This is a genomic window from Microcoleus sp. Pol12A5, from assembly GCF_036701435.1.
Classification (GTDB): Bacteria; Cyanobacteriota; Cyanobacteriia; order Cyanobacteriales; family Microcoleaceae; genus Microcoleus.
Window position 1 is genome coordinate 1 of record NZ_JAUBQU010000003.1, and the last position, 57,671, is coordinate 57,671.

The following is a 57,671-nucleotide window of genomic DNA, read 5'->3' on the forward strand; positions in this document are numbered from 1 at the left end:
TGACCCCATCTTTTTTTACCATAAATCGGTCTAACCTGCTTCAGCTAGGGGTTTTGACGGGGTTGTCACCCCGTCAGCCAAAAGGCTCATAACGGGACGGAAAAACTAAAAAATCTGCTGCTTTCATCCAGTCGAGGACATCTTGATGGCATCACATCCGTTTATTTACCTGTGCCAAATATTTTTTTTGTGGTAGTAAGAATGTTTCGGGCTGAAAAATACATCAAAGCCACTAAAGGAATCACCAAAATCACTACGAAATACCAAGGAATACCTGCATAGATAAAAGAGTTAACCCAGAGATTTATCGTGCTGCTGGCATATTCATTAGCTTCAGAAGATGTATCTTGGATTCTGATAATTGGTCCATGGGTTAGCATCCGAAAAATATTACCAAATCCCGCCTTCAACATATCTATTGATTGGCTATTTCCCCAACTCCAAATAAATACTTTATCACCAATTAAACCGCGCTGTGTGGCATACTCCATCCGAAAGTGCCAATTAGAAATAATTGATGATAACCCTAGAATAAAACCAAAAGTTCCTAGAATTATGGAAGTAAGTTTTAAAAGTTTGTCTCTCAGTACATACTCAATATTGACCGCAAATGGTAAAAATATTAAAGGCAAAATAGTAATGTAGTGCCTTGGCCCCCATCCCCAAGCGCCATACCAACTTCTTAATCTACTGTGAAGTAGAAACCATAGTATTGTTAAAGCACCAATGTATATGGCTTCTTTCTGATGTTCTTGATAAAATTTCTTAAACAGGAATGCAGACAAAATTAGTAAAGGTGCATAAATCAATAGACTTTTCCCTGGGCTAATGAGTATACCTGCTATTCCTACAAAAATATTTCCGTCTAAAGCGTTATTGTGTGCATATACTGCTGTTTGTACAGGCGATTTATAAAATATTCCTGTTCTAAGATAGTTATACCAACATTGCCACGCGATAAAAGGTAACAATGTTAATCCTGCTAAGAACAATCCCTGAATGCGTGTTGCTAATGTTGAGCGATAAACGATTAACAAATAAGCACAAGTTACTAGGATGGCTAATATCATGGATATACGAGTGATAAAAGCGAATCCTAGGCAAATAAAACAACCAACTAAATACTGGGGTGTATTTTTATGCCGATATGTTAATAGGAGAAAAAAAGATACTGTCAACAGTGTGGCACAGAGTACACCGTCATATAAGTTGCGAGAATAAGTCCAAAAATATGTGGTCAGTGCCAGACATAATGTTGCTAAAAAGCTGGGTATTTTTGCTACCAAAAATCTAGTATACAATATCGCAAAGAAGGTTGTGGCTGTAATTGCTGAATAAACACCGGCTTGAAAAGATAAAATAAAATTTTGTAGTAATACTATTTTATCTAGACTGACAAATCTAGATAAAACATTTTCTAGCATCACATTTATCAATGCTGTTGGTAGTATGAAAAGAGTGTTGCCAATTTCATGAGACCCATAAGCTTTGCCATTAGGTGCCAATTGAAATACTCCTGACGGTAACTTATCAAAACCTAACTGTCCGTGTTTAACTATTTGAACTGCGACTTTGTAATGGGATACACCTTCAGAAGTATCAAATCCACTATTACTTAGAGCAAATAAAGCCCAGAAAAAAATAAAGACGTTGAAGTGTATTTGATGTTCGCAATAAATTTGACGACCAACTTGAATTAATTTTTTCATTTTCCTTTGCCTACGAGCGCGAATTTACGAAAATTCATGTAGTCTGTTCTGACAGGACTTTTTTCCTGAATTAGAATGACAATTAAACAGATTTAGTGAAAGTGATAGCTGAAATTACACTTAACATTAACCCCTCCCCCAACCAGTGGGCCATACTGCAATACAATAAAATAAAGATGTCAAATGGGTTCTGTAAATAATTATATATAAGAACATTTTATCTTCAAATATACCATAAATTTTCCCAAGTTGTTTAAGGTAGAGATAAGGTTTATGTACCCATTCCCCGGCAATTTTATCCCACCATCTAGGCGGATGTGGTAGTGTATAAACCTTGAGACACCACTATCCCGAAAGCCATACTCCTAAAACATCAGTATGTAAACTATCACCTATTACTACTACTTGTTTATGGTTAAGTTGTATATAAGCAATTGCCTGGTAAATGCAGAAGGAAAAGTTTTTTGGGGCTGGACTAATCGCCTGAATGTTTAGACTATGAAACCAATATTTAACTCGATAATGTCGTTTCCCATTTGAGAGAATAAACAAATGCAACCATGCAAATTTTGTCTGTGTAATCCAATCCTCTGGACCCGGAGATAAATATACTGGTCATCTTCAGAGATGATCGTGTCGTCTAGATCGAGAATGATTCCTTTAATTCCAGATTCTCTCAAGCAGTTAATCTCAATTTGAGCTAGTAGATCTGCTCCGTGTGCCAATGTAGGAAGTTGTCTTTTGATTCCTATCTGGCGTAACTTTAGCAACAAATTCTTTAAATTTCCCATTTCCCTATTCCCAAAATGTTGATTTTGAAATTTTTAGTCGATTAGTGATTGATGTTTTAGCCACAAAATCGTAAAGCAGGTGAGAACCCAACCGATAACCGTGAGTAGTATTGGCACGTCTTTTAAGAGAACTTCTTCAGGTCTTTCACTGCTACCTCCTTGCTCAATATTAGTATCACTGTTAAGAGAAATTTCCTGGGGTTCGCTTAGTAGTTGATAGCGAAAAATGCCATAGAGTAAAAATGGTATTGTCAGTAGCATCCAAGAAGTGGATGCTCCACGCATATAGGGGCCTGAACTCCAAAGTGCATAGGTTACAATTGTACTAGAAGTAACAACGTTTTCCATGCTATTCAACATTGGTAAGGAGTAGCGTTGGAGGACAGAACGAGGTGTGCTACCTTTGAGTTGTGTCAATCGCAGTTCTGCTTTGCGCTTCTCAATCCCTAAAAACAATGCTAGCATTGCTGTGCAGAGTAGAAACCAAGATGATAAAACTACACCTGTAGCTGCTGCACCACCAAAGGCTCTGAGAACAAATCCGGTGGCGATTGCGCCAATGTCCAAAATCACCATCCGTTTAAGTCGAAGATTATAAGCAACTTGCAATAAGGCATAAGCGGTAATGCTTGCACCTAACTGAGGAGTCCTTAACCAGCTAAGAGTCAAAGCGCTACCTAATAGCAAAACAGCCATCCCTATCGCGACGGGAATGCTAACTAAGCCGGATGCGATCGGTCGCTGACTTTTGACGGGATGTTGACGATCGGCTTCGATATCGACAAGATCATTAATTAAGTAGAAACTACTAGACGCTCCACAAAATAATGCAAAAGCCAACAGGCTACCTAGTAATGATTGTAAATTGATGCTAAAGGCAAACAAAGGTGCAGCAAAGACAATGAGATTTTTTGTCCATTGCCTTGGACGCAAAGCCTTCAAGTAGGCTAGTTTTCCTGGTAATAATAAAACATGATTTTTTGTAGACATACTCTTTGGGAATTTTATTGTTTAACATTATGATAAAAGTGTATTTTTTGAATTTCCGGCTTCATATTCTCGAACAAAAAATTCTTTTGTTTGATAGTTGAGAGCACTAAAATATATTTGCCTTTGTCTCTGATTTGTCATGGGTACTTCTATTCTTACCTTAGTCTTTCCCCAAACATATCCACAGACATCTCCCCACAGTAGATGACATTCATCAATCATACACAAGACAAGTTTTCCAGCTTCTATCTTGTCTCGTTTTTCTGCCGAAATTCTCTCTATTTCTATCTTTTTTGTTTCTACCAATTAAGGATTTTTTTGTTATTTTATTGAGTTTCATTCCAGCTAATCTTTGCTTCATCAAGTAATTAATGTATAATAAGTTTGATTTGAAGCGAGCATCATACTTGTCTTCTATATATTCTCGAAACTCCTGTAGGCTTAAATACACTTGAGGATCTAAGTAATTAATAATCTCCCGGCGTTGCGCTTGACTGAGATAGGCTTTTGACCCTTGATACTTCAGTTTTAATTCTTCAACTCCATTTTCGATAAATTTCATTTTGCATTGACTGATAAATGTTGCTGATACATTTAATATTTTTTGTATTTTAGAACAAGGCATCCCCTCAATCCACATCATTAACTCTCAAAGCTCACTTCATTTGTATCGGAGCGGGGTTGCTATCTATAAAATCATTTAACTCTTTTAAATGTTGTTGCTCACACATATTGTTTTTTTTATTAATATTCCCTATGCAAGTATTATACTCCACAACCATTATAAATTATAAAATTTTGTGAATCATTTAGGATTCCTATATAGTCCTGGACGCTGGGAGCCAAGAAACCGGGTTTTTTACCGAATCTGCGATGATCTAACGAAGTATTTTCGTAAAAAACCCGGTTTCGAGGAGTCGGATTGCATCGATCGCTGACATATCTAAACGATCGCCCCCACCCTCCAAATCCATCAAAAGCCCCCTATCGCAATATGTCATCAAATCCTGACATTCGCTTCACCACCGATCCCCCTACTCCCCAAAATGTCAAGATTCCCTGACAATCTGATCCCCAAAATCACGAAAATGCGTATAAGTACCCAGGATTGAGGGAAAAGACCCCTTGACCCGATCGCAAGTTGTCTGCAACATTAAGTCATGACAAAGCGATCCCAAAGAAATGCTTGAATTAAGCAGGCCTGGGAGTCGAATAGCGCGTGTGCTGCTAGCACAGCGTTGCTAGCAGCACCGGTCGCACTCACAAAGTCGATCTTGTCAATCAAGAATCGACAGATAAAGCTTTATTTAGATCGGACGGTGCGCGCAGAAGCCAATAAGTCCAAACCCTCGATCGCATGGGGGACAAGACAAGCTAAAAACAAGCAAGGCTTCAAAGGTTGGAGAGATTTGGAAGCTCGATAATATGTGGATTTAAAAGAGTTTCTAACTCAAAAAGTCAACACACTTGTGTTGAAAGAAAAAATCTAACCCGCCATCCCAAATTAGTGGAGAACGAACTCATGGCAAAAGAACGCCCACCATTAGAAGAGATGACTTTGCGACAACTCCGCAGAGTTGCTAGCGAATGTGGAGTCTCTCGCTACAGCCGGATGCGGAAATCGCAACTCCTGGCATCAATTCAAGAAATTCAGCGCACCAAATTTTCCTACAGCCCATCTCGCAAACTAGAGGCACAAGAAGCAGTGGAAGCAGCAAAGTTTGAACTCGGTCAAGAAGATAGAACAGGCGGTTCTTTGTCGTCTGTAGACGAAGGTTTAGCAGATTTGCCCAACGGCTACGGCGAAAGCCGGGTGGTTTTAATGCCCCGCGATCCTGAATGGGCCTACACTTACTGGGACATTCCCAACGATCGCAAAGAAGAAATGCGCCGCCAAGGAGGACAGCAACTCGCCCTGCGGATCTACGACGTTACAGATGTTAACCTCGACACTCAAAGCCCGCACAGTATTCAAGAATATCCCTGCGACGAACTGGCACGGGAATGGTATGTGCCAATCCCCGTGAGCGATCGGGACTACGCGATCGACATCGGCTACCGCTGTGCAGATGGTCGCTGGCTGGTATTAGCCCGATCTGCCCAAGTCCGCGTTCCTCCCGTCTATCCCAGCGACTGGATTGAAGATCAATTCATCACCCTCGACTGGGAAGAAGAGTTGCAAGGCAAAACTTTCGCCGAACTGGTTCCTCCGGCAAAGAAAATGGCACAAGCAGCCAATGGCTTTGGTTTCAGCACCGAAAATGCTATCTACGAACAAATCTTCGGCATGGCAGAATCTGCCGAATCCATGCGCGTAGCGGGTTCTATCTTCGGTTCCATGCCGCACGTCGCCGGTTCGGTCCAGCAAGTCGGCATCCACGAACAAGCCCTCAGTTCCTACGTGTTCCCCTCCGGCGTCGGAATGTGGGCGGCTCCCACCATGTCCGGCCTTACCGCGTCAGGTGTCGGTATGTCCGGCCTCACCATGTCAGGTGTCGGTATGTCCGGTCTCACAATGTCCGGTTTCGGTATGTCGGGTGTCGGTATGTCGGGAGTTGGCTTTGCCGCCCCGATGCGCCCTCGCCAGTTCTGGTTAGTTGCGGATGCCGAACTGATCGTCTACGGCGCCACCGAACCCGACGCTACCGTCTACGTAGGCGGACAGCCGATTAAACTCAATGCTGACGGCACTTTCCGCTTCCAGATGTCCTTCCAAGACGGCTTAATCGACTATCCGATTTTTGCAGTAGCAGCAGACGGCGAACAAAACCGCGCCATCCACTTGAAATTCAACCGCGAAACCCCAGAACGGCGCACCAATACCAAGCAGGATGCCGTTGTGGAATGGTTGGGCTAATCCCAAAGCTCGATCGAGCGGCGGGCGATCGTGCAGGTTTGTGCCAATTTTTGAACCATCACAAGGCATAGCCTCAGCCGATCGTGATTTGTTAAGGTTAATCCCAGACAACAACCCATAACACCCCCTATACACCGTTCTCCTGTTTTGAGGAGCGGTGTTTTTTGTGTTTAGAAGGAAGAAGGAAGAAGGAAGAATTATTTATTTAAATGTTCTCAATATACTTGAATTGCATAAATCTTTGATTGAAGGATCAACCGTAGATTACAGGCAGATAAATACAGATAAACGCAGATAATCTCAAGATAGTTGATGATTTTTGTAATAGGTTTAATATCTATCTGTAGATAGATGTTGATTTAACTCGCCATCTAATCAGTTCAATCAAAATTTGCACTTTTGACTCAAGCATTATTAAGTAAGCTAAAGTTTACTTAAACTTTTATTGCATAAACTCGGTAAATCCAGCGAAACAAAAGAAAGCGAGTTATGAGAGAAATAAGGCGATCGCAGCGCCATTTCTCAAAAGCAAATGCAAAACATAAATTCCCCGCAGCAACGAAGCCAGAAGCGTCCCCGTCTTTTAGCCTTATTCGCTGCCACATTAACCGCCGTCTTGCTTTTATTTATTCTGCCGGCACTGACTCAACAGCCAGTCGTGCTCACCATGTTAATGCAAGGCCAAGACATTGTTAACTGGAAACCCTTTGTCAAAGAATTTGAACAGAAAAACCCCGACATTCGCATCAACCTCATAGAAGGGCCTTTTGACACCAACCTCATAGAAAATCTTTATACATCTGCCTTTCTTTTAGGCGAATCGCCCTACGACATCATCAACATGGATATTGTCTGGGTTCCCAAATTTGCAGCCGCAGGTTGGGTAAGCGATTTGACAGACAGAATTCCCCCGGAACAACTTTCCAAATTCATCCAAGGTAACGTCGAAGGCGGGCGGTATCGAGGCAAACTTTACCGAATTCCCCACGCTTCCGATGCCGGAATGCTTTATTACCGCAAAGACATTTTAGAACAAGCGAAAATTCCAGCCCCGAAAACCTTTGAAGAGATGGTAAAAATCTCTCACAACTTGCAGAAACAGGGAAAAGCTACTTGGGGTTATCTGTGGCAAGGCAAACAATACGAGGGAGTATCTGCGATGTTTGTCGAAGTGCTCTCCGGTTTTGGTGGCTTCTGGGCCAACCCTCAAACTTTTGAAGTTGGGTTAGATAAACCGGAGGCAATTAAAGCAGTGGAATTTCTCAAAAATACGATCGCCTCCGGCATCTCTCCTCCGGGTGTCACCACCTACGGAGAAGAAGAAACCCGGCTGTTGTTTCAAAATGGCAAAGCGCTGTTTTTGCGAAACTGGCCGTATGTTTGGAAGCTGGCAAATGCCGAAGGATCGAATGTTAGAGGCAAAATTGCGATCGAGCCAATGCTCAGCAGTACCGGTAAAACAGGCGGTTCCTGCTTGGGCGGCTGGGGCTGGGGAATTGCCAAAACCTCAAAACATCCAGAACAAGCGTGGAAAGCAATTCAGTACCTTACTAGCGAGGAAACCCAGCGCAAATTTATTTTACAAACCGGTTTAATTCCCAGTTACAAATCACTATTTACCAACAAAGAAATAGTCGCAAAATATCCCCACTACCCGCAACTGCTAAAAGTAGTGGAACGGCCAGCTTTGCGCCCGCCCCTGGCACAATACGCTCAAGCTTCTGATATTTTGCAGCGTTATTTGAGTTCAGCTTTTACCGGGAGAATCAGTGCAGAACAAGCAATGAAAGCAGCAGCTAACGAAACGCGCAATTTATTAGGCAGTTTGAAACAACCCCAAACTTCATAAATTTGACCTCTTGCCTCTGTCAGAAACAGGCAAGATGCCTGTGAAGCGAAGAGTGATTTTTTTTATTGTGGGACGGGCATCTTGCCCGCCCGAACAGGCTTTCGGGCCTGTTCCACAAAAAGTTAATTCAATTGTGGGGCATTGCTTTTAGCCCGCCCAAAAATAAATTAAAGGTGAAAATTATGCAATTAGACAAGATGCGACAGCGCGAACAAACAACCGGATGGATATTAGTAGCACCAGCTTTGATAATTCTGCTGCTAGTATTTGCTTACCCAATATTGCGCGCTTTTTGGCTGAGTTTATTCACCCAAAACCTCGGTACTGAATTAAAACTGGTTTTTTCTGGTTTTGCTAACTACAGTCGAATGTTAGGCGACGGGCGTTTCTGGCAAACTTTAGGCAACACCACAGTATTTACAGTCGTCTCTGTTTTGGTGGAATTAATTCTCGGTATGGGCATTGCCTTAGTCTTAAATCAATCTTTCACAGGGCGCGGCATTGTTCGCACAATTTCTCTCCTACCTTGGGCATTGCCCACTGCATTGATGGGAGTAGCTTGGGCGTGGATTTTTAACGACCAATACGGCGTAATTAACGACATTTTGAGGCGATTAGGATTGATTCAAAATAGCATTAGCTGGCTGGGAGATCCGACTTTGGCAATGATGGCAGTGATTACAGCAGATGTGTGGAAAACTACGCCCTTTGTCAGCTTGCTTTTGCTAGCGGGATTGCAATCAATTCCCGGTGATTTGTACGAAGCCCACGCGATTGACGGCGCCAGTAGCTGGCAGAGTTTCCGTCAAGTTACTGTGCCCCTGCTGATGCCCCAAATTGTGATTGCTTTGCTGTTTCGATTTGCCCAGTCTTTCGGCATTTTTGACTTGATTCAGGTGATGACGGGAGGGGGACCGGCGGGGGCAACGGAGACGGTTTCTATCTACATTTACAGCACGGTAATGAGGTATTTAGACTTTGGGTACGGGGCGGCTTTGGTGGTTTGTACTTTTTTGCTGTTAGTGGCAGCAGTTGCGATCGCCGCTTACCTGTTATCGAGAGCCCGCATCAATGCAGCCGGAGGAAACTAAGACGATTTTACATTTTGGATTTTGGATTTTAGATAACCCACAGTTGCACATTTATTTGATTGGTATAAATTATGTCGATAGCCCGCGAACAACCCACGAAAAAAACCTTTAACATCCGGCAATTAATCTTGCCAATCTCAGCGCTCTTAATTGTCGCCTATTTCCTCGCACCTATTATCTGGCAGGTGCTAACTTCTTTCAAAGTAAATGCAGATATTTCGGCGATTCCCAACATCTACATTCCCAAACGAATTACTTTCGAGCATTACCTGTCGCTGTTCCAGCGCCGCCCGTTTGCCCTTTATATTTTAAATAGCGCTTTTGTTTCCATTACTTCAACATTGCTGTGTTTAGCAGTAGGCGCTCCCGCAGCTTACGCTTTAGCCCGGTTGCGGTTGTGGGGCGAGAGAATAATTCTGGCAACTGTGACGATTGTAACGCTATTTCCGGCAGTTCTGCTATTTTTGGGACTGCTGGAAATTGTCAAAGCTTTGGATTTAGGCAATAATTATTTAGCATTAATTATTCCTTACACAGCGATCAATCTGCCCTTGACAATTTTGGTAATGCGGAGTTTCTTTCAACAGTTGCCCAAAGATTTGGAAGATGCGGCTAAAGTAGACGGATACAACACTTTCCAAATGCTGTGGCAAATCGTGCTACCGATGACATTTCCCGCGTTAGTCACAACGGGAATTTTGACATTTATTTCAGCTTGGAACGAGTTTATTTTTGCACTAACATTTATGACTCGCGAATCTCTAAAAACAATCCCAGTCGCCACGGCTCAACTCAGCGGGGTGTCAGTATTTGAGATTCCTTACGGCCCGATCGCCGCAGCCACCGTTTTGGGAACTTTGCCCTTAGTTTTGCTGGTTTTAGTGTTCCAGCGGCGCATTGTTCAGGGTTTAACTGCGGGGGCTGTAAAAGGATAAATCGATTTTAGATTTTAGATTTTAGATTTTAGATTGAACTGGTTCCTGGGTTCTGGCTGGGAACGAGTCAAACAAGACAGTCAACAGTCAACAGTCAACACTTTAAAAATCATGGCAAAATTGCAACTAAAAAACCTCAATAAAACCTACAGCCCTAAAGTAGTTCCCGTAAAAGACATTAGTTTGGATGTCAGCGAAGGAGAATTTCTAACCTTGCTGGGGCCGTCGGGGTGTGGCAAATCTACGACACTGCGGTTAATTGCAGGGTTAGAACAGCCAACTAGGGGCGAGATTAGAATTGGCGATCGCGATGTCACTTATCTCAGACCGGGCGATCGCGATATTGCAATGGTTTTTCAAAGTTACGCGCTTTATCCGCACATGACAGTATACGAGAATATGGCATCGAGCCTCAAACTTCGCAAAATCTCCTCCAGCGACATCAATCGGTTAGTGACAGAAGTTGCAGCATCCCTAGGATTGACGGAATTAATCGATCGCAAACCCGGCAAATTATCAGGCGGACAGCGGCAGCGAGTCGCCCTCGGCCGAGCATTAGTGCGCCAACCGGAAGTATTTTTGCTCGACGAACCTTTGAGCAATCTCGACGCATTATTGCGGGAAAAAGTTAGGGCAGAACTCAAACAATTATTTTCCTCCCAAAAAGCTCCTGTAGTTTACGTCACTCACGACCAAACCGAAGCAATGACGCTTTCTACAAAAGTCGCAGTTCTTAACAGCGGCAACGTTCAGCAACTAGACCCGCCACACTTAATTTATACCCGTCCTGCCAATCAGTTTGTAGCCGGTTTTGTGGGTAGCCCGCAAATGAATTTGCTAGTGCTTAAATGCCAGGGAAATTTTGCTCAGTTGGGCGATTTTCGAGTTCGACTACCAAATATGCCGACTGTGCCCCCAGAAATTGTGTTAGGAATTCGCCCGGAACACGTCGGCTTTGCAGATGCAGAGGCCGGTAAGATGTCGGCCACAGAGGCAATTAAAGGTGAGGTTTTTTTAGTGGAAAACTTGGGAATGCAAAATTTAGTTAGCGTCCGAGTTAAAGGTTTGGAGTCAGTAACGGTGCGGGCTTTGCTGCCAAATGACCGCCACTGGAATTCCGAAATTGTAGAGCTGGTTTTTCCGCCTCAGTTGCTGCACTGGTTTGACGTAAAAACGGGCGATCGCTTGCAATAAGAATTTGCTTTGCAGAGCAGGATTGATTAAAAATTGTCTAACCCTGTGCTGAAAAATATTTTTTTTTCTTCTAACTAAGTTATGACTTTAGTTAGAGGTAGAACTATTTGGCTGCTGTTAAGGTGATATTCATGTGTGAAAAAGCTAATTGGCTGACACATAGGTGGCGTGTCTACCAGATTTTATCGCTAACCTATAACTCTATTTAGGTGGTTAATCGGAAGTTAAAGCTAAGTTGGCTTTACCTCGCATTAGCTGCTGATTTTGGAGCGAGTCAATTAGATGAAAAAATGTTGAAAATTATCACCAATCAACTTAGGGAGTATTACTGAGATGAATTTGATTTCCACAGCCATTGCTCGCATCAGTTCCCTGCTTAAGGGCTTTCAAATTAAGAGTTTTTTGAGTGTTGTCCTAGTCGGTTTTCTGGTGCTGACAACCACTGTTGATTCGGGACGCACTAACAAAGGTTTTGCCACGCAAGCAAGCTCAAAATCTGAGCTCAACAATCCTGAAAGACCCCAAACCACGCGCGAATGGAGGCAAGAAGCTCGCGAAACCTCAGACTCTCCCGGCGATCGAGCTCAGAAGATTGGCCAAGAGGCAGGAGCAGCCGTGAAAGAGATGGGGGAGATGTATCAAGACACTGCTAAGAGAAGTATCCGCGAATTAAAGGATTAGTAGCTCCACCTAAAAAATATAACACTGAGAAACCTGATTGCTTTCGGGGGGCAGCCAAGAGTGCTCGCCCTTCCGGGTTTCTGAACACATGGAAAGTTTGACGTTTAAATAAGTTGAGCTACTTAATACGACAGACGCAATCAAGTAGGCGAGCATACATAAACTAGAACAGATGCTCAAAAACCCAGTTTCACCTGAGAAACTGGGTTTTTGAGTTGGAAGTCTTTTCTGTTAAATTAAATCAAATTCGCGTTAAAAGCCCGTTGCTCAAACTCGGTGGTTAAAACTGAGATATTGCAGTATTCTCAATCATCCTTTCAAGGGCACGCTAGAAACAACGGCCCACAATATAGAAGTTCCACGTAATTCCTGATGAATAAACATTTTAACAGTCTTTGCTTGACCGGCCTGCTGTTCATCCTGCCTGTTTCTCCGGCAACAATTGCCCGCGCTCAACTTCCCGAAACTTCGGATATTAATGCCCAGCAAACAAATCTCCTCAAAGATGAACTCTATTTTGGCTTAACAAAACCGGGAGGCGAGACAATTTCTGAATCAGAATGGCAGGAGTTTGTCACAGCAGTTATTACCCCTCGCTTTCGGGAAGGGCTAACCGTATTAGACGGCTCCGGGCAGTTTCTCAACAGAGCGGGTATTCTGATTAGAGAAAACACTAAAATAGTTATTTTAATTTATGAAAGTAGTCCTGAAAAAAATCAAGCTATTAATGAAATTATCGAAACTTACAAGCGCACTTTCCTGCAAGAGTCTGTGCTGCGGGCAACCAGCGAAGTTAAGGTTTCTTTCTGATGTGGTCATCCAATCAGCGTATTTATGATATTATCCGTGGTAATCAAGGTCATATCCTCAAAGATAATTAGGGTGCGGTGCAAGAAAATTCATAAGTTGTGGGTATCGATCGCCAACTGCAAAAAATCGCTAGAAAAACCTGCCCGGGAGAAAACAAAAACATGATGAACGACGGCAACCAAAAAGCTGAAGCGCCTGAAACCCAGGAGTCACAAAATTTGTCCGGCATGGCGAAAGCTTTTCTTGTGAGCGTGGCTTGGTCTTACGCAGAGGCATTGGAGCGAATGAAACGATCGCGAAATCCACAGCAACCCGCGCCGGAATCTCCGACAGAACAAGTCGAACCCGATCCTGAAAAAAATTAATGAAAGACTATTAATGCGATCGATTTGACAAACTATCTGAGGGTGCGATCGAACGCAATAGTCAGTTAGCTGTTTTGAGTTAAAAACAATCAACTCAGAACAGCGAACTGTGCAGCTTTAGCCGGATTTGTAGGGGATTTTACAAGAAAAAAAACTGAAAGCCCCGTGACCCTTCAACAAGCTCAGGAAAAGCTTTAGTCCGGGGATGACAGCGGCGTTGCAGGTGCGAACCTCAACTTATATCTATGCCTAAAAGAAATTTAAACTAAACAAAGTACGGTTTTACCGCTACAGTGTACAAAACAAATAACCAATTTTTAGATCGGTCTCATGTCTAATTCAAAAATGATTGGTAAAGCGATCGCAGGTGGCCTTTGCTTCGGCATCCTCGCCAGCTTCACCGCTTCACACGGCCCCGCATCCGCAGCAGCACCAATAATTGCCCAAGAAACAGCAGCCCCGGCCGCTAGCAGCATCGACCAGCAACTCCTAGGTCAATGGCAAGGCACAGTCCCCTCCGGTCAGTCTTTCACCTTCGTCTTTGCCCCAGAAGGCAAATTGTTTCTCATGGCTAAAGGCCCCGACGGAGCCGCCCGCGCCAAAGAAATGAGGTACAAAGTTAATCTCGGTGAAAAACCGATGCACCTTGATGTCGGCCTCAGCAGCACAGAAACCGTTGAGACTGTTTTTGAGTTGACTCCCGAAGGTCAAATGCGCCTTCAGTTGCAAGGCACTAATCCCGGACAGGCGAGACCTAATTCCTTAAACGAACAGGCAACCGTGTTTAAAAAGGTCTCCGAGGCCACTGCACTGCCTGCTGACACTCAAATCATTGGTTTTTGAGGAAAATTACTCGCAGGCAGAAGGCACTCCAGTAGTTCTGAGTTTTGAGTTTTAAGTTATAAACCATTTAAAATTCAAAACTCATCCACGGCGAAGCGTTGCGAAGAATGTTAGCTTTCGCCATCTGTTATGCAAAGCCATCTTAAAATCTTCCTACTGCCTTCTGCCTTCAGCAGGCCCTGCTACAATCCACTTAATCTCCATTTAACTGCCATAGACCTCCATGAGTGAAACCGTCCTAGAAGTTCGCAACCTGCGGGTTCAATTTCAATCTGCGGACGCAGGCGATGCGTCTGCAACCGTCAAAGCGGTTGACGGCATTTCGTTTGAGGTCAAGCGAGGGCAAACTCTGGGCATCGTGGGAGAGTCGGGATCGGGAAAATCGGTAACATCCCTCGCTGTTATGGGTTTGCTGTCGAGTTCGTCAACGAAAATCGACGGCGAAATTTGGTTTTATTCGACAAAAGACGGCGCTAGCAATGGGCCTGTGAATCTGCTGGAAATGCCGGACAGGGAAAAACAAACATACCGGGGCAGCCAGATTGCGACGATTTTTCAAGAGCCGATGAGTTCGCTAAATCCCGTTTATACGATCGGATTTCAACTCACAGAAGCCATTTGTTTGCACCAACAGGTATCGCAGACAGAAGCGCGGCGTCAAGCCGCTTCTCTGCTGCAAGAAGTGAAACTGCTACCGGGCGACGATGAGATCAGGCAGCGGTGTTTGGCTTTGCGGCAAGAGCACTCCCGGACTGCTGCGGGGAATCAAGCAGTTATGGAGGACGATCGCGATTTGATGCAGCTCGTCAACGGCCAAAAACAAGCTATGCTCGATCGCTATCCCCACGAACTCTCAGGCGGCCAAATCCAGCGCGTGATGATTGCAATGGCCATTTCTTGCAATCCAACTTTATTAATTGCTGATGAACCGACAACGGCTTTGGACGTAACCGTGCAGGCAACAATCTTAGCTTTGCTGCGGGAGTTGCGAGACTCTAGAGGCATGGCAATGATTTTTATTACCCACGATTTGGGCGTCATTGCGGAAATTGGCGATACGGTGGCGGTGATGTACCGAGGCAAGATTGTTGAGTGCGGTGCGATCGAACAAATTTTCAGCAATCCCCAACATCCTTACACAAAAGGTTTATTAGCTTGCCGCCCAACTCTCGATCGGCAAAGGCGCCGCTTGCCGACAGTTTCCGATTTTATGGATGTCACCACAAATGCTAGCGGCGAATTAGTAATTGTCGAGAAAAATGCCGATGTAGACGGCGACAGCAGCGGGGGAAATCCCGCTTTTACAACCGGAAAACCGCCTCGGCTGCCGCATATTTCCGGGCCTTTACTGGCTGTTAATAACTTGCGAGTCGGTTTTCCGGTGCAGGGAATGTTTGGCGAAACCAAACGCTTATTTATGGCGGTCAACGATATTTCTTTTGAGGTTTATCCAGGCGAGACTTTGGGTTTGGTGGGCGAGTCAGGCTGCGGCAAATCTACTTTGGCGAGAGCTTTGCTGCAATTAATTCCGATAGCCAGCGGTAAAGTGTTTTTTGAAGGTCAAGAAATTACGCCTCCTGCCAAAAGTAGTTCGGCATCGCAGTGGATGGGTAATTATCGGATGAAAAAAGAGTACGATCGCAAATTGCGGTGGCTGCGGCGCGATCTGCAAATTATTTTTCAAGACCCTTTTAGTTCTCTCGATCCGCGCCTAAATGTTGGGGATGCGGTGATGGAGCCGATGGTGATTCACCGCTTTGGTAAGAACCAGAAAGAACAGCGCGAGCGCGCGGCTTATTTGTTGGATAGAGTGGGTTTAAATCCCGATTTTATGCGGCGCTACCCTCACGAGTTTTCGGGCGGACAGCGGCAGCGAATTTGTATTGCTAGAGCTTTGGCTTTGAATCCTAAGTTTATTATTTGCGATGAGTCGGTTTCAGCATTAGATGTGTCGGTGCAGGCGCAAGTTTTAAATTTGCTGAAGGAGTTGCAAACAGAGTTTGGACTGACTTATATTTTTATTTCTCACGATTTGAGCGTGGTTAAGTTTATGAGCGATCGCGCGATCGTCATGAACAAAGGTAAAATCGAGGAAATTGGCACTGCTGAGCGCATTTACCGCCAACCGCAGCAAGCTTACACGCGGCAACTCATAGCTTCTATTCCAGCAGGGAATTTGGAGCGAATTCGGCAACAGCAACTAGGTCGCCCAGCTTGGCCCCCATCGCCTGCAGATGAATCGAAACACGTTTGAGCTTTAGGCTTTTAAACTGGTATCAATTACCAATTACTAATTAGCCATTACGCGCAAACATATCGGGCTACGAAAAACTGCTACGAAGTTTTTTTCATTTTATCTTCAAAAATTAGCAGTTTACCTTGATTTTAATTTCATAATTTATGGTCAAATTCTACCTGCTTGAACTTAACTAACATTCCGGGTTTTTCAACCCACAGCCAAGGCGCTCCACGCAGTATTTTCCTACATCAAACCCTGTTATTTCTAGACGCACAAAGTGGAGTATAACACGCTACTCTAACACAGTAATCAGCTTCAGGCTCCGCCTACATAATTAGCTTATGCACCCAGGAGTGCGAGTTTCAGAGTCCAGAACTAGCTAAATTAGGCCAAATGTCCAATGACTAACAACAATATGTCGCGTAGTATTATAAGTAAACTCTCTCGAGGAGTCGGAAAAATTATAAAATGGGTACCCAAGCTAAAAAGAGATTGGTTGCTACTTCCGTAAATACACTTAATTATCGCCTCGTATTGCGTAAATTTACGTAATTATCGAATACTAGAACTCGCCACATAGGAAATATTTATAATATTTAAACATCTTTATTGTAATTTTTAAATCAGCACAACTCAAAGTAACTCTAGATTAAAAGAATGAAACATTCAGTTCAACTAGAAGAATTCAAAAGCACTAAATTGGTGAAATTGCTGCAAGTGTTGTGGACAAAAATTACGGCAGCAGTCACCACAATACAAAAATCAGAATCTAGAAAGCAGTATGAAAAAAAAATGTGCCTAGCGACGATCGCCCCTGGCAGTGTATTCTCAATTTTGATAATTGTACTGCTTCTCTTAAACGGGTGGCTCGTAGCTAACAGCGGTGATAATTTCTACGATAGCCAACTCGCCCTGGGATTTTTGGCAATTGCAAATATTGTCTTTTTAGCGGTATCGGCCCGCTCAAACGCCTCTGCTGTCGTAGCCCAAAACGATCGCCCCTCCAGCCCACCTAACGCGGGCGATCGCTTTTTTAGCCTCTCGCTAGATCTGCTGTGCGTCCTTAGTTTTGACGGTTATGTAACACTGATCAACCCAGCAGCAGAAAAAATACTCGGCTATTCCCCAGGAGAAATGATTGGCCAACTCTTCCTCGAATTCGTGCATCCAGACGATCGCGAAGCTACTTTAAAAGAAGCTGAAAGTCTTGCTGCGGGGAATAATACCGTTGGGTTTGAAAACCGCTGGCGCTGTCGGAACGGTTCTTACAAGTGGATAGCCTGGACTGGTAGCCGTTTCTGGGAGGAAGAATTGATGTATGGTGTCGGCCGCGACATTACCGCTCAAAAACAAGCAGAAGCAGCGCTGCAAGAGAGTCAGCATTTTGTTGAGCGAATTGCCAATACCAGTCCGAATCTTCTCTTTGTTTACGATGAAAGCGAGCAGCGAAATGTCTACAGCAACCGCGAAATCAGTGACATCCTCGGCTATACCGCCGAAGAAGTTGAAAACATGGGCAGCAATCTACTGCCCACCATCATCCACCCTGACGACTTAGCTAAATTTCCCGGATATTTTCAGCAATTAGAAAATGCTCCCGACGGCGAAGTTATTGAGTACGAATATCGGGTGCGCGACAAACATAATTGTTGGCACTGGTTAGTCAGCCGGAATATTGTATTTAGCAGAACAGAGGAGGGAAAAATTAAGCAGCGTCTCGGTGCTGCTACGGACATTACAGAGCGCAAAATAGCAGAACAAGCTTTAGCAGAACAATTGAAACTTTCTTTATTCACAGCAGATGTGGGAATTGTTCTAACTCAAAACCAGGGTTTGCGTACAACTTTGCAATATTGCGCCGATGCAGTTGTGCGCCATTTGGATGTTGCCTTTGCTCGGATTTGGACATTGAATGAAGACGGAAATGTATTGCAACTGCAAGCAAGCGCGGGGATATATACTCATATTGACGGCGCTCACAGCCGCATTGCTGTCGGCGAGTTCAAGATTGGTTTAATCGCCCTGGAGCGACAACCTCACATCACTAATTGTGTGAAAGAAGATCCCCGAATCCAGGACAAAAAATGGGCCTCACGAGAAGGAATGGTGGCTTTTGCTGGATATCCGCTAATTGTTGACAATCAGTTGCTGGGAGTAATCGCGATGTTTGCTCGCCAGGAGTTGAACGAATCAATGCTGATTGCTTTGGCGTCAAGTGCCGATACGATCGCCCTGGGAATTAAGCGCAAACAAACAGAAGAAGCTCTCGCCAGACAACAGCAAACTTTGAGGGCAATTATTGACAACGCTCCGATCTGGGTATGACTGACAAATGCTAGCGGGCGGATGTTATTAATTAACAAAACTTTCTGCGAAGATGTGGTTATACCTGAATCAAGTTTTTTAGCAGCATCTCACTATTCCGAAGTTTTGGGATTAGAAGCATCTGCTACGTGCATGGAATCTGACGCGCAAGCGTGGAGCCAGGATATTCCCTGTTATGCTGAAGAAGCGATGCAGCTTGCTGATGGTAAAAAACATTATTTGGAGACAATTAAAACTAAGGTCAAAGATGATTTTGGAAACGCGATCGGCTTAATCGGTTTGGGTTTAGACGTTACAAAACAAAAAGAATCTCAAAGACAGTTGCAAAAGTCGGAAGCGAGATTCCGCAAATTAGCGGAGCAGGAAGCGCTGCTGAATCAGCTAGCTAGCAATATCCGCGAATCTCTGGATTTAGGTACTATTTTAGCAACAACTGTGCAGCAAATTCGCGACTTGCTGCAAGTCGATCGCTGTGTGTTTATCTGGTATTTGCCCGACGCTTCGCCACCTGCTTGGGATGTCGTCCACGAATCTAAAAATGATGATTTATTCTCGCTTTTGGGTTATTACCCGGCTGACATAAGGGGTACGCTGCCGCAAAAAATCGCTAAGTTGGAAGTTTATCAAATAGATGATGTTGCAACTTTCAGCGATCCAGTAGAAAGGGAATTCTTTTTGCAGGTTGGTTGCAAGTCTGTTTTGGATTTGCCGATTAAAAGTGCCGGAGGTTTAACTGGTGTTGTTAGCTGCGTTTCTTGCAGGGAGGTTCGCAAGTGGACAAAAGAGGAAGTGGAGTTAATGGAGGCAATTGGCGATCAATTGGCGATCGCCATCAGTCAATCTGAACTTTACACTAAAAGCGTCGATTCAGCTCGGATAGCACAAGAACAAGCTGCAAAACTCGAAGTAACTCTGTGCGAACTCCAGCAAGCTCAAACTCAACTCGTGCAGGCAGAAAAAATGTCTAGTCTCGGTCAGATGGTAGCAGGGATAGCCCACGAAATCAATAACCCAGTCAGCTTTATTTTCGGCAATCTTACCTACACAGAAGAATACACTAGAAACCTGATGAAACTGCTGCAAATGTATCGAGATGAATACCCGGAACCTTCTCCAGCGATTCAGGAGGAAATAGAAGTTTTAGAGCTGGATTTTGTGCTAGACGACTTGCCGAAAATGCTGTCTTCTATGCAGGTGGGAGCTACTCGCATCCGGGATATCGTGCGTAGTTTGCGGAATTTCTCTCGCCTCGATGAATCTGACATGAAAAAGGTTAACATTCACGAAGGCATCGACAGCACATTGATGATTTTAGAACACCGTCTGAAATTTCAGCCCGATAGCGTAGGGGGTACGGAGTCTCATCGCCCAGCAATTCAAGTCATTAAAGAATACGGACAACTGCCACGGGTGGAGTGCTACGCCGGACTCTTGAATCAGGTGTTTATGAATATTATCGCTAACGCTATTGACGTGTTACAAGAAAAGCTCGAAAATCCGGGAATTATCCGCATTCGTACAGAGGTAGAAGGTACTCTCGCTGTGATTAAAATTGCTGATAACGGTGCAGGTATCACCGATCGAGTCAAGCAACGGATATTTGACCCCTTCTATACTACCAAACGCATCGGTTCAGGAACGGGAATGGGTTTAGCGATTTCGCATTCAATTATTGTCGAAAAACATAAAGGTGAAATTAAGTGTTTATCGGTGGTGGGGAAAGGCACTGAATTTATAATCGAGATTCCGATTAAAAGGGCATAAACTTAATTTTTTCAGCAAAAATACTAAGAATCGTCAGTTGGAAAACCCGATTTTCTTGTACTAATCTTAAGACGGACGCACCCGAGAAGCTACAACTAGATAAAAGTTATTTTATCATAAATTTGTCTGTGCGTATTGCCCACCCTCCAACTAAAATTGATATGATATTAAAAATCTCAAATCTCAAATCTCAAATCTCAAATGGCATTACCTCCCGGCAGTTTCGGTTTACCCCTAATTGGCGATACTATCAACTTTTTGCAAGATTCCCAATTCGCCAAAAAACGCCACCAGCAGTACGGGCCCCTTTTCAAAACCAGCCTTTTCGGACAGCCTACCGTGTTTATGCGTGGCCAAGAGGCTAAGTTGTTTGTTTTAAGCAATGACAACCGATATTTTGTTGTGACTTGGCCTCCCAGCACGAGAGCGCTTTTAGGGTCCCTTTCCTTGGCATTACAAACGGGTGCTAACCACCAAAATCGGCGCAAGTTGCTGTACCAAGCGTTTCAGCCGCGAGCGCTGGCTGGCTACATCGGCGGGATGGAAGATATCACTCAGCGCTATTTGGAAAAATGGGTCAAAATGGAAACCATGACTTGGTATCCTGAACTGAGAAATTATACTTTTGATGTGGCGGGTAAGTTGTTGGTTGGGATTGATAATGGTGCGGAAACGGCGCTAGGACATTATTTTGAAACTTGGTGTAATGGTTTATTTTCGATTCCTTTAGATGTGCCTTGGACTCAGTTTGGCAAGGCGAAAAAGTGCCGCAAGCTGCTGTTGGCAGAACTTGAAAATATTATTCGAGACAGACAACAAGGAACCCCTAGCGGCAATGATGCTTTGAGTTTGCTGATTTCGGCTCGCGATGAAGAGGGAAATAGTTTGAGTTTGGAGGAGTTAAAAGATCAAGTGCTGTTGCTGCTGTTTGCGGGACACGAAACTTTAACTTCGGCGATCGCCTCTTTTTGTCTTCTCCTAGCCCAACATCCCGATGTGATGGCAAAAGTCCGCACCGAACAGCAGCAGTTCCCCGCTACGGAACCCCTAACCTTGGAACAACTCAAACAAATGACCTATTTAGAACAGGTGCTGCAAGAAGTGCTGCGTTTAGTTCCACCAGTGGGAGGTATTTTTCGGACAGTCATTAATGCTTGTGAGTTCGGCGGCTATGAAATTCCAAAGGGTTGGACTGTGCTTTCTCAAATTAATCAAACCCATCAGGATAGTCAACTTTATCCTGAACCCGATCGCTTCGATCCCGATCGATTTAACTCCGAGCGATCGGCTAAACCTTTCAGTTACGTGCCTTTTGGTGGAGGTTTGCGGGAATGTTTGGGCAAAGAATTTGCCCGGTTAGAGATGAAGTTGTTTGCGGCCAAGATTGTTCGGGAGTTTGAATGGGAGCTTTTACCAGATCAAGATTTGCATTTGATCGCAGTACCGACTCCGCATCCCCGCGACGGTTTGCGAGTAAAATTTCGTCGAACAACAATGAAATAAGTAGAAGCTTCTGTTCTACACCCTCCTGATTTTTCTCTTCTTCAGAACAGGCAAGATGCCTGTGAAGCGAGAGATGAATTTTATTGTGGGGAGTAGGGGTTGGGCTTCTAGCCCGCCCTGAAAGCCTGATTGATAATGGTGCAAGATCTCAGCCTCAATCAACATCCAATTGCATCGGCCCCAAATACTTAGTTAAATAAGGAGAAAAAACCTCATAAATCAGAGTCAATGGCTTCCCGTGATGCCAAAACAAATAGTGTCGCCCCCAAAAAGGCCCCGACTCTTCAAACGCTGATTCCAAAGCAGCCGAATTACCGCAATAAATGCCCTGAACATCGCGATACAATTCTGTCCGCAGTCTCGCTAAACTTGCCCAAATTGGCAAAGATTTATTTTGTAAATATTCGTCTACGTGGCTGGCTTCCCACCAAGAAGTTGCATAGGCTAAACGCTGTCCAGAAGCTGTTCGCAGCCACACTTGGCGGCGCAGGCGCGGCCCCGGAACCGCGACAATTTGCTGGGGCGCGCCGTCTGCGTCTTCACCCACTAAAGACATATCGATCACATCTACTTCTGTGGGTTCCCCTGTCAGCAGTTGCAGGTGACGGGTAGGGGAACCGTCGCCCAGGAGCAGTATTTGCCACGCCGGTGCGAGCTTGGTGTGGGGCAAACCCTTCTGTACTGCGTCTTCTGCTCCTTGCCACAGGGGGTTGAGAGCGTGCCAGGTGCGGCTGTTTTTGGGTGTAAATGTTGCAGTCAAGGGTCTTTACAAAACTTAATTTTTTGTTTATTATAACGCTTCTTCAATTATCCACTCAAAAATTAAAAATTGATCGACCGAGGACGATCGCCCATAGGATGTCCGGTTAAATAGTTATAATACTTCTGTTCGGGATTTTTATTCTTCCTTCTTCCTTCTTCCTTCCACTATATGTTACGAATAACCGAAATAAAACTCCCCCTCGATCATCCTGAAGATGCGATCGGCAGTGCGATTGTCAAAAAGCTGCAAATTCCCCCCGAAGAATTGCTCGGCTATTCCATCTTCAAGCGCAGCTACGATGCTCGTAAAAAACCCGAAATTTTCCTTGTCTATATTGTGGATGTGGAGACGACACAGGAAAAGCAACTTTTGGCGCGCTTCAAAAAAGATCCTCATGTGATGGTAACGCCAGACACGAGTTATCGCTATGTAGCCAAAGCCTCCAGCAATTTGACGATTCGCCCCATTGTGATTGGTACAGGGCCGTGCGGTATGTTGGCAGGTCTCATGCTGGCACAAATGGGGTTTCGCCCCATCCTTTTAGAACGCGGAAAAGCAGTGCGCGATCGCACGGTTGATACCTTTGGATTTTGGAAGAAAAAAGTAGAATTCAACCCTGAATCTAACGCCCAGTTTGGCGAAGGTGGTGCGGGTACTTTTTCCGATGGCAAACTCTACAGCCAAGTTAAAGATCCTCAGCATTATGGACGCAAGGTGCTGACGGAACTTGTGAATGCGGGAGCTTCACCAGAAATTTTATATATTAATAAACCGCATATTGGCACGTTCAAACTGGTGGGAATTGTCCAAAGTCTCCGCGCCCAAATTGAATCATTAGGCGGAGAAATTAGGTTTCAAAGTCGTGTAGAAGATATCCACATCGAAAATGGAAAAGTGCAGGGACTTACCCTCGCCAGCGGAGAATATATTGCTAGTAATTATATAGTTCTGGCGGTGGGACACAGCGCCCGCGATACTTTTGAAATGTTGTTTTCGCGCGGGGTTTACATCGAAGCAAAACCTTTTTCTATTGGTTTTCGGGTGGAACATCCCCAAACTATTATCGATCGCTGTCGTTTTGGCGATCGGGCCGGCCATAAGCTTTTGGGTGCCGCCGATTACAAACTGGTTCACCATTGCCAAAACAATCGTTCTGTGTATAGTTTCTGTATGTGTCCCGGTGGTTTGGTAGTGGCAGCTGCGTCCGAACCGGGGCGACTTGTTACTAATGGGATGAGTCAATATTCTCGCAATGAACGCAATGCTAACAGCGGGATTGTGGTGGGTATCACGCCAGAGGATTATCCGGGTCATCCCTTAGCCGGAATTGAGTTTCAACGTCGCCTAGAAGAACGGGCATTTGAGTTAGGAGGTGGCACTTACAACGCCCCTGGGCAGCTTGTGGGTGATTTTTTGGCGAATCGCCCTTCCACGGCGCTAGGCAGTGTGCAGCCGTCTTATACGCCGGGAGTTGTGATGACTGATTTGAGCGAAAGTTTGCCAGATTATGCGATCGCAGCTATCCGCGAAGCACTTCCGGCTTTTGACAAACAGATTAAAGGATTTGGGATGGATGATGCGGTTTTAACTGGGGTGGAAACGCGCACTTCTTCACCAATTCGGATTAAACGCAAGGAAGATTATCAAAGTTTGAATACAGAAGGCCTTTATCCTGCTGGGGAAGGTGCAGGATATGCGGGTGGAATTCTGTCGGCGGGGATTGATGGGATTAAGGTGGCAGAGGCGGTTGCTTTGAGTATTTTGCAATCTTCAAACCACAAAATTTGAGGCTGGATTTGAGGATTTTTAGACGATTTGAAGATTGCCGTCAACCGTCAACTGTCAACTGTTCAAACAGCAGCTAAACGCGATCGAATTTCCGTATCGGTATACTCCGGCGTCCAGCCTTCTTTGGTAGTAAAATAGCGCACCGCTTTAATTTTCTGGGCTGCTGTCAAATAAAACCAGTGTTCTGTATTCGCCGGCACGTTGATAAATTCTTCCGGCTGCACTGTGAGTTCGACTTGGCTGCCGTCGGGCCGCACGAAGCCGAAAATGCCCTCGCCTGCTACGATATAGCGGACTTCATCATCGGCGTGGATGTGGCACTTGTTGAATTTCGACAGCATGATGTCGAGGTTGGGAATGTCTGGGTGCAGTACGATTAAGTCCCGATCCTGATAGCCTGCACTTTCCGACAACTGTTGAAAGTAGCCGTCGAGGGCTTGCAGCACTTGCTCTTTTTGATTGTCGTCAAGAGCATCTTTCGCTAACAAATTTTGAATTTCAGCGCTATCACCCACGGGCCAGCGGTTGAGTTGAATGTTTAAGGAAGCGAGTTCTCGGGTAATGTCGCTTTGTTGAGTGTAGGTTGTACCGTTTTCGAGTCGCAGGATAGCCATTTTTGCACGTTCCAATTTTTGGGTGAGGCGATAGACAGGCACTGTGAAAGATGTTTCTCGATCGCGCCTGTACCAGATTCACAATTTTAACGCTAATTTGAACAGGCAAGGTGCCTGTTCCACAATAGTTTAATGATTTGAACAGGCAAGATGCCTGTTCTACAATAGTTCCAGATTTGTCGCGATAAGATTAATAAGTCAGCCACCAGCTAGCACCCGCAGCGATCGGCAATACTGATATCTTAACTGTAATTTTTGCAACAACCATGCCTACTTATACGGAAATTTCTAGCGAAGCATTTCAGCATCCGCTCGATCGCCAAGCTGAGCAAGCGCTGCGAAGCGTGCCTGGATTTGACTTAATTGCCAGCAAATTTGTAGAATTTGTCTACGAACGACCGCAATTCGTTTACCTCATGGGAAATAGCATTCAAGTCGGGCCCCGCCAATATGCAAGCATTTATCATATATTCCGGGAGTGCGTGCAGGCTTTAGATATTTTTCCAGAACCGGGTTTGTTTGTTTCTCAGAATCCCTCGGTTAACAGCGATGCCCTGGGAAAAAACCAGCCTTATGTAGTATTAAACACTGGTCTTTTAGACTTGTTGGACGAGGCGGAACTGCGGGTAGTCTTGGCTCACGAGTTGGGACACATTAAATGCGGCCATCCAACTTTAAATCAAATGGCGATGTGGGCGATGAGCGTCGCATCGACAATTGGCGAGATGACTTTCGGTTTGGGAAATATGGTCGGTAGCGGTTTAATTTTCGCTTTTTACGAGTGGCGGCGCAAGGCTGAATTGTCGGCAGACCGGGCGGCTTTGTTGGTAACGGATGACTTAAACAGTGTGATGAAGACGATGATGCAACTGGCGGGGGTTAGCAGTAAATATGCCGATCAATGCAGTTTGCAAGAATTTATCCGCCAGTCTGACAACTATCAAGAGCTCGATCGAGACAATCTCAACCAAGTGTATAAGTTTTTACTTTACAACGGCGGCCAGGGCGTGATGCTGAGTCACCCTTTCCCCGTGGAACGCCTGCGCTATTTGCGAGACTGGGCCAGTTCCGAGGAATACCGCCAAATTAAGCTGGGGAACTACAAGCGGGCTGTAGCTGAGGGTGCGGTTGATGTGAAGTCCCAAACGCCTAACAGCGAGACGGAGGCTTTGCGCCGTCAGATTGAAGAGTTACAGCGGGAGATCGAGAGGCAAAAATCAAAGCGAAACTAAGTTTAAATTCCTCGTTTCCAGGCTGTGCCTGGGAACCAGCTAAATGTTTTGTTGAAGATTTACCGGATTTGAGGGAGGGGTAAACGTAAAAGGGAGGTAAACCAGTGAGAGACTTACTCGCAACTGGCCTCCAATCTAAAAACTGTCCCCTCCTTTCGGAAATCTGTTTCTGAGGAGGTGTAGTTTAAATCAAGAGAAGCTTATAAATCAACGGGGCTAAAAAAAATGAATATTGATAACGCAATGAATACTAACAAGCCAACTTCTAATTTTTTCGGCAATGTGGGGAAAGTCGCGATGGCTCTGACTCTTCTAGCCGCCGGCATGGCATTTACAAATCCTGGGAGAGACAAATACCTAACTTATGCTTCCGGCGTACTCCAAACCGAGTTGGAAAGCACTGTGTGCAAAGATTCTCGCGTGCCTAAAGCTTTGAGCGGTGTTGCAGATACTTTGATCGGCAGTTGCAAGAATTTGCTGACTTCGCAGCGGGACACGATCGAAAGCTTGCTCGACAATACAACGCAGCGTCAAAATTTAGGTGTAGTCAGTATTTACACAACTGAATTAGGCAAAAAAAGCTATCAAACGGTTGGAGCTTTTGGTAATTTTGTGACGCTGCCACCTAGTTCTGAAAATGCTCAAAATTAGACTCAAATTAAGTTCAATTGTTGAAACCGGGTTTGGTAGAAAGCCCGGTTTTTGCTTGCGTAATTCTCTTTCAGTAAATCTCAATAACTTCGGAGAGCGGTAGCACATATTTTTAATGAGGTCGGCTATTACAGACAAAATATTAAGTTTTCTTAAAAAATAAAAGTTATTGTCCCACTTAATATTAACATGAACGCTATAAAGTTTGATGTTTAACAAATAAGCAGATGGCAATGCAATTAAGTAAGGGTGAAAGATTTAATATCTCTAAAGAAGCGCCCGGTTTAAAGAAAATGGCGATCGCCCTCGGTTGGCAGGTGACAGAGGCAGGACAAAGCTACGAGATTGATGTCTCTGCCTTTATGCTAGGTGCTGACGGCAAAATACCTAACGATAAATATTTTATCTTTTACAATAATCTGCAATCCGGTGACAGTTCTGTACTGCAAGTGATTCGAGATAAAAACAACCGAAGTCAAGAGAATAAAACGATTTACGGCGTTATCTTAAAAAGAGTTAATCCTGAAATTGAGGAAATAACTTTTGTTGTGACTATTCACGAAGCCGAAAAAATTAATGCAAATTTTAGCAATATCAAAAATGCTTTTATCAAAATTACCAATTTGGATACCGAAAACGAACTTGTTCGTTATGAATTAAAAGATAATTTTTCGCGAGAGACTGCTGTAGAATTTGGTCGCTTGTATAGAAAGAATGGAGAGTGGAGATTTCAGGCGGTAGGAGCAGGATATCAGGCAGGATTGCAGAGTTTTGTTGACAAGTATTGCAGCTAAAGTAGTAATAATATTGCTCCAATTCCTCACGAGTTGGCGGCGAGAACAGCAGAGGATTGGCAGTTGTCGGCTGGGGAGTTGGAGGTGGAGTCAGAACCGGAAGCGGAACAGTCTCGTCAGGAGCTTTTGGTAACTTTGTTACCTTACTACTTAGTGATGAAAATGCTTCAAATTAATGTCAAATTAAGTTCAATTGTAGAAACCCGTTTGGGAGAAATTCAGGTTTTTAATTACGTAATTGTACTTAAGTAAATCTCAACAAATTTCCGATACAGGCAGCACATATTTTTAATCAAGCCCCCTATTTAAAGCAAAATATTAAGTTTTATTGAATAGCCTAAATTATGCGGCTACTTAATATTAACATGAACACTATAAAGTTTGATGTTTAACAAATAAGCAGATGGCAATGCAATTAAGTAAGGGTGAGAGATTTAATATCTCTAAAGAAGCGCCCGGTTTGAAAAAAATGGCGATTGCCCTGGGTTGCCAGGTGACAGAGACAGGACAAAGCTACGAGATTGATGTCTCTGCCTTTATGCTAGGTGCTGACGGCAAACTACCTAACGATAAATATTTTATCTTTTACAATAATCTGCAATCCTGTGACGGTTCGCTACTGCAATCGATTCCTGACAAAAATAACCTAGGTCAAGAAAAGAAGACTATTTACGGCGTTATTTTAGAGAAAATTAATGCTGAAATTGAGGAAATAACTTTTGCGGTTACTATTCACGAAGCCGAAAAAATTAACGCAAATCTTAGCAATATCAAAAATGCTTTTATCAAAATTACCAATTTGGATACGGGAAGCGAACTGGTTCGCTATGAATTAAAAGAGAACTTTTCACGAGAGACTGCTGTAGAGTTTGGTCGTTTGTATAGAAAGAATGGAGAGTGGAGATTTCAGGCAGTAGGAGAAGGATATCAAGCAGGATTGCAGAGTTTGGTTGACAAGTATAAAAGCGGAAACAGCCATAATATTGCTCGAATTAGTAGCGAGTTGACAGCCGAAACAGCAGCAGATGATTTGCAGTTGCCGGCTTGGGAGTTGGAGGTAGAGTCAGAACCGGAAGCGCAACAATCTCGTCAGACTCGAAGGGTACAGCCATCACTAATTAATAATCAAGTTAATAACTCGCGAAGCCGAAAAATCCCCGCAGCTTTATTAGCAGGTTTAGGGGTTTTGGTTTTGGGGACAGGTGCAGGGATGAGCGCCTTTATGCGATCGGGAAATGAAACGCTGAAGCAAGCGCAAATACTGGCCGTTGAAACGCAGAATTCAGAGAAAGTCACGGATGTCAATTTGCTCAGAAGTTTCGATAAACGACTTAAAGAAACGATCGCCAATTTAGAGAAAATTCCTAACTTCCCTGGCTTTGGGTATCAACAAGCTAGAGCTGATTTGCTGAAACTGCGCCCGAGTTTGGTTCCAGTAGCGCAAAATTTACAGGCTGCAGAAAGTCTAGAAAAAGCTCAACAATTGGCAATGGAAGCTGCTGTGGTTGTGCAAAAACCGCCTCATCCGATGGAAGTTTGGCATCAGTCGCAAAGTAAATGGCAAGAGGCAATCGCACTTTTAGAAGCGATCGATTCACGTACACCTGTTTATAATCTCGCTCAAAATAAGTTATCTAATTACCGGGCCAATCGCACTGTTATCAGTCAAAGAGTTGCGATCGCTCAAAAAGCTGCAGATTTCAGCAACCAAGGTTCTTTGAAAGTTCAAAAGGGAGATGTTCCGGGGGCGATCGCCAATTTTACTCAGGCTTTAGCGCTGAATCCGAACATACCTCAAGCTTACCTCGGATTGGGGATTGCTACTGGCCAACAGGGAAACAAGCAGCAGGCAATTTACAATTACGATCGAGCGCTACAATTTAATCCTAACTTGGCAGAAGCTTATTTCGGTCGCGGTCAAGCATACTATGAATTGGGAGATAAGCAAAAGGCGATCGGGGATTACGAACAAGCTATTCGCGTTAATCCTAATTATGGTTTGGCTTATTTAGAACGAGGTGCTATTCGCTGTATGTTGGGAACCAAATCGCAAGCAGTAGCAGATTTTAATCAAGCTGGAGAACTTTTTTCAAAGCAGGGAGACGGCAAGAATTACCAATTAGCACAAAGCTTTATTAAAGATTGTCAAGAACCGATTGCAGAGGCTGCAATCTGCGATTATCGAAGGAAGATAGACTCCTTCGGCCGACCTTGCGGTCGATCTCTGAATGTTCCGATTATAATTAGAAGAAAATCGGTCAGAGATGCCTCAAACTCTGACTCTACTAATTTTAAAAGCAATAGCAGCGTTGAAAAAATCTCACCGGCAAATTCTGATAGCAGTGGCACAATAACTCGCAGCAGGCGAAGAAGCAGAAGGTAAACTGCTGTGGCATTAGTTAGTAGACGACAAAATCTGCTGGTAAGCATTGATGGTTTGCTGGGCGATCGCATCCCAGTTATAATGCTTTTTGGCATACTCTTTGCCGTTCAATCCCCGCCGTTTGCGCTCTTCGGGATTCAGAAGTGCTGATTTAATTGAATTGGCGATCGCCCCTACTTCCAAAGGTCCCACCCAACCAGCTTCTGCTTGCTGTATGTCTTCGGCAATATGTATGCGATCGGAAATGGCCACAGGTACACCCGCGGCCATAGCTTCTGCTACAGCAATACCAAAGTTTTCGTAATAAGAAGGCAATACAAATAAGTCAGCTTTTGTCAAAAGTTCAACTTTTAAATCACCGCTCACAAAACCAGTAATTGTTGTATATTTTGCTAAGCTTGAATTGTATATTTTACTTTTAATTTGTGTTTCATAATCAGCATTTTGGGTATTTGACCCAGCTAAAATAAAGTGAAACTCTATGCCCGATGCCAAAATACTTTCTAATGCTGGAATTAACAAATCAAGCCCTTTTTTAGGTTCAATTCGCGACAGAAATAAGATGATTGGCACTTGAGATTCCCGCAATCTCTGAGGAAACAAACCTGCTGTCACCCCCAATGGAATCACTAAATCCCGTGGCGCAGGCATCTTGCCTGTGAAGTTCAAATCTTGTGACACAGGCATCTTGCCTGTGCTACCCAAACCAAATCTTTCTGAGATTTTAGCTTCTTCTTTACTTGTGAAGTGAATTGCGGCTGCCCCTGCTAAATTAGGGCGTTCTAAAAGCGTGGCATAAATCTGTTTCAAGCGCTTTTTTTTCTGCAAATCGGCGGGGTCAAGCATACCGCAGGGACGCATAATATATGGCAACTTGTGATATCTAGCAATTGTAGCAGCGAGGGTAGTTACTGGTGAGAAAAGAGCGTGAATGTGAGCCAGGTCAAATTGTCGCGCATTTTCATTTAACCACTGCAATAAACTTAGAGAAAACTTATATCTACGAAGGGGAGAACAGCGGAAATAAATAATTTGATAACCGTTTTGTTGTATTGGTTGATTTAAGGGGACATCTAAGGGAAGTTGACCGATATCTCCATTAGAATCTGTGGTGATAATTGTGATATCAATACCTCGGGAAGCGAGGGCCGCAGAAAGTCCGAGTACCATTTGACTTGGCCCGCCGTAGACGAGAGAAATTGAGGGGATAATTTGGAGAATTCGCATGGGGGATAGTTCTTTAAATCAAGATACCAACATCTCCCATTACCAATTTAATTATCTGGAAAAGGCTGCCCGTCTAGCTGTTCAGCTTCCTCTCTCTTTGTTGCTGTAATTTGGGTATTGTGAGCCATTGTTTTGGAAAATTCATACATTTCACTCGCTTTTGCTTCCGCCGCTTTCACAATTTCCAGGATTTCCCGGAGTAGGCTTTCATCAGGTAATTGTTTCATGGCAATGCTTCTAATCTCTCAACTACTTTGTCAATCATAATTCTTGATTCAGGAGCCATATGTAGCAAAGCTGCTAAATAATCTCCTGCTTTTTGAACATCTTCATCGGGCACACCAGCCATCAATACATTGCCCACAATGTGCTCTGCTTGTAAGCGAACACCTGATACGCAGAATTGAAAATTACTGATCGAAGAAAAGTATTGCATCAGTATTTCATTCTGGGGAAAAAGAGACATTGCTCTTCTAAGTGCAAAAAGTCCCTGCGTTGCTTGGCGCTCAGTATCGTCTAGTACCTGGTAGAGTTCGCTAACCAAAGAGCGTATGTCGGGAGGAATAGACATTTACCACAGTTTTTTTTATTTAACACTTGCATTATAGCTAAAAGTTACAACAATTCTTTGTAGAATTCCAATAACTGCTCAGCTAAAGCTTGATTGGTATAATTGCTCATCGCTCTGTGATAACCCCGATCGCCCAAATCTGCGACTAACTGCCGTTGCTCCATCAATTGCTGCAAACACTCGCGCAAAACCCCTGCATTTCCCTCGGGGAATATTAACCCCGCATCGCCGATGACGTGGGGAATTTCCCCGCAGTCGGAACCGATAACCGGAATTTGACAGGCCATCGCTTCAATTAAAACGTGACCGAATTGTTCTTTCCAGCCCACAGTGGTCAAAGTTTTGAATTTATAGCTGGTTTGCGAGGGCAATACCAAACAGTTCATTAAGTTAATGTAGGGGGGAATCTCTTCGTGAGAAACGCTTTCTACCCAGATTATTCGCTCGCTGATTCCCCATTCAATACATTTTTCTGCGAGGTGCGTCCGCAATTTTCCTTGTCCTACTAACAGCCACTTCCAAGGGATTCTTTTCAACCCTGCCAAGGCCTCAGCTAAAGTGAACAGTCCTTTTTCTTCGACAAATCGCCCTACAAATCCTACCACAAAATCGGTCGGTGCAATGCCGAACCTGCTGGATAAATCAGCGTCTTTAGCAGTGCTGCGAAACAAAGTTTCATCTACTCCGAGTTGTGGCATTACTTTTACCGCACCTTGATAGCCCCGCTGCCGCAAAATTTTAGCTCCGTCTAGGTTGCCTGCAATAATTCCGTTGGTGTGCTGAAGATTGTAATTTTCTAAAATTGACACAGGCCAATTCAATTGATAAGGCAGATTCCACCAGGTAAACAATATATTTTTTGCCTTTAATTTAAGCAGTTTATTTAATAAAATTAATTGAGCGCAAGCAAGGGATTTTGAACCTTGTTCAACTTGGATTATCTGGGGTCTAAAATTTTGCAAAACTTTAATTAAATCACAACCAAAGCTTAGCAATCCTTGATTGTTTTGGCTAAAGTTGGACACAGGGATGACTTTAAAGGAACCATTTTGATAAAATTCCGTTTCTATAATTTTATTTTGTACGCCTCCGGGTTTCCAACGCTGCGGCACTACAATTGTTACTTCAATATCAGGTTCTAGGTTTGCTAATATCTTGAATTTTTCCCGGTTAATGTCCACAATATAGGTGTGACTGGCAACGAGAATTCTCATTTAGGGGAAGGGGGAAGGAATAGGGAATTATTGAGCGTTAAAGTTGTCTTGATGGGTGTAAATTTGTCCATCATTCCACAGAGATTGAATTACTGTATTTACAGCACTGAGGAAACCCAAGATATAAAAAGCAAATCTAGTTATAATTTTAATGGGCGAGTGGCTTTTATAACAAGGCGGATTTCCCAAAACGTGGCAGTCAAAGAGTTTGGCAAAAAATCGCAGGCATTGAAAGGCTGTTAAATTTTTCAATCCCATCAGAAAGTGATTGTGATAGAATGTGATTTGATATTCGATCGATCGCGTGCTGACATCGTGACACCCGCCGCTCTCTTCCCCAAAGTGAACTAAACACGCATTGGGATCGTACCAAATTTTCAGGCCAGTCGATCGCAATCTCAAACAAAAATCCGACTCCTCCCGCACCGCACTCCCTGTAAAGCGCTCATCAAACCTCAGCCCCCACTCGGCAAAAACCTGCCGGAGAAATGACATATTGCAGCCTCTAGCCGAGAGCACCTGCTGCGGTTTTACTGTATGCACCAAATCGATAAAATACCAGGCAATGCCCGCATCCATCGCTTCTGAGGGCAAATATTCGATCGCCAAATCCCCTCCAGAATTATCCAGTTTTATTCTGTCAAAAACCCTGCCCGCCACACATCCCACATCGGGTTTTTCTAAATAGTTGTCAGCGTGAGCTGCCAAAAAACCCTCTGGCAATTGTACATCATCATCAATAAATAAAATAATCTCTCCAACTGCGCGGCGCACTGCATAATTTCGAGCTGCCGGCAAACTTGCCCAATCTACCCGAAACCACCGAATTTTGCCAGCATTTGCCAATTCCTCTAAATAAACTTGAGTTTCCGACTCGTGGGTGCGAGTTTGATCGATTACCAAGACTTCAAAATTGGGGTAATTTTGCCGAAGCGTATCAGCCAATGTCTCTCGCAGAGGTTGCTCGCGGTTGTAGGTGGGGATCACAACAGAAATCATCATTTGCAGTTGCCGCCTTCATTATTTCTCTACACGCCAAAGCCAGACATCGCCGGGTTTGTAAATTGGTGTGATTTGATATTTTTGCACTTTTTCTAGTTCAAATTTTAATGCTTCTGTAGCTCGGTAGAGAAATACATCGCTAAAACCATCAGGAATTTTAACTTGATCGGGCTTAACTGCCAGCAAAAGCTTTACTTGCGACTTCAGCAGATAGCTGACAGACAGTATTTTTCCTGTGATGTTGTTGCCTCCATGACTGATTACTAAAGGTTTTTTCGATTGATTGACAATCGTGGCTACTTGGGGATTGTATTTAGTGCTAGAAGGGTATTTGTTCCACCAAAGTTGTGACTGTGAGCTGACGGCACAAGAAATTATTCCACTCGATATTAGTGCTATTAAACCTAGCTGCCACAGTTTTTGTTGGCGGGGATTGGGGGTGACTGCAATTTTAGCGGTGAATAAGTAGGCAACAGCTATCTGGATTGCTAAAATATAGGGAACTAGATAGCGATCGGCAACGCCTCGCACTGCTATCAATACTATCGCTGTAATTCCGATCGCTGTCAATACAAACAGCGAAACTCGTTTGGGAGTTGAGCGGCAGAGCGAGTATAGTGAATGTGCGAGCGTTAACAGCAATACGGCCACTACAATCAGTCGGATTACATCTGCAGTCAGATGGCTCGAAGCCAATTTGATGATTCCGCCCGCCCAATGCGTGTCGATAAACATTCGGCAGGTAATGATAATTAAAGGTTTAAGTGAAGATATGAAATACAGGGAAAGGCGGGGCAAGCCTACTGTTGCCTCGATTTTTTTAGAGTTATAAACTAATACCAAAATCCAAGGAGCAAAAATTATTATTGCTGCCACTGAAGCTAGTAAATAAGCAATTAATGTTTTGCTAAAACGACAATTTTCTGTGATAATTACATAGATCCCGTGGGCGAATACTACTAAAAAAAATAATAAACTACAATACAGTCCTAAAGTCAGGGCGATCGCATAAATAAACCAAACAGCCTTGCTCAAATTAGATGTGCCGGGAGAATTTTGTAGGGCGATCGCCCGCAGCAGAATTGCATTCGAGAGCAAAACCAGGACTGCAAACATCATGTACGGTCTTGCCTCTTGCGCGTACAAGACGTGAAAAGGTGAAACAGCAATGATTGTAACAGCCATCCATCCCACAGACGCCGATCGAAATAATTCCCAGCACAGCCAATAAATGCTGGGAAAAACTAACAAACTAATCAAAGCTGAAAGACTTCTGACAGTCGCCACTTGCGGGCCGAACAAGTGTACCCAAAACCTGGCTAAAATAAAATATAACGGTGATAGTTGGGGTTCTTCTGTAGCTAAACCTTTAACAGTATTCCACCAAGTTTTTTCGGGATTTATCTGCTGGTATTTCTGCTGCAAATCTGCGACGCTAATTGTTTTGCCCTGAAAATCTTGCTGCACCATTTCCGTCCAGGTGTAGCCAGAAATTCGCAGCGAGGTGATAGATTCGTCGAACGAGTAGACTTTGCGATCCAGATTAGTAAAGCGAAACCATATCCCAGTTATTAATATGACGACAATTAAAAATTTTAACCAAATTCGATGCAGCCGCCCATTTTGAATTGATTTGGTGTTCATACAATCAGAAATGGGGAAATGAAGAAAGAAGGATTTAGTTATTTAGGACAGAGGAAATAAGCAAGAGGGAATAAAGAATGAGAAATTGGTTTCAATAGCTCCTATATTTATCTAGAGGCTTCTTCCTTCTTCCTTCTTCCTTCTTCCTTCTTCCTTCAGATTAATTCCCCATTTCCATCAGATAGCTATGTGTTGCTGAACGGCTAAAACTAAATTTTCAGTCCAGAAATTAGCCAATTCGGCGCTGGCAGCTTCCACCATAACTCGAATTAGCGGTTCAGTGCCAGAAGCGCGCACCAAAACCCGTCCCTGTTCGCCCATTGCTGTTGTAGCACGTTCGATCGCACTTTGCATTGCCTCGCACTCGTGCCATTTCAGGCGTTTTTCGCGATCGTCCACCCGAATATTTCGCAGCAACTGCGGATAAGTTTGGAAACTGCCACTTACCAATTGTGCCAAAGATTGCCCGGACTGGCGCACCAGCGAAGCCAAATGCAAAGCTGTCAGCAAACCGTCGCCGCTGACACCGTAATGCGGACAAAGAATGTGTCCCGACTGTTCGCCGCCCAACATTGCACCGGTGCGCTGCATTTCAGCGTGAACGTACTGATCTCCGACGTTGGTTCTAGTTAGTTTGCCGCCCAATTCTTCCCAAGCTCGCTCGAAGCCGAGGTTAGCCATTACAGTAGAAATAATTAAATTGGATGGTAACTGTTCGGAGTCGCGCAACTGCCGGCCCCACAGATAAAGAATGTAATCGCCGTCAATCGTTCGACCTTGGTTGTCTACACACAAAACTCGATCGGCATCGCCGTCAAAAGCAAAGCCCAAATCGGCATTGTGTTCCAAAACTGCCGCTTGCAAACTTTCGAGATGAGTAGAACCGCAGTTAACATTAATGCGAGATCCATCAGGAGAGTCGTGCAAACAGATAACCTCCGCCCCCATTTGCGCGAACACCGCCGGCCCCAAACCCGCAGCGGCCCCCCAAGCCAAATCCAAAACTATCCGCATTCCCTCCAAATTCATCTGTTGTAGCGAATCACAGAGCGAAGTGGCATAATCTTTAACCAACTCAGAGCGATGGTAGTGGTGTCCCCAAGCCAAGCTAGCAACCGGAACCTTTGCCCCCCGGATTCCCGCTTCGATTTGTTCCTGCAACTGTTGCGACAGCTTGGAGCCGTTTGAGCCGAAAAACTTAATGCCGTTGTCTTCTGGGGGATTGTGAGAAGCCGAAATCATCACTCCGCCGACCGACTCCGAAACGCTTGCCAGATAAGCAACGCAGGGAGTGGGACACAATCCCAAATTCCACACTTCTAAACCGGCGGCCGTCAAACCCGCTGACAGTGCCATTGCCAGCATATCGCTGGAATTCCTGCTGTCTTGCCCCAAAATCACAGGCCCCTGGTTGGGGGTATTTTGGCGTAGAACTTGTCCGGCCCAGAAGCCCACTTGCAAGGCTAGGGGTGCATTCAGCAATTCTCCAACTTTCCCGCGAATGCCGTCTGTGCCGAAGAGTTTGGTATTTGGCAGGGAGAGGCTATTTCCCAGCAGAATCGTATCCAGTTTGGCTGGCTGTACCGAGTTAACAGCCGGAAACTCGCTGCCACGAGGGCGCGAAGGTGTCTGAACCATATTCACTCCTTTAGGAATATTCACACTCACACTTTGGGTTCATGTTACAACTGAAAGTCTTTATTTTCAGCGTAAACTCCATTTATTTAGTCGATTGCTCAAGCAACTTGCTGTGACAACCTACGCACAAAGCTTAACTTCATCGGAAAAATTTGTATTGTATCCAAGGGAAAAACTTGGAGTTCCGGGCGCGCCAACGCCCGGAAACCCGGTTTCTTTCTGCCTCCAGGCTTGACCGCGAATTTCAAAGGTGGTACCCGCCACGTGATTTATCCGTGGAATCAATCCAAAATCGAAAATCCTCAAGCCCCCGCATTTATCCGTGGGGTCAATCGAAAATCTAAAATCTAAAATCGATTGACGCTGCTGCTGTTTGAGCCTGTCAGCAACTGCGTGTGTAGAAGGTTAATGCTGTATTGCCGTATATTTTCTGGCGGCAAATTTCTAGACCGGAAATCGGTTGTGCCGATCGCTCCGGGCTGTGTTCGATCGCGATTTCGCCGTTTGGTGCTAGCATTTCTTGGCTGGCGATCGTGTTTAACACAGGTTCGTACAAGTCACTGGCGTAGGGCGGATCGAAGTAAATGCGATCGAACTGCTGCCCAGCTAGTGTTGCCAACTTCGCCGTCGCGTTTCCCCGCAGTATTTGGAATGTTTGGGACGAGTCTGCTACTTGCTCCCAGTTTTCGCGGATAATCGCACAAGCTTTCGCCGACTGTTCGATGCCAGTGACACTCGCGGCTTGCCGGCACAAAGCTTCTGCACCCATCGAACCGCTGCCGGTACAAATGTCAAGCCATCTGCAATCTGCGATCGTCCCTTGCCAAATATTAAATAAAGCTTCTCTGACTCGCGAAGGTGTAGGGCGAGTGGCGAGTCCCGGCAGGGTTTTGATTTGGCGATTGCCAGAGATTCTTAAACTCATTTAGGAAGAAAGAAGGAATAAGGAATAAGACTTTTAAAAATGTCAAACCCGGTTTCGGCAATCAACCGGGTTTTTCAAGACTCATGCCACCTAAGCAGGTACTTTTTCCCTCACGAGACTGACAAAATTTGACAGCATTTGCAATCCCGTACTCGAAGACTTTTCCGGGTGAAATTGCACCGCCATCAAATTGTCTTTAGCTATAGCCGCCGTCACGTTTTGACTGCCGTGACTCACCATTGCCGATCGCACTTCCCAATCAGCTGGATCGACATAATAAGAATGCACGAAATAAACCCAAGGATCGGACGGTAAATTTTGCCACAGCGGGCAATTCTGCTGAGTAAAGTGCAATTGATTCCATCCCATGTGCGGAATTGTCAAACCCGGTTCCGACCGAAATCGGCGCACTTTTCCCGCAATAACGCCCAATCCCGGTTCTACACCTTCTTCGGAACTTTCCAACAGAATTTGCATACCCAAACAAATGCCTAAAAAAGGTTTTCCCGATGCGATCGCACTTTTTATCGGTTCTATCAAATTGCGCGATCGTAAATTCTGCATTGCCGGGTCAAACGAACCAACTCCCGGCAAAACCACGGCATCAGCCTGCTCGATTATAGCAGGAGAATCTGTAATTTTTGGCACTGCACCCACATTTTCCAAGCCTTTACAGACTGAGTGCAGATTGCCCATGTCATAGTCTACTACTGCAATGACAGACATTGACTTACTTGCCTTATATTATCAATATCAGTATTATTGCACAAATATGACAGCGAAAATCCTGCTAACCTCATTTGATACTTGGCTTCCACATCAGGAATCTAACTCTTCGGACGACTTATTAGCCAAGATTTCCCAAATCAAATCTTTGCCTGATTCCCTGACTTTTTTGAGGAAACTGCCAGTAGATTTTCAGCTAGCACCTAATTTAGCGATCGCCCAAATCAACCAACTCCAACCCGATACTATTATCTGCTGCGGCATGGCCGAAAGCAGGCAAAAATTAACCGTAGAATCCTGCGCTTGTTGCGAGAGCGACATTATGAAAACAACAGTTAATCTCGAACCGCTACTCGCTGATTTAGCTGCAACCGAAATCAGTCACGAAGCCGGAAAATTTGTTTGCGAAGCTCTATATTATGCAGTTTTAAAACACCTTGCAGATTCTCAACTTAGCACCAAATGTATTTTCGTACACGTACCAATTTTGACAGAAGAAAATGCCGACAAAATTGTCGCCGATTTTTTATTAATTTTAACTCGCGTCCCTTAACAACTGACAACTGACAACTGCCAGTTGCCAATTGCCAACTCTTTAGCCGCCGTAATTCCAACCCGTGCTTTCTAGCAGCAACGGATTGCCTTCTCGGTGGACGCCTGCGGCCACAACTTCTCCCACATAAACCGTGTGATCCCCGTGTTCCACAGCACCGACAACTTTGCACTCGACGTAACCCAGAGAATCCGAGATAATCGGACAACCAGTTTCCGCGCCGGGATAAAATTCTACATCCTCAAATTTATTGCCAACGCGGCGCTGCTGCTTGAAGAATTTCTGGGCTAACTCTTTTTGCCCTGCTTCTAGGAAACTCAAAGCAAAGACACCGCTGGCTTTGATCATGCCGTGGGATTTGGAGTCTTGCTTGACGCAGTTAACAACTAAGGGAGGGGTAAAGGAAGATTGCATCACCCAGCTAGCGGTGAAACCGTTGACTTCCTCCCCGTCTTTGACACCGCAGATGTACAATCCGTGAGGGATTTTCCGCAAGATGGTTTTTTTAGCTTGTTCGTCTAGCACGGGCTTACCTGTTCGCTCGATAATTCTACACCGCCCAGTTTACCAATGTCGGGCCCACAAACCCAACTGTCTTAAGGGCGATCCCGATACCGAAACTGTTGAGATTGCCAATATTGTTTTTTTCGATACCAAATCTTCTGCTTCCCCCAACATTTATTTTTATTAACTTAAATTAAGTTGCTCGGATTTGTTTGCAACTAACTATATGCTGTGTTAAAACTTTAGCCATTAATATTGCAATCTCAAAGTAGCCCCTCAATTCGTTAGTAAAATCGGAGATAATTCGATGACAGAATCGTTTAAGCGGAACTTTGGTTTAGGTCTTGTAGCCGTCAGTATATTATCTCTAATTTGTTTCGGCATAATAGGGATTGGCAGAGACGGTCAACTCAATGCTGATGGTGGCGTCCTTTACGCTGCTGGACGTGCTTGGCTTAAGGGTTTAAATCCCTACAACCACGATTTCCTCGTTCAAAGTGTAGCAGGAATAAAGGAAATTGACGGTCTAGAAAATGCCGCTTTCTTTTATCCTCCTCCATCAGCCGCATTGTGTATGTTTGTCGGTCTGTTCGATTACTCCGTTGCCAAGTTCGTCTGGGTCTTACTCAACTTGCTGTCAATCGCAGCTATTATTGCGATGACAGTTCGCACCATCAACCAACATCAAAATAATAGTGAAAATCAACTCGGAATTTGGGTAATCAGTGCGATGATTATCGGCAACCCATTCACTGCCCACGTTGTCTGGATGGGTCAAACTTCTTTGATCGCTTTTGCTGCGACAATGGGTGCTTGGTTCTTCAGCCAACGGCAAAAATTTGTATTAGCAGGAATCTGTTTGGGTGTAGCCAGCTTTAAACCGCAACTATGCTTATTGCTGGGTATTTGGTTTTTGCTAGAACGGAACTGGAAAATATTAGCTGTAGCCTTCGCAACAGTTACAATTATGAGCGCTTACCCATTGGTGCTGTACGGCGGGCCCGTTGGGATGCTGGCAGCGTGGCATCAAGGAATTCAAGACAGCTATAGCTCTTTGCCTTTCAATCAACCGGGGTTTCAAGATAAAGTTGGTATGGAAAGTCTTTTCGCTTCTTTAGGCTTGAAGATACCGGCTATCAAGATTGTGGCAGTCATTTTAGCGGTTCTGCTGTGGGTGTTCCGCAATAGAATTAATCGAGAAGATGTCTTGGCTGTGCTGATGGGTATATCCTTCACATTTCTCGGATATACTCACGTTTACGATTATGTAGGTTTGTTCCCGATTCTGACCTCGCTGTGGCTGTACTGTAGCAATAACCGCAATGCTTTGCTCACCAGTATTGCTTTAGTTTTTCTGCTCTTTTTTCCGAGACGTATATTTTTAGCAGCGGGTCTGCCTTTTTTGATTCACTGGAGAACAATTGTTGTTTTGATGCTGGTAGTTGGTGTTCTTGCATTCAGCATGAAAGCTAAATCTCGTCAAGAATTTCAGCAAGAAATGGCTTGATTTTCGCAGAGTTGCCAGGGGCAGAAATTATCATAAGAGGTGCTTGCCTCATAAACCCGGTTTATACGAAAACATCCTGGTTGGGCGACTAAATATCTACGAATAAACCGGGTTTATGAACTTCAAAACTCATCGAAAGGCGAAGGGGTGCGAAGAACGAAGAAATCTCAAAACTATTGTGCAACTCCGTGCTTCTTAAACCAATCTTGCATCAGTTTCCAAGCATCCTCAGCTTCTTTTTCCCGGTAAGTGGGGCGATAGTCGGCGTTAAAACCGTGCGGCGCATCTGGATAAAGCACAATTTCTGAACCGCTGCTACCAGTTTTGAGAACTTCCCGCATTTTCTCGACTGTATCCTTGGGAATTGACTCGTCTTTACCGCCGTAAAGCCCCAATACAGGCACTTTCAAAGTTGCTGCAATGTCGATCGGCTGTTTGGGAGTTAAAGCCGTAGAATTGCCAACCAAACGCCCGTACCAAGCAGCGCCAGCTTTGACTTTGGGGTTGTGGGAAGAGTACAGCCAAACAATTCTGCCACCCCAGCAAAATCCTGTAATTCCCAACTTATTAGTATTGCCTTTTCCGGACTTTTGTGCCCACTCTACGGTAGCATCTAAATCCGACATAACTTGAGCGTCGGGAACTTTCGAGACAACTTTACTAATAATTTCTTGGATGTCGGTAATTTTAGAAACATCACCTTCACGGGCAAACATTTCTGGGGCGATCGCTAAATAACCTAATTTGCCAAAACGGCGGCAAATATCTTGAATGTGTGCGTGAACTCCGAAGATTTCTTGAATTACTAAAATTACTGGAAAATTGCTGCCGCTGGCTGGCATAGCTCTGTATGCTGGAATTGAGCCGTCTTTTACAGGAATTTTTACCTCACCTGCAACTAAACCAGCAGCATCCGTATTGATAACGGCAGCAGCAATAGGATGAACTGCTAAGGCAAATCCGGCGCTTAATGCGGTGACAGTGATAAATTGTCTGCGAGTTAAATCAGTCATGGCGATTTTAGATTTTAGATTTTAGATTGGGCAATTGAGAATTGGAAATTGGTAATTGGTTATTTCATAATTGCTCCTTCTTCCCTCTCCCGACGGACATCGGACTGACATCCGTTACATCCGTTACATCCGAAGAAAGCGAATCCGTTGCCGAACTTTCTTCTTCCTGGCATCCGTTACATCCGTTACAAAATCCGTTGCCGAACTTCCTTCGAGGGTCTAAAAAGCCGATCGTGCTCAGGATGGTACAAGCGCGATCGCCCTTCTCCTGATTTTCCCAAGGCCGGACTAATAACGTACATTGTCGTTCTGATCAAATTATTTTCGCGCGTAGCAACTGCCATTTTGTCAAGGGGAACTAGCACAATTTTTTCATCCGGCCAGCCCAACCGATAACAAATTGCTACAGGCAAATCCGAGGGGTAATGTTCCATCAATTTAGCTTGAGCTTGTTCGACATGGCGGGCGCTCAAATACAGGCACAAACTCGCTTGATGAGCCGCTAAACTCGCCAATTCTTCGCGTTCCGGTACTTCTGTTCGACCGCTAATTCGCGTCAAAATAATTGTCTGCACAACTCCGGGAACTGTCAACTCAATTTTAAGTTTAGCTGCGGCAAGTTGGAAAGCGCTAATTCCCGGAATTACCTCAAAAGCAATTCCCTCGGAAGCCAAAGCTTGCATTTGTTCGCCGACGGCCCCGTAGAGACAGGGATCGCCCGAATGGAGGCGGACGACGCTTTTCCCCTCGCGCACTCGTTCCACCATCAAAGGTACAATCTCTTCGAGGGTCTTATCCGCAGTTTGGATCACTTCAGCATCCGCGCGCACCCCCTGCAAAATTTGCTCTGGAACTAACGAATCAGCCAATAATATGACATCGGCTGCAGCCAGTAATTTTTGAGCCTTAACAGTCAACAAATCCGGGTCTCCCGGGCCTGCACCTACAATGTATACCCCTGGAATTAGGGCTTCAATCTCTGTCAAACTCATTGCTGCTAAAAAATTTGCTAAATTTACGGACTCTTCCGGATGTATCTATTTTAGTTTGAAGTAAGAGATGGTAGATGCACCCTGGTTTTGAACCCTAGAGACTAACCTCTCTGGGGTTTTTTATTGATCTTCTGGCAATTTCTGAGTAATTTTTGCCCGATCGCTATTGGGGGAGACAACATCAGGTAAAGGTCGATCGAGCAAATAAAGCCAAGTTAACCCACCCAACCCTAAAACAATCCCAGTCAAGCTTACCATTTGCGCTGTCCGCAGCGGCCCGAACATCAAACTATCAGTCCGCAACCCTTCAATCCAGACTCGGCCGGAACTGTAAGCTGCGATATAAACCAAAAATAAAGCACCAGTTTTCAAGCGAATTTTGCCCTGCAAATCGCGAAAAAACAAAGTCAGAAGCAACCAAAATACTGTCAAATTCCACAGGGATTCGTAGAGAAATGTAGGGTGGAAGTATTCAAAATTAGCGTAGGCGGGCGGGCGGCTGTTTGGCGGAATATAGAGTTTCCAAGGCAAATCCGTAGGACGGCCAAAAGCTTCGGAGTTAAAGAAATTTCCCCAGCGTCCGATCGCCTGACCGAGAATGGCCGAAGGTGCGATTAAATCTGCCAATTGCCAAAAAGAAACTCGCTGGATTTTCGCAAAAATTAAAGCTGCGATCGTGCCACCCAAAATCGCCCCGTGAATGGCAATTCCGCCTTTCCAAATCGCAATAATATCCTCTGGCCTCTGGGCGTATTGCTGCCACTCGAAAGCCACGTAATAAATTCGAGCACAGGGAATAGCGCCCAGAACCAGCCAAATTGCCAAATCACCCAGCAATTCCGGGTTGACGCGGCGTTTTTGGGCCAAGTATTGGGACAGACTCACCCCAATCAAGACGGCAGAAGCTATCAACAGCCCGTACCAGCGAATGGCTACGGCGCCAAGTTGAAAGATAATTGGGCCGGGCGATGTAAATTGAAACGCTAAGGGCAGCGCAAGAATATTTAGCACCATAAAAGTTGCATTAATTGTGATGGAAAGCAGTTAAATTTTGCATACCCTTTAACAAACTCCAGAGTTTATTTTAGGTGGCTGCGGTCATTTACACGCAATATTTGGGGAATTTTACCAAATATTAACTGGATTCTTGATTTTGCAGATTGCTGTCTGGAGTTTTTTTGTGAGTCCACAATAAGAACCCCCTAACCCCCCTTTTTTAAGGGGGGAACCGGATTATTCTTAAACTTGCCCTTATTAAGGGATTTAGCGGGATCGAGTTTCCGCCTTCTGCTTTCTGCATAAGTGCCTTCTGGAGGATTAACGGCAGCTTTGGTCGAGAAGTTTTAATATGGAGGATGGCTTTAAATTTTCTGATGACCTATGTCTCCTACTTCCGTTTCTCAGGTGTACTCTTCTGGTAATTCCAGGGGCGCGAATCAGTCTCGCAAGACTGCTGCTTTGGCTGTTGAGTCGGGTAAAATTCCGCCCTTGCTGGGGGCGAGTTTAGCTGAGTTAACGGAGTGGGTGCAGCAGCAGGGACAACCGGCTTATCGCGGGAAGCAGTTGTACCAGTGGATTTATGAGAAAGGTGCGCGATCGATCTCTGACATTTCTGTATTCTCGAAACAGTGGCGCGAGACTGTTGCTAAAATTCCGATCGGGCGATCGACCATTCATTATCGATCGGTCGCACCAGACGCCACGGTAAAGTATCTCTTAAAATTGGCAGACGGTCAAATCATTGAAACAGTAGGCATTCCCACCGATAAACGGCTGACTGTCTGCGTCTCAGCCCAAGTTGGCTGCGCGATGGGCTGCGACTTTTGCGCTACCGGAAAAGGCGGTTTCAAGCGCAATTTAGAAAAACACGAAATCGTCGATCAAGTTTTGACAGTACAGCAAGATTTCGGCCGCCGAGTCAGCCACATCGTATTTATGGGAATGGGCGAACCCCTGCTGAATTTCGATAATGTTGTAGCTGCTGTCAAGTGTTTGAATCAAGACGTAGGAATTGGACAGCGAAACATCACCATTTCCACAGTAGGAATTCGCAATCGCATCAGCCAACTAGCCGAACATCAACTGCAAGTTACCCTCGCCGTCAGCCTCCACGCTTCCAATCAAAGATTGCGCGAAGAGTTAATTCCTAGCGCCCGCCCTTATCCTTTGGGTGAGTTAATAGCAGAATGTCGGGAATATGTGCGATCGACTGGGCGCAGATTGAGTTTTGAATACGTACTTTTAGCAGGTGTCAATGATTTGCCGGAACACGCAGCCGAGTTAGCAACTCACTTGCGCGGTTTTCAGTGTCACGTCAATTTGATTCCTTACAATCCGATTCAGGAAGCTGAATATAAGCGACCTACTCCCAATCGAATTAACAGTTTCGTTGCGACTTTGAAGGAAAAGAAAATTGCAGTTAGCGTGCGCTATTCTCGCGGATTAGAAGCAGATGCAGCCTGCGGACAATTGCGGGCATCCGAGGTTGAGAATTGAATTTTTAATCCCTACAAATTGTCGTAGGGTGCGTTAGACCTAAGATGTTGCACCCTTCTCACTTAGCCTTTTGCGGGCGGGTTCTCCTGCCCAACCCCTACTCCCGACAATAAAACTCCATCTTTGTGGAACAGGCATCTTGCCTGTTCTTGAAAATGGTGCAAGATGTGAGTTAGACCGCGTGATTTTATCAATCATCGATAAACTACTTTGTGATGCACCATACTAACTACTCACAAACGTTTAACAAGTAGCCACCGCAATTCTAACGGCGGTGTTTGTTGGACGGGAAATAAATCGCGCCCGCTAGCCCAACTGACAAACCAAGGTGTCGGTGGCCAAGCCGAGTCAGGCAAATGTTTCTGTTCGTATTCAATGACAGATTCATCAGAAATAATTTCTAAAGGCAAACCCTCGATTGCTGCTTGCAATTCTTGCCTGGTAATCAGATAAGACCAACACAATTCAGACATTTGTTTTGCCATCTCGTTTGGTTCGTACCCATCTACAGCTAAGAAAGCACTGAATAATATAAACCCGCCGCTTAAAACAGCATCGGACATTTTACCCAGGAAAAGACGAATTTGTTCGGGGTAGCGGAAATGAGAGAGAACTTCGGTAGCAATGGCTAATTTGTACCGATAAGTTTTCATCCTTAATAATGGATCTAAAACGTCGCCTTGGGTGACATTTATCGGCAAGTTTTCGGCGGTTGCTGCGGCTGATAGCTTCTCGGCAAATATGGGTGTTAGTTCGATCGCATCCACGGAATGACCTAACCTTGCTAAAGGCAGACTATTGCGCCCTGGGCCTGCACCAACATCTAAAATATGTGCTTTTCCCGGTTCGCCTAATTCGGCAGCAATGGCGATGACTTTGGCATCGGGATGGCTGCCGAATAAAGGTTCTGGGCGAATATCCGGCCAGCTATGATATTTCTGGGCCATCGATTCGATTTGAATCTTGGTATTCAGAGTAATGCCACCGGCTAAACCGCTTTGGGAATTGGCGGGAAAATAGGAGACTATTAGATTAGCGTGGGGGGAATTTTTGAATCCTTCTGCTAAGGCGTTGGCGATTAATGTCCGCAAGTTTTCCGCTTGGGCAGCGTCGATGTTTTGTCCGAGAATGTTTAACAAGTCTGAGAGTAATTTAAGATAGTCATCTAGCATTGATGGCAAGCAAGGAAGATAGAATTCTCCCTTGATGCCAATGCTCTTTTTGAGCCTTTCTTTGAGAATTAATTTCAGGCGATTGGAGTCTGTCAGCGGCGGACCTGTTTCGGGTGATTCACTGACTGGCAATTCCGAGAAAGATGCAGCACTGGTAAGATTTTTAGTCACAATATTTTTGATTAGATTCGGCAATAAGTGCGATCGCACCGAGCATAATCTTGTGTTCTTGTACCTGAATTCGAGCGTGCAGCGTTTCTGCGGTATCATCAGGCAATACCGGCACTGCAGCCTGCATTAAAATCGGCCCGCTGTCTACTTCTAAACGGGCGATATGCACCGTACATCCGGTGATTTTAACCTTGGCAGCTAGTGCTTGCTCGACGGCGCGAATTCCTGGAAAACTCGGCAGTAAGCTGGGGTGAATGTTAATAACGCGATCGGGAAAAGCATCCAACAAAACTTTGGTAACAATTCGCATCCAACCCGCCATCACTACCCATTCTACATCATATTCTTGAAAAGTTTTGACAATTTTTGTATCTAATTCTTCGCGGCTTTTGCAGTCGCGGTGATTGAGCAGAATCGAGGGAATACCGTATTTTTCTGCTCTGGCTGCGGCTTTGGCTTCGGGGTTGTTGTAAATTAATACTGGGATTTTAGCGTTGAGTTGTTGATTTTGGATGGCGTGGGCAATTACCTCGAAGTTGCTTCCGCTTCCTGATGCTAAAACTCCTAATTTTAATGGAGGATGGGCCGGATCGAGCCCACTTTTGCCAATCTCAGGAGAAATCAGGCAGGCATTGGAATTAACAGATACTGGATTAGCGGTCATAAAGATAAAAACTATTCACTCGTATTCTACTATAGAGGTAAAGGGTAAGGTGTGCTTCGGCGCACTCTACATGGAGATATTGCGGAAGTCCTAAGTATATTATTTTTTTTTGCAGACCGACTGATTCACTCCTATTCTACAATATTATCAAAAAACTCTTCCCTGAGAATCGAATAAAGTTTTAGATCCCAATATCTGTCTTTCACAAATATGTGCTGTCGCAATATCCCTTCCAATTGCATCCCCACTTTTTCCATCACCCTAGCTGAAGCAATATTGCTAACTTCACATCGAGCCAAAATTCGATTCAGCAACATCTCCCGAAAACCGAATTCAATAACGGCATTGACAGCCTCGCTCATGTATCCTTCGCCCCAATAATTCCTAGAAAGTGCGTAGCCGATTTCCGCGCGGCTGTGCGTCATGCTCCATTCCACAAATCCGCAAGTCCCGATAAACTTTTTATCTGCTTTGTGGACTATTCCCCAATCTACCAACTCTCGTCTCTTGTACATTTTAGTAATTGACTTGAGAAAGTATTTAGTATCTTCGATAGATGTGTGAGTTGACCACATTGTGTATTTTGACACTTCGGGGTTGCAAGCATATTCAAACATATCGCTAGCATCGTTTAAAGTTATTTTTCTGAGCAGCAGCCTTTCTGTTTCTATAGTAGGTAAATGAGCTAATATATCTAGAAGGTTCATTTGGAAATTGACCTATATTGTGATACCATTTAAAACTAAAAGCTAAAATTTAGAAGCCAATGGTTCGGATTAAATTTGGGCGTTTTAACTGGTTGGATAATGATACTATCGCAGCTTGGACTTTCTTGGCCCCAGCTTTGCTGTTTCTGGGTACTTTTTTGATTTGGCCGATCGCCTATTTATTTTACCTCAGCTTTACCAGCGGCAGCTTTACCCAGTCGGGAGTGCGTTGGATTGGCTTCAACAACTACTGGCGTCTAGTCACAAACCCGGATTTCTGGCAAATTCTCCAAAATACGCTCTATTTTACTACTGCAACAGTCATTCCCAGTTTAGTGGTTCCATTAGGCTTAGCTGTTTTGCTAAATCGCTCGTTTGCTTGGCGAGGAGCTCTCCGCACCGCTTATTTTATTCCTTCGATTACCTCTTTAGTTGCAGTTGGCTTGGGTTGGCGGTGGTTGTTTCAAACCGCAGGCCCGGTGAATAATGCCCTAAGTGCGATCGGCTTAAATCCAATTCCTTGGCTTAGCAGCACAGTTTGGGCAATGCCAGTGATAATTCTGCTCAGTGTTTGGAAACAATTAGGCTTTAATATGGTAGTATTTTTAGCAGGATTGCAAGCAATTCCGGTAAATCGTTACGAAGCTGCAGAATTGGATGGAGCTAATGCTTGGCAGCAATTTTTGTACATCACTTTACCAGGTTTGCGACCGACTTTAGTATTTGCTACTGTCACTACTGCTATTTTTACCCTCCGAAGTTTCGAGCAAGTTTACGTCATCACCGGCGGCGGTCCTTTGAACTCTACTAATTTGCTCGTTTATTATATTTACGAGCAAGCTTTTTCGCAATTTGATTTTGGCTATGCAGCCGCTGCGGCAACTTTTCTAATGGCTGTAGCTTTGCTATTAGTTTATTTACAACTAAAAGTTTGGGGCGAAGATTCTTAATTAGGTTATGCCTAGTTTCACGTGCGGGAATTACAGCGGTAATGTGCGCCGAGGCGCACCCTAAATTTAGAGGTTTTGTGTATGTACTGAATTAACTGGATTCCCAATTATCAATTCCCAATTTTATATTCCATGTGCTCTGCTGTTTGTTCAGCTTGTGCTGTACCCAAAAGTTTGCCAACAACGTGCAAAGACATATCAATCCCCGCAGCAATTCCCCCAGAAGTGATGATTTTGCCGTTATCTACAAATCGTTGATTTTCGATAATAGTTGTGTTGGGAGCTAATTCTCTCAATAACTCCAATACCTGATGGTGTGTAGTTGCTTCCAAACCTTCCAACAACCCAGCTTTTGCCAAAAGCAGCGAACCAGTACAGACAGAAAGCACTAATTCTGCTGTTCGCGCAGAATCTTTTATCCAATTAATAACTGCTGAATTATCGATTAACTTTCTCGTACCTTGTCCTCCCGGTACAATTAAAATATCCGGTGGCGGACAATCGGAAATGGTGCAGTCGGGATTTACGCTCAAACCGTTGCGGGCGCTGACAGAACCCGGATGTTCGGCTACGGTAGAGACTGCAAAAGGTCGATCGCCCTTACTTAATTCTGATGCCACCGAAAACACTTCAAAAGGGCCTGCAAAGTCCAGTACCTCGACATCATCGAACATTAAAATTGCTACGTTCCTACTTGTCATAAGACATACTTCTGATAGAGTCCAAAAATATCAGTGATTTGTTATCGTAGAACTGGTATAATTTAAATTATTAAAGCTATGCCGAAAAAAAATCGCCATTGCGCCCTAAAAATCAGTTTTTTGTGTCTGGCTTGTGCCTTAGCAATTGCTGTAACACCAATTTTTACACCAGCTCAATCCACAACTCAATTAGAATTTCGCATTACTCAATTAGAACGTCAAATTTCTGAACTCCGAGGACAAATCTACAGTTTGCAGAATCAAGGTTCTAGAGTTAACAGGGCTCCGTCTCCTTCCGGTTCGGGTCGGACAAATCCTAGAATGCTGTCGGGAGACCCGATGTTTGACAACTTAGCAACTTTGGCAATTGAAACGAAGCAAGATGTTATCAAAATTCAAGAGCGGTTATCAAAGCTAGAAGCGTCGAGAAATCGCTAGACAAGTCATTAGTTATAAGGAAGAAGGAAGGCACGACAGGGATTTTGACACAGATACACCGATTAATTATTGAGCCCAAGTCTGGATCGGGATTCAAGAGTCAGAAGGAAGAAGTTCGAGGGAAGAACTTAGTAGTCAGTAGTCATTAGTTAGAGGGATGAAGTAATATTCTCCCCAACTCAAAACTCTTTCCCTCTCCCCCTCTCCTTCTCTCCCATTCTCTGACGTTGAGGTCGAGAACAGCAGGGTCTGCTAAAAGTTAACTTGCAGAACTATTCAATGATATGGAAATAATAGGCTGCAACCAGAAAATTGATCGCTAACAGCAACAGAAACCAGCCTGCGCGAAAGGTGTAAGGGAATTTTCCCGTTTTCATCACGGACTCGGATTTTAATTGGTTCTTCGCTATCTCTGGCATAGGTAAAGCTCCTAATTGATAATGTCACTCTATTTACAAATAGCAGAGAGCGTCGCACTTATGCACAATCCTCTAGAGTTATTTTTTGTAACAAGGAGTTGATACCGAGTTGAATTTAGATTAATTTCAATCGCTCTCTCCGGCGTGGTAGGAACTGCGGACGAGAGGCCCCGATCGCACGCGCTCAAACCCCATCTCCCGGGCGATCGACCCGAAACGGTCAAATTCGGCCGGCGTCCAGTATTTACGCACTGGGAGGTGTTCTAGAGACGGTCTCATGTATTGACCGAGGGTGAGCCGATCGCACTTGGCATCCCGCAAATCTGCCATCGCTTCGACTATCTCGGCTTCGGTTTCCCCGTGCCCCAACATCAAACCGGATTTGGTGGGAATAGTTGGGTCATATTGCTTAACAATACGCAGAACGTCGATCGAGCGATCGTACTTGGCCCCCCTCCGCACCGGCCCTTGCAACCGCCGCACCGTCTCAATATTGTGGTTGTAACAAGCCGGTTTAGCCTCCACCACCGTGCGAATCCGCTCTCGCTGCAACTCATCGAGGTCGGAACTCTCCCCGTCGGGGGCGGGCACGGGGGCACCGCCCCTACCCGTTCCCCCCCAAAAATCCGGTGTCAGCACCTCCACTTCAGTATCCGGGTTCAGAATGCGGATTTGGGCGATCGTCTTCGCAAACCAACCCGCACCCCCATCCGGCAAATCGTCCCGCGCCACCGAAGTCAGCACCGTATAGCGCAAACCCAACAACTGCACAGCCTGGGCAACCTTTTGCGGTTCCTCCGGGTCTAGGGGCATCGGAGAATGGCCTTTATCTACTTGACAAAAAGCACAAGCGCGGGTGCAAGTCGGCCCCATCAACAAAAAAGTCGCCGTTTTTTGCGCGTAGCACTCGCCCCGGTTGGGACATCTCCCCTCCTCACAAATCGTGTGAATTTGCCGCTGTTTGATAATTTTTTGCACTTGAGAAAGTTCGCTAGCTTTGCCAACGGGCCTACGCAACCACTCCGGCATCGCCTCGATTTCACCCCGCATTTTGGCGGCAACTGCTTTGACTGTAGGAGTTTGAGGAATTTGGGGCGACATATAATTAAGTAGCGATCGAGTTAATTCCTTCGATCGTATCCGAAATCAAAGCCCCTGAACTTGTAGGAGTATCACCCGAAATCAGGATCGCGCCGAGGTGCAACAAAACTAAACTCGCCCAGAATTATGGGTAGAATTCTGTTAGGGATATACTGAAGGTTGCAAATCATCACTCATTCATTACTGAAGGAGTCAGTCGTGGCTGGTCAAAAAATCTTGGTAATCGATGACAGTAAAGTCATCCGCGTCCGAGTCCGAGAGATGTTGCCTCAGGGTAACTTTGAAGTTCTAGAAGCAAAAGACGGCGAAGAGGGACTCAAACTGATCCGTCAAGCCCGGCCAAATCTAATTATGTTAGATTTCCTACTGCCCAAAGTCAGCGGTTGGGAAGTGTATCAAAAAGTGCAAGCCCATCCTGAGCTTTCTAAGATACCTTTGGTGATCATGTCGGGCCGCGAAGAAGAGGTGATGGAAAAAATTCCGAAACCCTTTGAGAAGCATTTTTTTGCATTCATCGCCAAACCATTTGAGAAGAAGCAGCTAACCGAGGCAATCAAATCGGCGATGGTACTGGCCAAAAAGAAACCAGTGCCAGAAGCCCCAGCCGCCGTCGCTGCACCCACTTCTGGAGGGGGCGCCGCCGAAATTCAGGCGATGACTGCGAAAATGGCGAAAATGCAAGCGGAAATTGATGCACTCAAAAAACAAATGACTCAGGTGATTACGATCATCAAGCAGAAATTGAAATAATTCTGCTGTTTTTTGAAGGCACTTATGTAGAAGGAAACTTCCACACCGTGAAACGTTCAGTTTAGTCTCAAGGGCTGCGATTTTATCGGCATTTTTTTGCCAAATTGTTTGAGCGAGTGCGATTGCCAATACCCTGCAACTGGTTGCTCAAAATCCCAGTGAGAAAATCAATTAAAAGTTAAAAATCAAACAAGGGAGGAAATTAATTATTAATTAATATTAGGATTTTTAATTCCCGCTCGTTCCACACTCAATTATCAACTCCTCAGTCTCATTTTTTTGGTTAATGACTAACGACTATTCCGATTTTTTGCCTCAACTGCGTGCCTCAACAGAGCAATTATTGAAAAGATTAGACTGCTTCGATCGAGCGCAGGTATTAGCGATCGGAGATTTGACCTTGGACGAGTTTCTTACCGGACAAGTAGAGCGAATTTCCCGCGAAGCACCTGTGTTGATTTTGCGCTACGAAAATACTCAGCAAGTACCCGGAGGTGGCGCAAATGCTGTCTATAATTTAGCCAAACTGGGAGGCAAAGTAAAAGTTGCTGGTTTGGTCGGAAAAGACGACCAGGGAAAGGCTTTGTGCGGTATTTTTGAGGCGGCGGGAATTGATACGGGTGGGATTTTAATCGATTCGCAGCGTCCAACTGTCACCAAAACTCGAATTTCGGGGCACGCGCGGCAGTCGGTGACTCAGCAAATTGTCCGAGTCGATCGCAAATCGGACGAGTTGCCGGATTTAGATTTGCAGTTGCAATTGGCAGACTACATCCGGCAGCAAATACCGACAGTAGATGCAGTGGTTTGTTCCGACTACGGCGACGGAGTTTTGACTCGTTTGGCGATCGAATCGGCAGTGGTTCCCGGCAAAACAATTGTAGACGCTCAAATAAATTTGCAGCGATATTCTGGAGCAATGTTATTTACTCCGAACTTGCCAGAAGCCGAGCAAGCTGTCGGATATGCTATCAAAAACCCTCAAAATTTAATGCAAGCAGGACGCGATTTATTGAACTTAACTCAAGCTCAAAAAATCCTGATTACTCGCGGCGAAGAAGGGATGACTTTGTTTGAAAGGGCGAACGGCGAAGAAATCAAAAATTCACCCCCTCCAACATCCATTTGTGAAAAGGGGGAATTTGTCATTAAAAGTTGGGACATTCCCCCTTTTAACAAGACTGATGTATTCGACGTAACTGGTGCTGGAGATACAGTTGTAGCAGCAATGACTTTAGCTTTGTGCGTCGGTGCATCTGGTTGGGAAGCGGCAGTTTTGGGAAATTTGGCGGCTAGTATTGTCGTGCGTCAATTCGGTACGGCGACAACAACGGTAGAGGAGATGAAAGAAGCTTTGCGATCGCTGATGAATCTGGAATGAGTCCAAAACAGAAACCTGCTGGCGATCTATCGAGGTTGAGTTAATCTAGTTTATATATAAATTAGTTTAAAAACTTATGGCTGAGACTTCAGGCTATTACGTTCGCGCCGCGAAACTTGCAGAAGTCGAGACAAAGGGCAGCTTGTTAGTGAATTTGGAAAAACACACGATCGCCCTTTTCTACTCAAACGATCGGGTATACGCGATCGACAACCGCTGTCCCCACATGGGTTTTCCCCTCAACGGCAGCACTTGCAAAGATGGCATAGTCACCTGTCCTTGGCACTACGCCCGCTTTGATGTCGCCAGCGGCGGTACTTTTGACTCTTGGGCCGACGACGTGCGATCGTTCCCAGCGGAAATTCGCGACGGGGAAGTTTGGGTAAATTTAGCACAACAGCTTGACCCTTACGCCCACCAGCGCCAGAGACTTCAAGATGGGTTAGAACAAGGAATTTCCCTAGTCATCGCCAAGTCAGTGATTGCCTTGCTAGATGGGGGGGCAACTGCCAGGGAACCTTTCCAAATCGGATTAGAATTTGGCACCCGCTACAACAAATCGGGATGGGATACGGGTTTATCGATCCACACCTGCTTGATGAATATCCTGCCTTATCTAGATCCAGAAGACCGACCGCCCGCCCTCTATCAGGGACTTTCGGCCGTGGCCCGCGATAGTGCAGGCGCACCTCCTCACTTTGCGGTTCACCCCTTGCCTAATTCTGAGGTTGATGCAGAGACACTTAAAAGCTGGTTCCGGCAATTTATTGAAATCAGAGACAGTGAAGCGGCGGAACGATGTTTGTTGACAGCAGTACGCGCGCCTCTGGCACGAGAACAAATTGCTGATATGCTGTTTGCGGCCGCTACTGACCACCGCTACATTGATGTCGGTCACAGCCTCGACTTTATTAACAAGGCGTTAGAAGCGCTGGATGCAGTGAATTGGGAAGGGGCAGAAACTATTTTCGCGAGTTTGGTGGCTGGTTTGGCGAATGCGGCGCGCATGGAAGAGTCGAGTTCTTGGCGCTACCCTGTGGATGCGGTGGCAATTTTAGAGTCAGCGATGGCGCAGTTGCCGGCAGCTTTAGAAATGGGCCGATCGCACCGGGGCAATTGGTTGGGAAGAGAACAGTTAATTCCGATGTTGTTGGGCGAAGATGTATTGGCGATCGTCGATGCACTTTTAACTGCCTTGAAAGAAGGTTGTAGCGAAGCAGAATTAGCAAGTGCAGTCACTTATGCTGCGGCCCTCCGCGTGGCCCGGTTTAATACGAATAACGACCACAGCGACTGGAATTCAGCCCACCACCCCTTTACCTTTGCGAATGCGGTGCATCAAGGATTGCGACGATCGCCTTCCATAGAGTTGCTGCGGGGAGTTTTCGATGCAGCGATCGGCGTATATCTCAACCGTTTCTTAAATGTACCGCCTGCGCGACTTCCAGAACCAACAGATGTAGTTGAGAATCCAGAGGAATTACTCAAACAACTGCCAGACTTGTTGGACAGACAGCAACAGGTGAATCAAGTCGGTAAATTAGTTGCAAAATACTTATATAGCGGTGGCAAATCGGAACGGTTGATGGCAGTTTTAGGAAAACTGATGCTGCGGGAAAATCGGGATTTCCACGTTATTCAGCAGGTAGAAGCGGCATTTCGCCAGTATGCTTTATTAGAGAATGCGGGCGATCGCATTGTGGTATTAGTGGCGGCAGCAAGGTATTTAGCCGCCCATGCCCCGACAGTGCGATCGCAAGCACAAACTTATCAAATGGCCGATCGATTGCACCGGGGCGATCGCTTATTTGAGGAGTCGCCGGAAGTATAGCTTCTCGTCATAACTCACATCTTGCACCAATATCAATAATCCTCTTTTGGGCGGTATCTCCTGCCCACCGCGCAAGAAAACTCATTCTTTGTGGAACAGGCATCTTGTCTGTTGTTGAGAATGGTGAAAGATGTGAGTCATAAGGCACTTTTTAGGTAAATAATTGCCCCGATCATTTCTTGGAAATTATCCCCTTGTCATCAATTTTCAAATCAGTCTTGGGAAAATCGCTTTTTGTCAAACGGTCAATCAACCCCACAGTCCTAAAATTGTTATCAACAGATGGCACGCCTCGCCCGTCTAGTTGGATCGGGATAATCTTGCCAGAAACAAAATCCCCCTGCGGAGTCATTTTCACATCCAAAATTAGGGATTTACCGAGTGTTCCTGCTGTGGACAAAGTGCGATAACCCAAAAAATTTCCCAAGGAATAAGCAATCAATTTCCCTTTATAAAGTTCCATCGCTCGGGGAACGTGCGGGCCGTGTCCCAAAATCAAATCTGCTCCCGCATCAATCATCGTCCGCGAAAACAAAACCATATTTCCCCGGTTTTCTCCGTAAAAAATTTCAGTTTTATTCCTCACATTTACAGCTCCCGTTCCTTCAGCTCCAGCATGAACTGATATCACTACAATATCAGCATTTTCCTTGGCTCTTTTGACAACTTCGGCTCCCGCTTTCAGTTCCAGCAAGGAATTGTGAACTTCGCCGTAGTTGCTGAAACCGATAAAGGCAAAATTCACACCCTTGACATTTTGATAAACAATTTGATCTCTTTTACCAACAGCCTTCATGCCATTGCTGTCGATGTTTTTAATAGTGTCCTTAAATCCCTGCTCGTTAAAATCGTAAGAGTGATTGTTGGCAACATTTAAAATATCAAAACCAACATCTTTGAAAATTTTCGCATAACTCGGAGGCGTCCTAAAGGCAAACAGCATTCGTCCGCCACCTGCTTTGGAACTGTAAGGATAATCGGTCATCGTGCTTTCAAAATTGCCAAACAGAATATCAGCTCCTTTGAGGTACGGTTTTACCGACTCTAATAACATCTCTTTTTTGGCCGGCAGTTTATTGTAGGGATAATTTGTGCCGGGGATCATGTCACCAACTGCTTTGATGCTGACAGTGGCGGGCAAAATGGCAGGTTTTTTGGCAGCCGGGGAGGGCGATTTTGGAGCGGGAAGGGGTTTGGCTGCGG

53 protein-coding genes (1 of these 53 running past the window's edge) are annotated in these 57,671 nt (G+C 44.8%); 27 read left to right on the top strand and 26 right to left on the bottom strand.

The window, feature by feature from the left end:
- Nucleotides 1–161: 161 nt before the first annotated feature.
- From QUA45_RS01225 to QUA45_RS01235, 3 genes are all read right to left on the bottom strand, one after another.
- Nucleotides 162–1,709: a glycosyltransferase family 39 protein gene (locus tag QUA45_RS01225; protein ID WP_333097953.1), complete on the bottom strand. Its 1,548-nt coding sequence runs from the start codon at nucleotides 1,707–1,709 to the stop codon at nucleotides 162–164.
- A gap of 824 nt (nucleotides 1,710–2,533) precedes the next feature.
- Nucleotides 2,534–3,490: a decaprenyl-phosphate phosphoribosyltransferase gene (locus tag QUA45_RS01230; RefSeq protein ID WP_333219009.1), complete on the bottom strand. Its 957-nt coding sequence runs from the start codon at nucleotides 3,488–3,490 to the stop codon at nucleotides 2,534–2,536.
- 214 nt (nucleotides 3,491–3,704) lie between these two features.
- Nucleotides 3,705–4,133: a hypothetical protein gene (locus tag QUA45_RS01235; protein WP_333219011.1), complete on the bottom strand. Its 429-nt coding sequence runs from the start codon at nucleotides 4,131–4,133 to the stop codon at nucleotides 3,705–3,707.
- A gap of 879 nt (nucleotides 4,134–5,012) precedes the next feature.
- Between QUA45_RS01235 and QUA45_RS01240 the strand changes: the two genes are divergently transcribed.
- Nucleotides 5,013–6,347 carry a DUF4912 domain-containing protein gene (locus QUA45_RS01240; RefSeq protein WP_333219013.1) on the top strand — a complete coding sequence of 445 codons (1,335 nt, stop codon included), beginning with the start codon at nucleotides 5,013–5,015 and terminating at the stop codon, nucleotides 6,345–6,347.
- On the opposite strand, the gene QUA45_RS01245 is transcribed toward QUA45_RS01240, so the two are convergent.
- Nucleotides 6,344–6,466, bottom strand: a complete 123-nt coding sequence (locus QUA45_RS01245; RefSeq protein WP_333219015.1) for a hypothetical protein — start codon at nucleotides 6,464–6,466, stop codon at nucleotides 6,344–6,346. The genes QUA45_RS01240 and QUA45_RS01245 overlap by 4 nt on opposite strands.
- 413 nt (nucleotides 6,467–6,879) lie before the next feature.
- Between QUA45_RS01245 and QUA45_RS01250 the strand changes: the two genes are divergently transcribed.
- The 12 genes from QUA45_RS01250 to QUA45_RS01305 all read left to right on the top strand — a co-directional run bounded on the left by QUA45_RS01250 (nucleotide 6,880) and on the right by QUA45_RS01305 (nucleotide 21,946).
- A complete protein-coding gene (locus tag QUA45_RS01250) occupies nucleotides 6,880–8,196 on the top strand; it encodes an ABC transporter substrate-binding protein (RefSeq protein ID WP_333219017.1) in 1,317 nt (438 codons plus the stop codon).
- 182 nt (nucleotides 8,197–8,378) lie between these two features.
- Nucleotides 8,379–9,287: a sugar ABC transporter permease gene (locus tag QUA45_RS01255; RefSeq protein ID WP_333150049.1), complete on the top strand. Its 909-nt coding sequence runs from the start codon at nucleotides 8,379–8,381 to the stop codon at nucleotides 9,285–9,287.
- Between the two features lie 71 nt (nucleotides 9,288–9,358).
- Nucleotides 9,359–10,222, top strand: a complete 864-nt coding sequence (locus QUA45_RS01260; RefSeq protein ID WP_333097940.1) for a carbohydrate ABC transporter permease — start codon at nucleotides 9,359–9,361, stop codon at nucleotides 10,220–10,222.
- A gap of 111 nt (nucleotides 10,223–10,333) precedes the next feature.
- Entirely contained in the window at nucleotides 10,334–11,416 is a 1,083-nt protein-coding gene (locus QUA45_RS01265) for an ABC transporter ATP-binding protein (RefSeq protein ID WP_333097957.1), read from the top strand.
- Between the two features lie 333 nt (nucleotides 11,417–11,749).
- Nucleotides 11,750–12,097 (top strand): hypothetical protein, encoded by a 348-nt coding sequence (locus QUA45_RS01270; protein ID WP_333097938.1) that lies wholly within the window; start codon nucleotides 11,750–11,752, stop codon nucleotides 12,095–12,097.
- Nucleotides 12,098–12,469: 372 nt separating this feature from the next.
- Nucleotides 12,470–12,907 (top strand): DUF3574 domain-containing protein, encoded by a 438-nt coding sequence (locus tag QUA45_RS01275; protein ID WP_333097937.1) that lies wholly within the window; start codon nucleotides 12,470–12,472, stop codon nucleotides 12,905–12,907.
- A gap of 98 nt (nucleotides 12,908–13,005) precedes the next feature.
- A complete protein-coding gene (locus tag QUA45_RS01280; RefSeq protein ID WP_333097936.1) occupies nucleotides 13,006–13,272 on the top strand; it encodes a hypothetical protein in 267 nt (88 codons plus the stop codon).
- A 330-nt stretch (nucleotides 13,273–13,602) separates the two neighbouring features.
- Nucleotides 13,603–14,115, top strand: a complete 513-nt coding sequence (locus QUA45_RS01285; RefSeq protein WP_333097935.1) for a hypothetical protein — start codon at nucleotides 13,603–13,605, stop codon at nucleotides 14,113–14,115.
- Between the two features lie 223 nt (nucleotides 14,116–14,338).
- A complete protein-coding gene (locus QUA45_RS01290) occupies nucleotides 14,339–16,369 on the top strand; it encodes an ABC transporter ATP-binding protein (RefSeq protein ID WP_333097934.1) in 2,031 nt (676 codons plus the stop codon).
- Nucleotides 16,370–17,011: 642 nt separating this feature from the next.
- A complete protein-coding gene (locus QUA45_RS01295; protein WP_333219019.1) occupies nucleotides 17,012–18,679 on the top strand; it encodes a PAS domain S-box protein in 1,668 nt (555 codons plus the stop codon).
- The gene (locus QUA45_RS01300) at nucleotides 18,680–20,443 is read left to right on the top strand and encodes an ATP-binding protein (RefSeq protein WP_333219097.1); all 1,764 of its coding nucleotides are present in this window, start codon (nucleotides 18,680–18,682) and stop codon (nucleotides 20,441–20,443) included.
- A 201-nt stretch (nucleotides 20,444–20,644) separates the two neighbouring features.
- Nucleotides 20,645–21,946 carry a cytochrome P450 gene (locus tag QUA45_RS01305; RefSeq protein ID WP_333097930.1) on the top strand — a complete coding sequence of 434 codons (1,302 nt, stop codon included), beginning with the start codon at nucleotides 20,645–20,647 and terminating at the stop codon, nucleotides 21,944–21,946.
- A 154-nt stretch (nucleotides 21,947–22,100) separates the two neighbouring features.
- On the opposite strand, the gene QUA45_RS01310 is transcribed toward QUA45_RS01305, so the two are convergent.
- On the bottom strand, nucleotides 22,101–22,706 hold the full coding sequence (locus QUA45_RS01310) for a chorismate lyase (RefSeq protein WP_333072653.1): 606 nt from the start codon (nucleotides 22,704–22,706) through the stop codon (nucleotides 22,101–22,103).
- Nucleotides 22,707–22,877: 171 nt separating this feature from the next.
- On the opposite strand from QUA45_RS01310, the gene QUA45_RS01315 reads away from it, so the two are divergent.
- Complete coding sequence (locus tag QUA45_RS01315; RefSeq protein WP_333219021.1) at nucleotides 22,878–24,497, top strand: NAD(P)/FAD-dependent oxidoreductase; 1,620 nt, start codon at nucleotides 22,878–22,880, stop codon at nucleotides 24,495–24,497.
- A 62-nt stretch (nucleotides 24,498–24,559) separates the two neighbouring features.
- Here the strand turns inward: QUA45_RS01315 and QUA45_RS01320 are convergent, their stop codons facing one another.
- Complete coding sequence (locus QUA45_RS01320) at nucleotides 24,560–25,111, bottom strand: acireductone dioxygenase (protein WP_333097927.1); 552 nt, start codon at nucleotides 25,109–25,111, stop codon at nucleotides 24,560–24,562.
- 266 nt (nucleotides 25,112–25,377) lie between these two features.
- On the opposite strand from QUA45_RS01320, the gene QUA45_RS01325 reads away from it, so the two are divergent.
- The 5 genes from QUA45_RS01325 to QUA45_RS01345 all read left to right on the top strand — a co-directional run bounded on the left by QUA45_RS01325 (nucleotide 25,378) and on the right by QUA45_RS01345 (nucleotide 30,171).
- Nucleotides 25,378–26,343, top strand: a complete 966-nt coding sequence (locus tag QUA45_RS01325; RefSeq protein ID WP_333097925.1) for a M48 family metallopeptidase — start codon at nucleotides 25,378–25,380, stop codon at nucleotides 26,341–26,343.
- 225 nt (nucleotides 26,344–26,568) lie between these two features.
- Nucleotides 26,569–26,994: a DUF4359 domain-containing protein gene (locus QUA45_RS01330; protein WP_333097924.1), complete on the top strand. Its 426-nt coding sequence runs from the start codon at nucleotides 26,569–26,571 to the stop codon at nucleotides 26,992–26,994.
- A 233-nt stretch (nucleotides 26,995–27,227) separates the two neighbouring features.
- Nucleotides 27,228–27,788 carry a TerD family protein gene (locus QUA45_RS01335; protein WP_333219023.1) on the top strand — a complete coding sequence of 187 codons (561 nt, stop codon included), beginning with the start codon at nucleotides 27,228–27,230 and terminating at the stop codon, nucleotides 27,786–27,788.
- A 33-nt stretch (nucleotides 27,789–27,821) separates the two neighbouring features.
- The gene (locus tag QUA45_RS01340) at nucleotides 27,822–28,040 is read left to right on the top strand and encodes a hypothetical protein (protein WP_333097920.1); all 219 of its coding nucleotides are present in this window, start codon (nucleotides 27,822–27,824) and stop codon (nucleotides 28,038–28,040) included.
- Between the two features lie 157 nt (nucleotides 28,041–28,197).
- A complete protein-coding gene (locus QUA45_RS01345; protein ID WP_333219025.1) occupies nucleotides 28,198–30,171 on the top strand; it encodes a TerD family protein in 1,974 nt (657 codons plus the stop codon).
- 12 nt (nucleotides 30,172–30,183) lie between these two features.
- On the opposite strand, the gene hpsP is transcribed toward QUA45_RS01345, so the two are convergent.
- From hpsP to hisH, 9 genes are all read right to left on the bottom strand, one after another.
- Nucleotides 30,184–31,398: a hormogonium polysaccharide biosynthesis glycosyltransferase HpsP gene (gene hpsP / locus QUA45_RS01350; RefSeq protein WP_333219027.1), complete on the bottom strand. Its 1,215-nt coding sequence runs from the start codon at nucleotides 31,396–31,398 to the stop codon at nucleotides 30,184–30,186.
- 47 nt (nucleotides 31,399–31,445) lie between these two features.
- Nucleotides 31,446–31,625 carry a hypothetical protein gene (locus QUA45_RS01355; RefSeq protein WP_333097916.1) on the bottom strand — a complete coding sequence of 60 codons (180 nt, stop codon included), beginning with the start codon at nucleotides 31,623–31,625 and terminating at the stop codon, nucleotides 31,446–31,448.
- Nucleotides 31,622–31,969: a hypothetical protein gene (locus QUA45_RS01360; protein WP_333097914.1), complete on the bottom strand. Its 348-nt coding sequence runs from the start codon at nucleotides 31,967–31,969 to the stop codon at nucleotides 31,622–31,624. The genes QUA45_RS01355 and QUA45_RS01360 overlap by 4 nt, the downstream gene beginning before the upstream one ends.
- 44 nt (nucleotides 31,970–32,013) lie before the next feature.
- The gene (gene hpsO / locus QUA45_RS01365; RefSeq protein ID WP_333097912.1) at nucleotides 32,014–33,183 is read right to left on the bottom strand and encodes a hormogonium polysaccharide biosynthesis glycosyltransferase HpsO; all 1,170 of its coding nucleotides are present in this window, start codon (nucleotides 33,181–33,183) and stop codon (nucleotides 32,014–32,016) included.
- Between the two features lie 27 nt (nucleotides 33,184–33,210).
- Nucleotides 33,211–34,185: a hormogonium polysaccharide biosynthesis glycosyltransferase HpsN gene (hpsN, locus tag QUA45_RS01370; protein ID WP_333097911.1), complete on the bottom strand. Its 975-nt coding sequence runs from the start codon at nucleotides 34,183–34,185 to the stop codon at nucleotides 33,211–33,213.
- Nucleotides 34,186–34,203: 18 nt separating this feature from the next.
- Complete coding sequence (locus tag QUA45_RS01375; protein WP_333219029.1) at nucleotides 34,204–35,829, bottom strand: glycosyltransferase family 39 protein; 1,626 nt, start codon at nucleotides 35,827–35,829, stop codon at nucleotides 34,204–34,206.
- A gap of 177 nt (nucleotides 35,830–36,006) precedes the next feature.
- Nucleotides 36,007–37,467, bottom strand: coding sequence for a phosphoglucosamine mutase (gene glmM, locus QUA45_RS01380; RefSeq protein ID WP_333097907.1), 1,461 nt, complete (start codon nucleotides 37,465–37,467; stop codon nucleotides 36,007–36,009).
- 382 nt (nucleotides 37,468–37,849) lie between these two features.
- A complete protein-coding gene (gene rsmD / locus QUA45_RS01385) occupies nucleotides 37,850–38,392 on the bottom strand; it encodes a 16S rRNA (guanine(966)-N(2))-methyltransferase RsmD (RefSeq protein WP_333097906.1) in 543 nt (180 codons plus the stop codon).
- Between the two features lie 90 nt (nucleotides 38,393–38,482).
- A complete protein-coding gene (hisH, locus tag QUA45_RS01390; RefSeq protein ID WP_333219031.1) occupies nucleotides 38,483–39,118 on the bottom strand; it encodes an imidazole glycerol phosphate synthase subunit HisH in 636 nt (211 codons plus the stop codon).
- Between the two features lie 46 nt (nucleotides 39,119–39,164).
- Between hisH and QUA45_RS01395 the strand changes: the two genes are divergently transcribed.
- Nucleotides 39,165–39,671 (top strand): pyroglutamyl-peptidase I family protein, encoded by a 507-nt coding sequence (locus tag QUA45_RS01395; RefSeq protein WP_333219033.1) that lies wholly within the window; start codon nucleotides 39,165–39,167, stop codon nucleotides 39,669–39,671.
- Between the two features lie 42 nt (nucleotides 39,672–39,713).
- Here the strand turns inward: QUA45_RS01395 and QUA45_RS01400 are convergent, their stop codons facing one another.
- Nucleotides 39,714–40,196: a flavin reductase gene (locus QUA45_RS01400; protein WP_190659726.1), complete on the bottom strand. Its 483-nt coding sequence runs from the start codon at nucleotides 40,194–40,196 to the stop codon at nucleotides 39,714–39,716.
- 286 nt (nucleotides 40,197–40,482) lie between these two features.
- On the opposite strand from QUA45_RS01400, the gene QUA45_RS01405 reads away from it, so the two are divergent.
- A complete protein-coding gene (locus QUA45_RS01405; RefSeq protein WP_333097900.1) occupies nucleotides 40,483–41,682 on the top strand; it encodes a glycosyltransferase family 87 protein in 1,200 nt (399 codons plus the stop codon).
- A 173-nt stretch (nucleotides 41,683–41,855) separates the two neighbouring features.
- Here QUA45_RS01405 and QUA45_RS01410 read toward each other — a convergent pair whose 3' ends face one another.
- The 3 genes from QUA45_RS01410 to lgt form a co-directional block, all read right to left on the bottom strand.
- Nucleotides 41,856–42,695, bottom strand: coding sequence for a dienelactone hydrolase family protein (locus QUA45_RS01410; protein ID WP_333097898.1), 840 nt, complete (start codon nucleotides 42,693–42,695; stop codon nucleotides 41,856–41,858).
- 185 nt (nucleotides 42,696–42,880) lie between these two features.
- Nucleotides 42,881–43,687, bottom strand: coding sequence for a precorrin-4 C(11)-methyltransferase (gene cobM, locus QUA45_RS01415; protein WP_333219035.1), 807 nt, complete (start codon nucleotides 43,685–43,687; stop codon nucleotides 42,881–42,883).
- Nucleotides 43,688–43,807: 120 nt separating this feature from the next.
- Nucleotides 43,808–44,701 (bottom strand): prolipoprotein diacylglyceryl transferase, encoded by an 894-nt coding sequence (lgt, locus tag QUA45_RS01420; protein WP_333097895.1) that lies wholly within the window; start codon nucleotides 44,699–44,701, stop codon nucleotides 43,808–43,810.
- Between the two features lie 366 nt (nucleotides 44,702–45,067).
- On the opposite strand from lgt, the gene rlmN reads away from it, so the two are divergent.
- A complete protein-coding gene (rlmN, locus tag QUA45_RS01425) occupies nucleotides 45,068–46,183 on the top strand; it encodes a 23S rRNA (adenine(2503)-C(2))-methyltransferase RlmN (RefSeq protein WP_333219037.1) in 1,116 nt (371 codons plus the stop codon).
- 233 nt (nucleotides 46,184–46,416) lie between these two features.
- Here the strand turns inward: rlmN and QUA45_RS01430 are convergent, their stop codons facing one another.
- From QUA45_RS01430 to QUA45_RS01440, 3 genes are all read right to left on the bottom strand, one after another.
- Complete coding sequence (locus QUA45_RS01430) at nucleotides 46,417–47,526, bottom strand: class I SAM-dependent methyltransferase (RefSeq protein WP_333097892.1); 1,110 nt, start codon at nucleotides 47,524–47,526, stop codon at nucleotides 46,417–46,419.
- Nucleotides 47,519–48,190, bottom strand: a complete 672-nt coding sequence (gene purN / locus QUA45_RS01435) for a phosphoribosylglycinamide formyltransferase (protein WP_333097890.1) — start codon at nucleotides 48,188–48,190, stop codon at nucleotides 47,519–47,521. The genes QUA45_RS01430 and purN overlap by 8 nt, the downstream gene beginning before the upstream one ends.
- Before the next feature lie 131 nt (nucleotides 48,191–48,321).
- A complete protein-coding gene (locus QUA45_RS01440) occupies nucleotides 48,322–48,897 on the bottom strand; it encodes a GNAT family protein (RefSeq protein WP_333219039.1) in 576 nt (191 codons plus the stop codon).
- Nucleotides 48,898–48,956: 59 nt separating this feature from the next.
- Between QUA45_RS01440 and QUA45_RS01445 the strand changes: the two genes are divergently transcribed.
- Nucleotides 48,957–49,847 carry a sugar ABC transporter permease gene (locus QUA45_RS01445; RefSeq protein WP_333097886.1) on the top strand — a complete coding sequence of 297 codons (891 nt, stop codon included), beginning with the start codon at nucleotides 48,957–48,959 and terminating at the stop codon, nucleotides 49,845–49,847.
- 110 nt (nucleotides 49,848–49,957) lie between these two features.
- Here QUA45_RS01445 and QUA45_RS01450 read toward each other — a convergent pair whose 3' ends face one another.
- Entirely contained in the window at nucleotides 49,958–50,548 is a 591-nt protein-coding gene (locus QUA45_RS01450; RefSeq protein ID WP_333219041.1) for a DJ-1/PfpI family protein, read from the bottom strand.
- A gap of 78 nt (nucleotides 50,549–50,626) precedes the next feature.
- On the opposite strand from QUA45_RS01450, the gene QUA45_RS01455 reads away from it, so the two are divergent.
- Nucleotides 50,627–50,986: a hypothetical protein gene (locus tag QUA45_RS01455; protein ID WP_333219043.1), complete on the top strand. Its 360-nt coding sequence runs from the start codon at nucleotides 50,627–50,629 to the stop codon at nucleotides 50,984–50,986.
- A 272-nt stretch (nucleotides 50,987–51,258) separates the two neighbouring features.
- Here QUA45_RS01455 and QUA45_RS01460 read toward each other — a convergent pair whose 3' ends face one another.
- Entirely contained in the window at nucleotides 51,259–51,405 is a 147-nt protein-coding gene (locus tag QUA45_RS01460; RefSeq protein ID WP_333069608.1) for a photosystem I protein PsaX, read from the bottom strand.
- A 126-nt stretch (nucleotides 51,406–51,531) separates the two neighbouring features.
- Nucleotides 51,532–52,506 (bottom strand): lipoyl synthase, encoded by a 975-nt coding sequence (locus tag QUA45_RS01465; protein WP_333219045.1) that lies wholly within the window; start codon nucleotides 52,504–52,506, stop codon nucleotides 51,532–51,534.
- A gap of 198 nt (nucleotides 52,507–52,704) precedes the next feature.
- On the opposite strand from QUA45_RS01465, the gene QUA45_RS01470 reads away from it, so the two are divergent.
- The 3 genes from QUA45_RS01470 to QUA45_RS01480 all read left to right on the top strand — a co-directional run bounded on the left by QUA45_RS01470 (nucleotide 52,705) and on the right by QUA45_RS01480 (nucleotide 56,468).
- Complete coding sequence (locus QUA45_RS01470; protein ID WP_333097881.1) at nucleotides 52,705–53,256, top strand: response regulator; 552 nt, start codon at nucleotides 52,705–52,707, stop codon at nucleotides 53,254–53,256.
- A 286-nt stretch (nucleotides 53,257–53,542) separates the two neighbouring features.
- Nucleotides 53,543–54,637, top strand: coding sequence for a PfkB family carbohydrate kinase (locus QUA45_RS01475; RefSeq protein WP_333097880.1), 1,095 nt, complete (start codon nucleotides 53,543–53,545; stop codon nucleotides 54,635–54,637).
- A 76-nt stretch (nucleotides 54,638–54,713) separates the two neighbouring features.
- Nucleotides 54,714–56,468: a Rieske (2Fe-2S) protein gene (locus QUA45_RS01480; RefSeq protein ID WP_333219047.1), complete on the top strand. Its 1,755-nt coding sequence runs from the start codon at nucleotides 54,714–54,716 to the stop codon at nucleotides 56,466–56,468.
- A gap of 172 nt (nucleotides 56,469–56,640) precedes the next feature.
- Here the strand turns inward: QUA45_RS01480 and QUA45_RS01485 are convergent, their stop codons facing one another.
- A protein-coding gene (locus QUA45_RS01485; protein WP_333219049.1) for a CapA family protein crosses the window boundary here: on the bottom strand, nucleotides 56,641–57,671 show its 3' portion. Its footprint extends 718 nt past the window's final position; the window shows 1,031 of its 1,749 coding nt (coding positions 719–1,749); the start codon falls outside the window, past its right edge — the gene reads right to left on this strand; its stop codon occupies nucleotides 56,641–56,643.

Coding starts and splice junctions, on each gene's coding strand:
- QUA45_RS01225 (WP_333097953.1), bottom strand. CDS start 1,709: ATGAAAAAATTAATTCAAGTTGGTCGTCAAATTTATTGCGAACATCAA.
- QUA45_RS01230 (WP_333219009.1), bottom strand. CDS start 3,490: ATGTCTACAAAAAATCATGTTTTATTATTACCAGGAAAACTAGCCTAC.
- QUA45_RS01235 (WP_333219011.1), bottom strand. CDS start 4,133: ATGATGTGGATTGAGGGGATGCCTTGTTCTAAAATACAAAAAATATTA.
- QUA45_RS01240 (WP_333219013.1), top strand. CDS start 5,013: ATGGCAAAAGAACGCCCACCATTAGAAGAGATGACTTTGCGACAACTC.
- QUA45_RS01245 (WP_333219015.1), bottom strand. CDS start 6,466: ATGGGTTGTTGTCTGGGATTAACCTTAACAAATCACGATCGGCTGAGG.
- QUA45_RS01250 (WP_333219017.1), top strand. CDS start 6,880: ATGCAAAACATAAATTCCCCGCAGCAACGAAGCCAGAAGCGTCCCCGT.
- QUA45_RS01255 (WP_333150049.1), top strand. CDS start 8,379: ATGCAATTAGACAAGATGCGACAGCGCGAACAAACAACCGGATGGATA.
- QUA45_RS01260 (WP_333097940.1), top strand. CDS start 9,359: ATGTCGATAGCCCGCGAACAACCCACGAAAAAAACCTTTAACATCCGG.
- QUA45_RS01265 (WP_333097957.1), top strand. CDS start 10,334: ATGGCAAAATTGCAACTAAAAAACCTCAATAAAACCTACAGCCCTAAA.
- QUA45_RS01270 (WP_333097938.1), top strand. CDS start 11,750: ATGAATTTGATTTCCACAGCCATTGCTCGCATCAGTTCCCTGCTTAAG.
- QUA45_RS01275 (WP_333097937.1), top strand. CDS start 12,470: ATGAATAAACATTTTAACAGTCTTTGCTTGACCGGCCTGCTGTTCATC.
- QUA45_RS01285 (WP_333097935.1), top strand. CDS start 13,603: ATGTCTAATTCAAAAATGATTGGTAAAGCGATCGCAGGTGGCCTTTGC.
- QUA45_RS01290 (WP_333097934.1), top strand. CDS start 14,339: ATGAGTGAAACCGTCCTAGAAGTTCGCAACCTGCGGGTTCAATTTCAA.
- QUA45_RS01295 (WP_333219019.1), top strand. CDS start 17,012: ATGAAACATTCAGTTCAACTAGAAGAATTCAAAAGCACTAAATTGGTG.
- QUA45_RS01305 (WP_333097930.1), top strand. CDS start 20,645: ATGGCATTACCTCCCGGCAGTTTCGGTTTACCCCTAATTGGCGATACT.
- QUA45_RS01315 (WP_333219021.1), top strand. CDS start 22,878: ATGTTACGAATAACCGAAATAAAACTCCCCCTCGATCATCCTGAAGAT.
- QUA45_RS01320 (WP_333097927.1), bottom strand. CDS start 25,111: ATGGCTATCCTGCGACTCGAAAACGGTACAACCTACACTCAACAAAGC.
- QUA45_RS01325 (WP_333097925.1), top strand. CDS start 25,378: ATGCCTACTTATACGGAAATTTCTAGCGAAGCATTTCAGCATCCGCTC.
- QUA45_RS01330 (WP_333097924.1), top strand. CDS start 26,569: ATGAATATTGATAACGCAATGAATACTAACAAGCCAACTTCTAATTTT.
- QUA45_RS01335 (WP_333219023.1), top strand. CDS start 27,228: ATGCAATTAAGTAAGGGTGAAAGATTTAATATCTCTAAAGAAGCGCCC.
- QUA45_RS01345 (WP_333219025.1), top strand. CDS start 28,198: ATGCAATTAAGTAAGGGTGAGAGATTTAATATCTCTAAAGAAGCGCCC.
- hpsP (WP_333219027.1), bottom strand. CDS start 31,398: ATGCGAATTCTCCAAATTATCCCCTCAATTTCTCTCGTCTACGGCGGG.
- QUA45_RS01355 (WP_333097916.1), bottom strand. CDS start 31,625: ATGAAACAATTACCTGATGAAAGCCTACTCCGGGAAATCCTGGAAATT.
- QUA45_RS01360 (WP_333097914.1), bottom strand. CDS start 31,969: ATGTCTATTCCTCCCGACATACGCTCTTTGGTTAGCGAACTCTACCAG.
- hpsO (WP_333097912.1), bottom strand. CDS start 33,183: ATGAGAATTCTCGTTGCCAGTCACACCTATATTGTGGACATTAACCGG.
- hpsN (WP_333097911.1), bottom strand. CDS start 34,185: ATGATGATTTCTGTTGTGATCCCCACCTACAACCGCGAGCAACCTCTG.
- QUA45_RS01375 (WP_333219029.1), bottom strand. CDS start 35,829: ATGAACACCAAATCAATTCAAAATGGGCGGCTGCATCGAATTTGGTTA.
- glmM (WP_333097907.1), bottom strand. CDS start 37,467: ATGGTTCAGACACCTTCGCGCCCTCGTGGCAGCGAGTTTCCGGCTGTT.
- rsmD (WP_333097906.1), bottom strand. CDS start 38,392: ATGAGTTTAAGAATCTCTGGCAATCGCCAAATCAAAACCCTGCCGGGA.
- hisH (WP_333219031.1), bottom strand. CDS start 39,118: ATGTCTGTCATTGCAGTAGTAGACTATGACATGGGCAATCTGCACTCA.
- QUA45_RS01395 (WP_333219033.1), top strand. CDS start 39,165: ATGACAGCGAAAATCCTGCTAACCTCATTTGATACTTGGCTTCCACAT.
- QUA45_RS01405 (WP_333097900.1), top strand. CDS start 40,483: ATGACAGAATCGTTTAAGCGGAACTTTGGTTTAGGTCTTGTAGCCGTC.
- QUA45_RS01410 (WP_333097898.1), bottom strand. CDS start 42,695: ATGACTGATTTAACTCGCAGACAATTTATCACTGTCACCGCATTAAGC.
- cobM (WP_333219035.1), bottom strand. CDS start 43,687: ATGAGTTTGACAGAGATTGAAGCCCTAATTCCAGGGGTATACATTGTA.
- lgt (WP_333097895.1), bottom strand. CDS start 44,701: ATGGTGCTAAATATTCTTGCGCTGCCCTTAGCGTTTCAATTTACATCG.
- rlmN (WP_333219037.1), top strand. CDS start 45,068: ATGTCTCCTACTTCCGTTTCTCAGGTGTACTCTTCTGGTAATTCCAGG.
- purN (WP_333097890.1), bottom strand. CDS start 48,190: ATGACCGCTAATCCAGTATCTGTTAATTCCAATGCCTGCCTGATTTCT.
- QUA45_RS01440 (WP_333219039.1), bottom strand. CDS start 48,897: ATGAACCTTCTAGATATATTAGCTCATTTACCTACTATAGAAACAGAA.
- QUA45_RS01445 (WP_333097886.1), top strand. CDS start 48,957: ATGGTTCGGATTAAATTTGGGCGTTTTAACTGGTTGGATAATGATACT.
- QUA45_RS01450 (WP_333219041.1), bottom strand. CDS start 50,548: ATGACAAGTAGGAACGTAGCAATTTTAATGTTCGATGATGTCGAGGTA.
- QUA45_RS01455 (WP_333219043.1), top strand. CDS start 50,627: ATGCCGAAAAAAAATCGCCATTGCGCCCTAAAAATCAGTTTTTTGTGT.
- QUA45_RS01460 (WP_333069608.1), bottom strand. CDS start 51,405: ATGCCAGAGATAGCGAAGAACCAATTAAAATCCGAGTCCGTGATGAAA.
- QUA45_RS01465 (WP_333219045.1), bottom strand. CDS start 52,506: ATGTCGCCCCAAATTCCTCAAACTCCTACAGTCAAAGCAGTTGCCGCC.
- QUA45_RS01475 (WP_333097880.1), top strand. CDS start 53,543: ATGACTAACGACTATTCCGATTTTTTGCCTCAACTGCGTGCCTCAACA.
- QUA45_RS01480 (WP_333219047.1), top strand. CDS start 54,714: ATGGCTGAGACTTCAGGCTATTACGTTCGCGCCGCGAAACTTGCAGAA.